Annotated in this window: 28 protein-coding genes and 2 pseudogenes; 22 read left to right on the plus strand and 8 right to left on the minus strand. The window is 55.7% G+C overall.

What is annotated here, in order from left to right; translation table 11 throughout:
- Positions 1 to 195: 195 nt before the first annotated feature.
- From HY788_19255 to HY788_19265, 3 genes are read right to left on the minus strand one after another with little or no spacing between them, the layout of a single operon-like run.
- A complete protein-coding gene (locus HY788_19255) occupies positions 196 to 984 on the minus strand; it encodes a DUF169 domain-containing protein (GenBank protein MBI4776288.1) in 789 nt (262 codons plus the stop codon).
- Between the two features lie 30 nt (positions 985 to 1,014).
- Positions 1,015 to 1,467 (minus strand): GNAT family N-acetyltransferase, encoded by a 453-nt coding sequence (locus HY788_19260; GenBank protein MBI4776289.1) that lies wholly within the window; start codon positions 1,465 to 1,467, stop codon positions 1,015 to 1,017.
- Between the two features lie 57 nt (positions 1,468 to 1,524).
- On the minus strand, positions 1,525 to 2,310 hold the full coding sequence (locus HY788_19265) for an HD domain-containing protein (protein ID MBI4776290.1): 786 nt from the start codon (positions 2,308 to 2,310) through the stop codon (positions 1,525 to 1,527).
- A 722-nt stretch (positions 2,311 to 3,032) separates the two neighbouring features.
- On the opposite strand from HY788_19265, the gene HY788_19270 reads away from it, so the two are divergent.
- The gene (locus tag HY788_19270) at positions 3,033 to 4,019 is read left to right on the plus strand and encodes a transporter substrate-binding domain-containing protein (protein ID MBI4776291.1); all 987 of its coding nucleotides are present in this window, start codon (positions 3,033 to 3,035) and stop codon (positions 4,017 to 4,019) included.
- Between the two features lie 1,197 nt (positions 4,020 to 5,216).
- Positions 5,217 to 6,848 carry a chemotaxis protein gene (locus HY788_19275; protein ID MBI4776292.1) on the plus strand — a complete coding sequence of 544 codons (1,632 nt, stop codon included), beginning with the start codon at positions 5,217 to 5,219 and terminating at the stop codon, positions 6,846 to 6,848.
- Positions 6,849 to 6,911: 63 nt separating this feature from the next.
- Here the strand turns inward: HY788_19275 and HY788_19280 are convergent, their stop codons facing one another.
- The gene (locus tag HY788_19280) at positions 6,912 to 7,532 is read right to left on the minus strand and encodes a hypothetical protein (GenBank protein MBI4776293.1); all 621 of its coding nucleotides are present in this window, start codon (positions 7,530 to 7,532) and stop codon (positions 6,912 to 6,914) included.
- A 411-nt stretch (positions 7,533 to 7,943) separates the two neighbouring features.
- Here HY788_19280 and pstC point away from each other — a divergent pair.
- The 6 genes and pseudogenes from pstC to HY788_19310 all read left to right on the plus strand — a co-directional run bounded on the left by pstC (position 7,944) and on the right by HY788_19310 (position 15,738).
- Positions 7,944 to 9,336 (plus strand): annotated as a pseudogene (gene pstC / locus HY788_19285) (phosphate ABC transporter permease subunit PstC).
- A 37-nt stretch (positions 9,337 to 9,373) separates the two neighbouring features.
- The gene (gene pstA / locus HY788_19290; GenBank protein ID MBI4776294.1) at positions 9,374 to 10,645 is read left to right on the plus strand and encodes a phosphate ABC transporter permease PstA; all 1,272 of its coding nucleotides are present in this window, start codon (positions 9,374 to 9,376) and stop codon (positions 10,643 to 10,645) included.
- A 91-nt stretch (positions 10,646 to 10,736) separates the two neighbouring features.
- On the plus strand, positions 10,737 to 11,798 hold the full coding sequence (locus HY788_19295; protein ID MBI4776295.1) for a PstS family phosphate ABC transporter substrate-binding protein: 1,062 nt from the start codon (positions 10,737 to 10,739) through the stop codon (positions 11,796 to 11,798).
- Between the two features lie 87 nt (positions 11,799 to 11,885).
- On the plus strand, positions 11,886 to 12,773 hold the full coding sequence (locus HY788_19300) for a phosphate ABC transporter ATP-binding protein (protein ID MBI4776296.1): 888 nt from the start codon (positions 11,886 to 11,888) through the stop codon (positions 12,771 to 12,773).
- A gap of 35 nt (positions 12,774 to 12,808) precedes the next feature.
- Positions 12,809 to 13,483 (plus strand): phosphate signaling complex protein PhoU, encoded by a 675-nt coding sequence (gene phoU / locus HY788_19305; GenBank protein ID MBI4776297.1) that lies wholly within the window; start codon positions 12,809 to 12,811, stop codon positions 13,481 to 13,483.
- A gap of 692 nt (positions 13,484 to 14,175) precedes the next feature.
- The gene (locus tag HY788_19310; GenBank protein ID MBI4776298.1) at positions 14,176 to 15,738 is read left to right on the plus strand and encodes a hypothetical protein; all 1,563 of its coding nucleotides are present in this window, start codon (positions 14,176 to 14,178) and stop codon (positions 15,736 to 15,738) included.
- 235 nt (positions 15,739 to 15,973) lie between these two features.
- On the opposite strand, the gene rhlB is transcribed toward HY788_19310, so the two are convergent.
- The gene (gene rhlB, locus HY788_19315; protein ID MBI4776299.1) at positions 15,974 to 17,452 is read right to left on the minus strand and encodes an ATP-dependent RNA helicase RhlB; all 1,479 of its coding nucleotides are present in this window, start codon (positions 17,450 to 17,452) and stop codon (positions 15,974 to 15,976) included.
- 522 nt (positions 17,453 to 17,974) lie between these two features.
- Here rhlB and HY788_19320 point away from each other — a divergent pair.
- From HY788_19320 to HY788_19375, 12 genes and pseudogenes are all read left to right on the plus strand, one after another.
- Positions 17,975 to 19,144, plus strand: coding sequence for a PQQ-dependent sugar dehydrogenase (locus HY788_19320; GenBank protein ID MBI4776300.1), 1,170 nt, complete (start codon positions 17,975 to 17,977; stop codon positions 19,142 to 19,144).
- Positions 19,145 to 19,267: 123 nt separating this feature from the next.
- Positions 19,268 to 20,329 carry an AI-2E family transporter gene (locus HY788_19325; GenBank protein MBI4776301.1) on the plus strand — a complete coding sequence of 354 codons (1,062 nt, stop codon included), beginning with the start codon at positions 19,268 to 19,270 and terminating at the stop codon, positions 20,327 to 20,329.
- A gap of 1,420 nt (positions 20,330 to 21,749) precedes the next feature.
- Positions 21,750 to 23,558: a methyl-accepting chemotaxis protein gene (locus HY788_19330; GenBank protein ID MBI4776302.1), complete on the plus strand. Its 1,809-nt coding sequence runs from the start codon at positions 21,750 to 21,752 to the stop codon at positions 23,556 to 23,558.
- A gap of 402 nt (positions 23,559 to 23,960) precedes the next feature.
- Positions 23,961 to 24,119, plus strand: a complete 159-nt coding sequence (locus tag HY788_19335; GenBank protein MBI4776303.1) for a hypothetical protein — start codon at positions 23,961 to 23,963, stop codon at positions 24,117 to 24,119.
- Positions 24,120 to 24,260: 141 nt separating this feature from the next.
- A complete protein-coding gene (locus HY788_19340; GenBank protein ID MBI4776304.1) occupies positions 24,261 to 26,243 on the plus strand; it encodes a CZB domain-containing protein in 1,983 nt (660 codons plus the stop codon).
- A 748-nt stretch (positions 26,244 to 26,991) separates the two neighbouring features.
- Positions 26,992 to 28,839 (plus strand): annotated as a pseudogene (locus tag HY788_19345) (hypothetical protein).
- 289 nt (positions 28,840 to 29,128) lie between these two features.
- Positions 29,129 to 31,198 (plus strand): NAD(+) synthase, encoded by a 2,070-nt coding sequence (locus tag HY788_19350; protein MBI4776305.1) that lies wholly within the window; start codon positions 29,129 to 29,131, stop codon positions 31,196 to 31,198.
- A 172-nt stretch (positions 31,199 to 31,370) separates the two neighbouring features.
- Positions 31,371 to 32,969: a right-handed parallel beta-helix repeat-containing protein gene (locus HY788_19355; protein ID MBI4776306.1), complete on the plus strand. Its 1,599-nt coding sequence runs from the start codon at positions 31,371 to 31,373 to the stop codon at positions 32,967 to 32,969.
- Between the two features lie 1,004 nt (positions 32,970 to 33,973).
- Entirely contained in the window at positions 33,974 to 34,228 is a 255-nt protein-coding gene (locus tag HY788_19360; GenBank protein ID MBI4776307.1) for a hypothetical protein, read from the plus strand.
- Positions 34,229 to 34,420: 192 nt separating this feature from the next.
- The gene (locus HY788_19365) at positions 34,421 to 35,812 is read left to right on the plus strand and encodes a DUF362 domain-containing protein (protein ID MBI4776308.1); all 1,392 of its coding nucleotides are present in this window, start codon (positions 34,421 to 34,423) and stop codon (positions 35,810 to 35,812) included.
- 327 nt (positions 35,813 to 36,139) lie between these two features.
- On the plus strand, positions 36,140 to 36,895 hold the full coding sequence (locus HY788_19370) for an SDR family oxidoreductase (GenBank protein ID MBI4776309.1): 756 nt from the start codon (positions 36,140 to 36,142) through the stop codon (positions 36,893 to 36,895).
- Between the two features lie 278 nt (positions 36,896 to 37,173).
- Complete coding sequence (locus HY788_19375) at positions 37,174 to 37,872, plus strand: DUF111 family protein (protein ID MBI4776310.1); 699 nt, start codon at positions 37,174 to 37,176, stop codon at positions 37,870 to 37,872.
- A gap of 432 nt (positions 37,873 to 38,304) precedes the next feature.
- Here HY788_19375 and HY788_19380 read toward each other — a convergent pair whose 3' ends face one another.
- On the minus strand, positions 38,305 to 39,417 hold the full coding sequence (locus tag HY788_19380; GenBank protein ID MBI4776311.1) for a hypothetical protein: 1,113 nt from the start codon (positions 39,415 to 39,417) through the stop codon (positions 38,305 to 38,307).
- Between the two features lie 286 nt (positions 39,418 to 39,703).
- Positions 39,704 to 39,907 (minus strand): hypothetical protein, encoded by a 204-nt coding sequence (locus HY788_19385; protein ID MBI4776312.1) that lies wholly within the window; start codon positions 39,905 to 39,907, stop codon positions 39,704 to 39,706.
- Positions 39,908 to 40,713: 806 nt separating this feature from the next.
- On the opposite strand from HY788_19385, the gene HY788_19390 reads away from it, so the two are divergent.
- Together HY788_19390 and HY788_19395 are read left to right on the plus strand one after the other, a co-directional pair.
- Positions 40,714 to 40,932: a hypothetical protein gene (locus tag HY788_19390; protein MBI4776313.1), complete on the plus strand. Its 219-nt coding sequence runs from the start codon at positions 40,714 to 40,716 to the stop codon at positions 40,930 to 40,932.
- 9 nt (positions 40,933 to 40,941) lie between these two features.
- Entirely contained in the window at positions 40,942 to 42,798 is a 1,857-nt protein-coding gene (locus tag HY788_19395) for a hypothetical protein (GenBank protein ID MBI4776314.1), read from the plus strand.
- Positions 42,799 to 43,044: 246 nt separating this feature from the next.
- Here the strand turns inward: HY788_19395 and HY788_19400 are convergent, their stop codons facing one another.
- Positions 43,045 to 45,117: a VWA domain-containing protein gene (locus HY788_19400; GenBank protein MBI4776315.1), complete on the minus strand. Its 2,073-nt coding sequence runs from the start codon at positions 45,115 to 45,117 to the stop codon at positions 43,045 to 43,047.
- Positions 45,118 to 45,392: the final 275 nt, after the last annotated feature.

Raw genomic sequence — 45,392 nt, forward strand, 5'->3', positions numbered from 1 at the left:
ATGATCCGTGCGCCTACGGATTCGCTGGGTTACGTTCGCTCCGCTCGCTAACCCAGCCTACCCGGCTGACCATGGAGTCTGCCGGGCGCGGAACGGCACAAGCCTCTCCGCCGAAGGCGGTGAGGCCTGCATGTAGGGGCGTATTGCAATACGCCCCTACTTTCTCGAAAGTTTTTCCCCAACCATCCCCCGCACCTATTTTCCGGCGGGACCGGGTGTCATCAATTGGGGTGGAAAGTTCGGCTCGTGCCGGACGTCGATGGGTATGGGGTACCGGACACCGGCCCGATGGGTCACCTCGAGGCTCTCGACAACCCGTTCGATATCGTGTCCCGGTATGGTGAAGATCATTTCATCGTCCTGGACCATTCCCCAGACGCGGTCCCCGTTTCCGGGCACCACGACTTCGGGCCGGTTCGTTTGGAGGGTGCGGAGAATCCCTTCGTTGCACGACCCGAACCGCCCGCTGAAAACGGACGTCAACTCATCACCCGTCTCCCTGGTGGCTGCGTGCACCAGGCGCATGAGCTGAGCTGAATTGCAGAAGATCATGATCAGGTCCGGGTCGATCCGTCCCAGTTCCATGGGAGAAACCACGATTCCGCCGCATCGGCCCGGCTCGAGCTTGTAGCGGGTCGACGAGGCAATCAGATGGGACAGGGCGTTGTCATTAACGCCGTAATTCAGGGACTTCAGGAAGTTGAACAGCGAAGTTTCGTTCTCGCCCGGTGTGTCGGCCCAGCCGTAGAACAGTTCGGAAACCGGGCAATAGTTGTCTTCCGGCGTCAATCCGATGGTCCACCCGTATTTGCGCGCCATGGCGATGGACACGCAAATCGTGGTCTTGAACCCGAGATCGGACAGGGGGCGTCGCGTTTTGGCCGGGAATTCGCCGGCGGATGAAACCAACTTGATGCCCACGGGTATGGTCGGCGGTTTGACGAATTGATTGATCGATTGGGCCAGTTTGGTCCAGTCCTTCATAACAGTACCTCCTGGTTATACATCATTTGATTAAATATCCAACTCGAGGTTGATCATATCGCCTTTCTGGAAGCCCATGCTGTTGAAGAATTTCAAGAGAACCCAGTCCCGGCGCGTGACCAGTGTATAGATGGTAACGACTCCCGCTTTCTTGAGGCTGTTCGCCATTTCCTTGAACAGCATCCTTGCGACGCCCGTTCTCTGGCAGTCCGGGTCCACGCCGATGGTGTCGATCCAGCCGATTTTATTGGGAACGCCGTATTCCCACATGCTCGGGTAACCGATAATAAAACCGATCACCCTGCCGTCCAGTTCAGCCACCAGGGAGGATACCTGGGAACGTTTTTCCACGAGTTCGAGCTGCTTTTTCCAATAGTCGGGCCTGGGCTTGCCCAGAACCCTGATGTCGATTTCAATGATTCGGTCGAGATCCGAGGGGAGCATTGTTCGGATAGCGGGCAACCCGGAAGATTCCTCACTCATAGCACCCTCCTTTAGGTCAAATGTTCATCCAAGCCGCATCGTTCAAGTTATCCCAAATTATTCCGACTCTTCCACCACTCCTGCGAGGGCGTCGAGAATGTCGGCCCGGAATTTCTTGCCGGCCTGTGCTTGGAGTTTCTCGATGGCCACGGTTTTGCTCATCCCCTTCTGATACGGCCGGTCCGTGGTCATGGCGTCGAAGCTGTCCGCCACGCCGAGGATCTGGGCTCCGAGCGGAACATCGTCGCCTTTCAGGCGGCGGGGGTAGCCGCTTCCGTCGATGCGTTCATGATGGCAGAGCACATAATCGAGGGCCGGACCCAGGAAGTCCAGATCCTTGAGGATTTCAGCCCCGAGCCTCGGGTGATTGACGATCTCCTTGACCAGCTCCGGCGTATTCTTCAGGCCGTGGTCGGTGAACAGCGGATCGCTGAAGCCGATTTTGCCGATGTCGTGCAACTGCCCGCCGATGCGCACGAACTCGGCTTGCTCTTCGTTGATGCCGAGCCTGAGGGCCATCTTCCTCGCGCAGTCGGCGACCCGTGTCGTGTGCCCTTCCGTATACATGTCCCGGGCGCCCAAGGCCTGGGCCATGGCTGAAACCGCGCCGATGGCGTTCCGTTTGATCCGTTCGTTGAGGGCTTTCAACTCCTCGATGAGCCCTTCGAGACGGAACTCGCGCGCCTCGACCTTGACCATCATCATACCCATGGCCTCGGCCACCGTGCGCATGGATTCGGGAAACTCGTCCCTGGTGAATTCCATAATGTCGTTGGAATAGTGTCCTTCCGCGACATTCCGGATGACTTGCAGCAGCTTGCGTCCGGCTTCCTCTTCATTCATGGGATCTGCTCCTTCCAACAGGCGAAATGGTCATCGATTCCGCCCTCATGAGTAGGCCGTACCATCGCCCGGTGTCAAGTGAAAGTGGTTTTTCGGATGATCGTTGGGGAACCCTTCCGAGAAATCCCGCCGCGGCGGGACCAAACCCCTCCCAAGACTTTTCAATCGGGCTCCGGGACGGCGGTCGGCGAAGAAACACCCTCGCCACGTCCTTCTCCCTCCTCGTGGATGATTTCTCAATACGCACCAACGTTGGCCCGTGCTCGCCACTCGAACTGGAAGCCGGTTCTGATTCCCTGAATAGGCGCCTCACAACGCTTGAAGTCCAGCCCGCCCGATCCCGCTAAAATGTACCTCCAAGCTCCACGGATTGCGCAGAAGTTGAGCATTCCGTAGGGCCGATTGAGAGGGCAATGTAAACATTCGCGTAAATTTGGATAGTTACACACGTTGCATTGTAGGCATATTTCTTGCTACCCACTGGTTCTGAAAAGGCTCCGTTTACCAACGCGCCGCCGTCGGCATTGTCGGGCAAAGACGGACCGGCTGGAGATTACCGTGGAGATGAACGTCCGGGTAGCGGGCGTGAGCGTTCCGTCCTTTGGATGGGCGAGTCAGGAGGTGAAACAGAAACGTTGCTGGAAATCCGCTCTATGGACACGAGTTACGTGCTCAAATCACGAAATCGTCTAATGAACCTTCTCAGAGAAAGGAGACAACCAATGAGGCAGATTCCCGTTCCCGGGTATTTCACCATCATCACGACAACCGTACTTGCGGCCCTTGTTCTTCTGGTTTCTCAAACGGATGTGCGGGCGGCCGAAAGTGCGACGCTGGCTCAAATCAAGCAGGACGGACAGATCCGCATCGGCATGTATCTGTCGTTCGAAGGCCTGAGCTTCAAGGAAAAGGGCAAGCTCACCGGTCTTGAAGTGGCCCTTGCCGACATTCTGGCCGAGGAGCTGTCCAAGGACCTCGGGCAGACGGTTAAACCCGTGATTGTCGATCAGGAGTGGAGCCAGATCATCAAAGTGCTTCGGGACGGGAAATACGATGTGGTTTTTTCCGCCGTCATTCCGAGTCCCATGTATGCCCATTACAATGTCCGCTATTCCCGCCCGTACCTCGATACTGGACCCGTGGTCTGCTGCCGGGAAATGGACGGCAAACCCGTCAAGGACGTGACGGCGGAGGCCGGTTCCTTGGCTGATAAAAAGGTGGTGGTGATCAACGACCCCGCCGTCCGCCGTGTCATGCGACGCGCCGGAATCTATGTGCCTGCCGACGAAGGCAAGACCGATATCGAGAGAACGTTCCCGAAAAGCGAAACCGAGGCCGAGATGAACAGGGCCGGCAAAGCGGTCCCCTTGATTGCAGTGAAGGAAATCCTGCAGATTGACGAGATGCCGGTGATTTACAAGATGATCGCCGACGGCGAAGTGGACGCCGGTGTCATCGATCTCGGGATCATCTGGTGGGTGGCCAACGATTCCAAACGATGGTCCAAGAAGATCCACGCCTTTTCCCAACCTATCGGACCGTACATCTATTCGGCCGTCACACGCGCGGAAGACGAGGACCTCGGCAACCTCATGGACAAAGCCGTCGAGAGGATGTTGAAAAACCCCAAATACGCGGACACCTGTAAACAGTGGCACGGCACGGAGATATTCAGCTGGGGATTGACCGCGGATGATTTCATGAAATAGAGGCCCGGCAGGGCGACGAAGAATCCGAGCGGGTTGCCGCCGTCTCTTTATTCGAGCCTCACGTGCAGCCCGCCCGCTTCCAGGGAACGCCGGCGTTGTTCGATTCCGATCGCGCCGGCGGCCGGGTGGATCCGTCGAACGTATCTTCCCGGTTGTCGGGCCGTAGTCCGGTCCCGGACCTTTTCTCCCCGGCCGGGCGTTCCCGCAAATGCCTCGAAAGAGGGATGGGCGTGAGATGGATCCGGTAAAGATTTGCCCTTCGATTTTGGCGTTCAAACCGTACGATGCCTTCTCGATACCGGGCGTGGGTTTGCCGCACGGGTGTGTACATCATGTATGCGCGAAGCATTCTTCACCGTTGATCCGAAGCGCCGGACCGTCCCACGGAAAGGAATCTATGGAATGTTCAATAGCATCAACAAAAAAATGATCGCAATCATTTCGCTCCTTCTCCTGTGTACCGTCATACTTGGGGTGGTCGCTTTATGGTCCGTGCGAAAACAGGGAGACTTACTCCAACACGTTGCGGGCACGGCCGGTGACGTAATGGGACGAACGGCGGGGCTCGGCGAGAAGCTGAACGAAGCCGGCGCCAACGCCGCCAAGATGGGCGACATGGCCGCCGAACTCGGCGAAGAATTCAAATCCATGCGGCAATTGATCCAGGATTCCAATGTGTCGGCCGGAGAGGCGCTTCGCACCAATCTGAGTGCACTGGCCGGAACGGCTCTAAAGCTCTTGGATCGACGGATCGACTCGGCCAAGTTCCTGGCCGATGCGGCCGTAAAATCCCGCGACGTTCGAGAAAGCGCCGCCGGTTTTTATTCCGCCGGCGTGCAGGATATGGGCGGTGATCCGGGAATCGAGTTGGGCGCCGGCGTCGATCCTTACGAAGACCAGGGCGTTTTGAACGATTTTGTTGGAGCCCTGGTATCTTCCGCGAACGCGAACTTTTACACGGTGCTCGGCCTGAAAGGCGACCTTCGAGGCAAGGGTCTGTATTCAAACGAGGAAGTCTTGTTCAACGCGGATCTGTCCGATTCCTATCTCTTTCAAGCAGCCATTAGAGAAAACCGCCTCACCAAGAGCATCGACCGGATAGGGAACGACTTGGCCCTGGGAGCTGCCGCTTTTTTAAAGACCGATTCCGGCTTGGATTTGGGGCTGCTTGTTTGCGGATATTGGTTCAAATTGGATATGCTGCGCTTCCTTTCGGACGATCTGGGGGCTCGGTTGGCTCTTTTTGTCGCCGATGCCAATGGAAAGATCGGGAAAGCGCGATATTCGACATTTGTGGATCAAAAGGGCGACATACTGGAGGACATCCCCATAGAAGATGGTCTGGCCGCTGATTTCAATCAGCGATTGGCCGCCTTGATGGAAAAGGCCCGGGGGGAAAACCAGATCCTCGACGGACGTTCCGTACGTAACGATTTTCTTCAAGTGAAAGAAGTCGAAGCCGGAGGATTGACGTATGAAGTCGCCTACCAGGGGTTGTTGGACGACGAGGGCGGGTTTTTAGGCATCCTTGCGGTAGGTCGCGACGTCACGGAAACGCTCGCTCGACAAGATGAGATCATTGTCAAGTCCGAGTCCGCGATCCAAAACTCGGAACGCATCGAGATGAACCGTGAGACGATACTCGCGGCGAACGAGCAGAGCCGGAAAGAAAACCAAGAATTAGGCAAATCAACTCAACAGGCGAACGAAGAACTCAAGGGTACGCTGGCCACCGCCGGCCGTGTGGCCGGCATGGCGAGCATTACTACCCTGGCCGCCCTCCTGGGGGCGATTCTCATCGGAATCGCGATGTGTTTTCTGGTCAATCGGGTCATCACCAAACCGATCAAGAAAGTCATAGACGGTTTATCACAAAGCGCTACCCAGGTCTCATCCGCCTCGGACCAGGTATCCTCCGCGAGCCGATCGCTGGCCGAAGGATCCTCGCAACAGGCGGCCTCGGTGGAAGAATCCTCGGCGTCTCTAGAGGAAATGGCTTCCATGACCAAACAGAATGCCGGAAACGCCGGTCAGGCCGACCACCTGATGAAGACGGCCAATCAGGTGGTTGCCAAAGCCAACAGCTCCATGGACGACCTCACCAACTCCATGAAGGAGATCTCCAAAGCGAGCGAGGAGACATCGAAAATCATAAAGACCATCGATGAAATCGCCTTCCAGACCAATCTACTGGCTCTGAATGCGGCGGTCGAGGCGGCCAGAGCCGGAGAAGCGGGGGCCGGATTTGCCGTGGTGGCCAACGAAGTGCGAAACCTGGCCATGCGCGCAGCGGAAGCGGCTAAGAGCACGGCGGAGTTGATCGAGGAAACGATGATGAAAGTTAAGGCCGGATCGGACCTGGTGCGAAGGACCGGTGACGAGTTCACGGAAGTGGCGAAAAACGCGACCAAAGTCGGTGAACTGGTGGCCGCTATTGCCACTGCATCCGCGGAACAGGCCCAAGGTATCGATCAGGTAAGCAAGGCCGTGGCCGACATGGACAAAGTCACGCAGGAGAACGCGGCCAATGCAGAGGAATCGGCAAGCGCTTCAGAGGAGATGAACTCTCAAGCCGGGCGCCTTAAGAGGTTTGTGGGCGAGTTGGTGGCCCTGGTCGGCGGCCGGACTGCTTCGGATGGACAACGCCGTAGACCACGCGGCACAATCCGGAAAAAGAAGCCGGATCGGCATCCCGATGCCGAGGAGGCAAAAGCCCTTGCCGTTCACACGAGAACCGCTCCGGCCGACAAAACATCCGCCCACCAGCCGAAGCAAGTGGATCCCGAACAGGTCATCCCCCTGGATGAGAAGGAATTCGATGACTTCTAAGTTTCGCGGGGGAGCCTTTTTGAAGCGAGGCTCCCCTACCCCTCCACTTGCCGGTGTTCAGCATCATCCTTCCTGAAGCACCTTCAATAATACCGGGGCTTTCCGATCCTTCCAAATAATCCGCCGCAGTTCCTCGGCGCTCAGCGCCCGGCCGTCCAGTTCGATCCGGCGGCATCCGGACCAGAAGTCCGGAGACTGACGTTCGAAAAAATCATCGAGCGACGCGCCTTCCACATACATACCCCGTTCCAGAAAAGCCGCGCCCAGGTCTTTGGCCACCAGATTGAACAGCTTCACCCGCACCCACGTGTCTCCGCCGGAGGCCTGTGTGGTTGCGGCGCCGTAACTGATTCCCTCACGCATGGCCGCGTAATACCCTCCCTTTCTGAGAGTTGCGCCCACCAGTCCCGGTAATGCGGCCGAAAGCGCCAGAACCGCTCCCTCGGTAATCGTTGCCTTAGCAGGATCATCCACGGCTTTGTTGTTCATGAAGACCGTTTGGATGCGGTTCTGAACATATTCCTTGTCCAGGCCCAGTCGTTCACGGAGAAACGTTTCGATCGTCGACCCCAGTGCGGCTCTCACCTTGAATCCGCTCTGGAGCAACGGGTTGAAGAGGCCGGAAGAGCCCGGACGGACGGTCACGCTTAGAGTTACGGTTGATTCTGCTGGTATTGAAGCCATTGGGATGATTCCCCCGGGTAATCTGATTTCATAAAGTAAAATTGCGTGGTGAATCCGGTAAGGGGGAGAGATTTACCGCTCAACGCATCCGGCGGAAACCGTCTCCACAACCACCTTTATACTACAACATCGAGGACGGCCGGTCGAGTTCATACAATCGTAACATCCGGATCACACCTCGGCCAACAGAGGGAGGTAAAAGCAGGAACCCGGCGGTTGAGTTCACGCAATCGTAACAATCGGATCATACATCGGCCATAGATAAGCTTTAATAGACATCAAGAAATCAATTTTGGGAAGCGACATGGACCCTCCATCGGGCAACCAACCCCAAGGAGCCCGGAAACATCCAGAGGCCGTGACGGAAAACAGCGGTGTGTCCCGCACCCATTCAGAGGCAAAAGAAGAGTCATGTTTTCGAAAAGCCATATCCTCATTGGTCTCCTTGCGCTGTCATCCATCGTCTACATGATCGGTAGAAGGCGCGCTTTCAGCGTGGCGGGGGGACGGTCGAACATCCCGCGTCCTGCATTCCCGTCCCGCGTACTACGGAGCGTTGACGGCCCTGTGGTGCTTCATACCCGCGATTATCCTTTACGGGGCTTGGCTGGCCATGGAGCCGGCCATCGTCTCCCACCTGGTCATTTCCGTCCTGCCCGCTGAAATGCCGCAACTCCCTCCGGAACGCCTCAGTCTGATCATCAATGACATCAAGAACGTGGCGGAAGGCAACATCGCTTCCGGCGAGACCGGGCCCGTGATTCGGCACGCGGCGGATCATTACAACCGGCTTCGCGGCACCGGCGCGATGGCTTTGGGTGTGATTCTGCTGTGCATCGTCCTGTTCAGCACGGTTCTGGTGTACCGGAGCATTTCTCCGGGGCTGAAGGCCCGGAATCAAGTGGAGGGCGTGGTCACCCTTATTCTTATCTTCTGCTCGACCATTGCCATCTTTACCACGGTGGGTATTGTACTTTCGGTCCTGTTCGAGAGCATTCGGTTTTTCAGAATCATTCCTTTGACCGATTTTCTGTTCGGGTTCGAGTGGAGCCCTCAAATGGCCATTCGGGCCGATCAGGTGGGCTCGTCGGGCAGTTTCGGAGCCATACCGGTTTTTGCCGGCACGCTCTTGATCACCGCCATAGCCATGGTGGTGGCGGTCCCGGTCGGCCTGTTCTCAGCCATTTACATGTCCGAGTACGCGGGCAAAAAGTTTCGAACGGCCGCCAAGCCGTTGATGGAGATCCTGGCCGGCATTCCCACCGTAGTCTATGGGTTCTTTGCGGCCTTGACCGTTGCGCCGATAATCCGAAACAGCGGATCCGTTTTCGGACTGGATGTTTCTTCTGAAAGCGCCCTGGCCGCGGGTCTGGTCATGGGCGTGATGATCATCCCTTTTGTTTCCTCCCTATCGGACGACGTGATCAACGCCGTTCCGCAAGCCTTGCGGGACGGCGCCTACAGCTTAGGGGCCACCAAGTCCGAGACCATCAAGCACGTGGTGCTGCCCGCCGCTTTGCAGGGCATTGTCGGCGGGGTCCTGTTGGCTGTTTCGAGGGCCATCGTTGAAACCATGATCGTTGTGATGGCCGCCGGCCTGTCGGCCAACCTGACCGCCAATCCCTTCGAGACCGTCACCACGGTGACCGTACAGATTGTTACTCTGCTCGTCGGCGATCAGGAATTCGACAGCCCCAAGACACTGGCCGCTTTTGCCCTGGGATTGGTGCTGTTCCTGGTTACCCTGGGCCTCAATGTGATCGCCCTTCGGGTCGTTCGAAAATACAGGGAGCAATATGAGTAACGTCGGCGAAGAGAACATGTGGATCGGACCAAGTGTAATGGACGCGCCCGTGAAAACGCGGCCCATCGATATTGTCAAACAGGGCATGGTCAAACGACGGCAGGCCGAACGTCGCTTCCGGCTTTACGGACTCGGCGCCATCGTCTTGAGTCTCGGTTTTCTCGGATTCCTGCTGTTCAGCATTTCCATGAACGGTTACAGCGCCTTCAAGAAGTCCTTTGTGCGTCTCGAAATCGATTTTGACCGGGAAATCGTGGGGCGCGATCTGTCCAGAGCCGATTATCACCTCCTCGTGAAACGATCGCTTCACTATCTGTTTCCGGATGTGAAAGGCCGGAAGGATCGTCGTGAACTCTACGACATGGTAAGTCCCGGAGCGGTTTTTCAGCTTAGAGAAATGCTCCTGAAAGACCCCGATCTGGTGGGCAAAACCATGGAAGTCTGGGTTCCGGCCGACGACGACGTGGACATGGCCCTGAAAGGCTATTACCGCCGGGATGTGGCCGAAGGAGAGCGAAGGCTTACCGACCGGCAACTGGCCTGGATCGATGCCCTGAGTCAACGAAATCGACTCGACGTGCGTTTCAATAAAGCCTTCTTTGCCGCGGGTGATTCCAGAGAGCCGGAACTGGCGGGCATCCGCGGCGCACTCAAGGGTTCCTTTTACACTCTGCTGGTCACCCTTTTGCTCTCTTTTCCCATCGGGCTGGCAGCTTCGGTTTACCTCGAGGAGTTCGCGCCGAAAAACAGATGGACGGATCTCATCGAGGTCAATATCAACAATCTGGCGGCCGTTCCTTCCATTGTATTCGGCTTGCTGGGCCTGGCCGTGTTTCTCAATTTTTTCGGCCTGCCCCGCTCGGCGCCTTTGGTGGGAGGCCTTGTCCTTACCCTGATGACCCTTCCCACCATTATTATCGCCGGACGAGCCGCACTGAAGTCGGTGCCTCCCTCCATCCGAGAGGCCGCTCTGGGTATCGGCTCATCGAAAATGCAAATGGTGACCAACCATGTGCTCCCGTTGGCCATGCCGGGTATCCTCACGGGCGCCATCATCGGTATGGCGCAGGCCCTGGGAGAGACGGCTCCATTGCTGATGATCGGAATGGTGGCATTTATCGTTGACGTTCCTACCGGGATAACCTCGCCGGCCACGGTGTTGCCGGTTCAAATTTACTTGTGGGCGGACAGCCCCGAACGCGCCTTCGTTGAAAAGACCTCGGCCGCCATCATGGTTCTTCTGGCCTTCCTCATCGTCATGAACGCTCTGGCCGTCACATTGCGCAAACACTTCGAGCGCAGGTGGTAATGAGGAAGACTCCATAATAACTCTAACATGAAGATCCGGAGGGAAGGACCGACTTCGGTCCGGCCCCCAACCACCCAAAGGAGGAGAAGGAATGTTCAGAAGATGGATCGTGCTCACAACCCTGTTCTCGTTTATGTTCATCGCGGCCGTGGCATCGGCTCAAAGTTCGAGGGATCACATCGGCATCGTGGGATCCTCGACGGTCTACCCGTTCGCCACGGTCGTGGCCGAGCAGTTCGGCAAAATGACCAAGTTTCGAACCCCGAAGATCGAGTCCACCGGGTCGGGCGGCGGCCTGAAGCTGTTCTGTGACGGTATAGGAGTCCAGCATCCGGATATCGCCAACGCTTCCCGACGCATCAAAAAGTCCGAATGTGAAAAATGCGCTGAAAACGGCGTGAAGGAAATCGTGGAAGTCAAGATAGGGTACGACGGCATTGTGTTGGCCAACTCGAAAAAGGCCGCACCCATGAACATCACCCGCAAGGAGATCTTTCTGGCCCTTGCCAAAGAAGTGCCCGATCCCGACGGTGGTGAAAAAGCGATAGCCAATCCTTACCAAACTTGGAATCAGATCAACCGGAACCTTCCCGACCACAAGATCGAGGTGATGGGTCCCCCTCCGACCTCCGGAACCCGGGACGCCTTCGTCGAGCTGGCCATGGAGGAAGGAGCTAAAGAGTTCGGGTGGATCAAGGCTCTCGAGAAAGAGGACAAAAAGACGTTCAAATCCATTGCCCATACTATCCGCGAGGACGGCGCCTACATCGAGGCCGGTGAGAACGACAACCTTATCGTGCAAAAACTGGGGGCCAACTCCAATGCCAACGGAATCTTCGGATTCAGCTTCCTGGACCAGAACACGGACGCGATCCAGGGAGCTCACGTTGACGGCGTTGTCCCAACGTTTGAAAACATATCATCCGGCGCCTATCCTCTGTCGCGGCCTCTGTTCTTCTATGTCAAGAAAGCGCACGCGGGTGCGATTCCCGGTATAATGGAGTACATCGATGAATTCACCAGCGAAAAGGCATGGGGACCGGAAGGATACCTGGCGGACAAAGGCATGATTCCGATGCCCGAGGCCGAACGCGCCAAGTATCGTCAGGCCGCCGAGAAGCTCGAGACCATCTCCTGCTCCGACATAGATTAGCACTGATGTCCATGCCCGGAATCGGATCCTTGGATCCGGCTCCGGGAACCCGCAGGGAAAACCGTTTGTTACTGGATACAAGGTACTATGAATCAAACGAGGCAAGACGCGGATACGCCTTGGACGCACAAGGACAAAGACGGCGCGGGCAAGAAGCTGCAACGCCGGTATCTCGTACCAAGGGAGATCAGGGATACGGTTGGAGAACCGGAATCACCGGATCCCAAGATGCGCTGCCGCAACGTCGATGTCTATTACGGCGAAAAACAAGCGATCAAGGACGTGACTCTGGATATCGGATGCAATGAAGTCATCGCCATGATCGGACCCTCGGGATGCGGCAAGTCCACTTTCATTCGGTGCCTCAACCGCATGAACGACACGATTGAGAACTGCCGGGTGACCGGTGAGATCGCTCTGGACGGCGAGGACATCTACGACCCCAGGCTCGATGTAGGACCCTTGCGGGCCCAGGTGGGCATGGTTTTCCAGAAACCGAACCCGTTCCCCAAATCCATCTACGAGAACATCGCCTACGGGCCTCGAATTCATGGTTTGACTACCAACAGGCATGAGGCGGACGAGTGCGTGGAAACGTCACTTAACCGAGCGGGTCTGTGGGAAGAAGTCAAAGACCGTCTTCACCAGCCGGGTACCGGCCTTTCCGGGGGCCAGCAGCAGCGCCTGTGCATTGCTCGCACGATTGCGGTCAGGCCGGAAGTGATCCTGATGGATGAACCATGCTCCGCGTTGGATCCCATTGCCACCGCCATTATCGAGGATCTCATCTACGAGCTCCGCGAACGGTATTCCATCGCCATCGTGACCCACTCGATGCAGCAGGCATCGAGGGTATCGCAGAGAACAGCCTTCTTTCACCTCGGAGACTTAATCGAGGTAGGCTCCACGGAGCGTATGTTCACCCAACCGCTGCATCAATTAACGGAAGATTATATCACCGGACGGTTCGGTTAACTCGTCCGCGGGAAGCACTAAATTCAGGGACAACTATGTTGAAAAAGCACACGATGAGGGTATTCGACGAAGAACTGGCCAAGCTGGAGAAGGCCATTATCCGTATGATCGATATGGCGGCAAATCAACTCGACAACGCCGTCCTTGCCCTTTCAAACAGAGACTACACTCTTGCAAAAGAGGTCATCGAACGCGACCAAAAAGTAAACCAGCTCCAGGCCTCGGTGGACGCCTGCACCCTTCGCCTGCTGGCCATGCGGCAACCCATGGCCGTCGATTTGCGACACATCCTGGCCTCTTCACGCATGGCCTCGGATTTGGAACGCATCGCGGACTATGCTTCAAGCGTCGCCAAACGCAGCCTCGAACTGGGTGAGAACAGGGTGAAAGAGCCGGTCAACATCATCGCCGCCATGGGCAAAATCGCCTGCGCCATGTTATCCAAAGTGGCCCGGGCCTATCAGGACTCGGACCCGCAACTGGCCGTCGAGATCTGGCAGCAGGATCAAGAGATCGATCAGCTCTACTCACAGGTCATTCAAACCCTCAGCATCCTCATGTCGGGCGAGCCGGAATGCGTTGAACCCTGTATTGCCTTGCTGAACGCCTCCAGGGCCGTCGAGCGGATTGGAGACCACGTCACCAATCTGGCCGAGCACATCTACTTTATGGCCACCGGGAAAGTGTACATACCCGCGGCCGAGGATTGAAACTGCGCTCCGGCGGTGCGCTGAGAGCGGTTGGCATTGGTTTCAATGCTCTCAAAGGGGCTGACGTTCCCGAATTAGAGCCGAATCGGACGGCCGGGCGCCGCAGTCGCCCAAGTCCCAACTAATAACCCTACCCTACGTTAATCCCTCGCAACAGGCCTCAAATACGCGCCCTCCGCGGGCTGCTCCATCCGGATTACGTCATCAGCCGGACGACGGGTGCAGAATGTTCACTTTCCGGAAAACACGCCACGGCCTCTTTGTAAAAGATCTCTTTCAACTGCTTGACTAGCGCATCCCGGAGAACCGCGTGCACTTTGGCCTTTCCCAACGTTTGTTCAAGGCGTTCCTGCGGTTCATGATAAGAGTATCGCCTTGTACGGAGAAAACACCTTTGCAGGCCATTCGGAAACCTAACGTTGTGCAGCTTTATGGCGGGCTCCTGAGTGGGAACCACAAACACCGACGGGAGGCTTGCCTTCTAGTATTACATGGATATTATACGAGCAACAAGGATATATGAACTACTGCACATATATATCGGTAAGTGTTCTGAAATCTTACCGTTAGTTCGGGAGGCCGGTTGGCGACCTGCTGGAAGAGGTCCAGCGCCCGCGAATGGCTCTCGAAGACTGGGAACCGGATAGCGTGACAGGGTGTGCGCAGAATTCCGGAGGATGGAGGAGTAAGAAATGGAAAAACGAAGATATATAGTGCTGAGCCTAGCGGTTCTGGCCGCTGTCTCGATGGGTTTTTCGAATCTGTCGTCGGCCCAGGGGTTCCCTATTACAGGTCCGGGAGCCTTCGGAGTCCCCGATCCGACATTGGGCTCCATGGTTATGGGCTGGTTCGACATCGACAAAAACGGAACGGACAATGTGCTGCCCGTAATCGTCAATATGTCTACCCTGGACATCGGTTCCGTTCCAGGAAACCGTTTTCGAGTTCACCTGATCATTTGGGACGTAAACAGCAACCACGTGTGGGACCGAAACCTGGTCTTGTCTCCATGGGACGTATGGAGCGACGCCAGCATTCGGGACATTGTCGAAAACACATTCGGTAGCGGCATGTCTTCCACTCAAAGAAATCAGGTAACCGAAGCAGTCACCATCGATGGCGTGGAAATAGAGCGTTATCGAGGCTACTGGACAGCCACGGTGGTGCTGACGCCCGTGGGCGCCGGCCGGCCGTTCGAGCTGAGTTACCCCCATGCCTATGAAAACGTATTGGGCGGCTGGGTCTACGTGGTGGACCTTTTGGACGGCCGCACGGACGGATACTCCATGGTAACGGTACAATCTTCCATTCTCTACTCGAACAGCATCGAGCTTGCCTTCATGTTGTCCTTTTCCGCCGACTTTTGGAACCGGCCATGGTGGTGGGTAGGAGGAAACTACATGTTCGGGGATCTCTCCGGGAATACGCAAGGGCCGTTTTTTTCGGCTTTATGGCAATGCAGCCTGGATGAGTTCTTCATCGAAATCAATTTGGATACCCTAGGCTTTGTGTACGAACGCTTTGACGCCGTTTCCTGTTTGAACTCCCAGCTCCTGACCACGGGGAAAGCCGTTACGAGTGACGACACCTGGTTGGCGCGAAATCCTTCCTGTGACCAATTACCTTATGACGGCGGAGAGGCTTTCGTGGACGAGGACCGCGGCGGCATGATGCTGTTCGGGCGTTTTTTCCGGAACCCTATCGGCGGAAGCATAACCGGTTTCAACAACCGACTGGTGCTCTGGATGGACACCAACTCGACGGGACGACAGGTGGTGCTGGTGGTGTGCGACGAAGAGGAAGCCTGTCATTCGTTTCCACTCGTGGTACCGGACGAGCTGAACATCCACCGGCTGGACGAAGTAGTGGCCGACGTGTCGGCAGGGTACATCTATTTTCACACCCGCCAGATCGAGAATCCGGGCGCCAGGCAGCGCATGATCGACTACTGGAGAAACGTAGCGGATCCATTGGCCGCCAATCCCACGGCGAGCCTGTACAATTGCGCCAACGGAAACACGATCTCGGATTTCCTGCCCGTCAACGTAAACTGCTCTCTCGATGGCTTACGGAATACGGCGCCGTTTGGAAACTCGCTTCAGATTCTGGGATGGACCACCAACGAAGGATTCGGAACCGCGGCCGAGAGTTGGGGCGCTATCTTCCCAATGATCCGAAAGTGCATTTTGGGAAGTCCGACGAACCTTCAGGTACTGGACGTTTCGCCGGAGGCGGCGGTAAAGGTGGCGGAGTAAGACCTCTGTGAACACACATTGGGCTTGGGAACCGGAGAGTGTAACCCGGCGTCCCACACCTTCTCCCACCGCAATCCGGAAAGCCTCCCACAAAGGGGGCTTTCCTTATTTCGATCCTCCGAATGCGTAGGTCAATGAATTCATGGAAGGGCCTCAGTAGGGGAAGATCTTTTTGACTGTGCATTCAGGTGGCGCGGGAGAAGCCTCCTGAAAAAGAGTCGCCTCCCGTGAATGATTATCTCTTTGCACCGGTTCTTCTTCCGGTGCGCGGCCTCGACCCACTCGAACGTGGCCCTTTCTTTCCGGGAACCGTTTCAGGAAGTGTGAGCCATTCTTCATCCGGGGTGATGCAGTTCAATTCGCGGCCCATGAACTTCTCGATGGCGGGAAGGTACAAGGCGTCCTCTTCATCGGCGAAGCTGACGGAAGTGCCACTGGCGCCGGCCCGGCCGGTCCGTCCTATGCGGTGTACATAGTCCTCCGCATCGTGCGGCAATTTGAAATTAATGACATGATCCATGCCTTCGATGTGAATTCCCCGCCCGGCCACATCGGTTGCCACCAGAATCCGTATCTTTCCGCTCTTGAATTCATCGAGACGGCGGATGCGTCTCTTCTGGGGAACATCGCCGGAAAGCTCCGAGCAGTTGATTCCGTACCGGGTCAGCGTCTCCGAGAGTCGCCTCACCTCGTCGCGCCTGTTGCAGAAGACCAGAACACGGCTCAGATTCTGCCGGCTGATGATGTTGTACAGCAGCGCAAACTTCTTTTCGATGGTCACGATGTACACGATCTGGTCCACCGTATCGACCGCGACCTGCTCGGGTTCGATTTCGACCTTTACCGGATTGCGCGTCCATTCGGAGGCGAGGCGGGTGATTTCTTCGGTCAACGTGGCGCTGAAAAGCAGGGTCTGGCGTTTATCCTTGGTCGGAGTGCTGTAGATAATACTGCGGACGTCCGGGATAAAACCCATATCGAGCATACGATCGGCCTCGTCGATGATCAGCACCTCAACCCTTTTTAGGGTTATGTCTTGCCGGCGCTTGAAGTCGAGCAACCTTCCGGGCGTTGCCACGATGATGTCCACCGGACCGGCGCCCAATTGCTTCCTCTGTTTTTCATAATCCATGCCGCCGAACACGGAAACAATGTTCAGGCCGCAGTATTTGGCAAGCTGTCGAGCCTCTCCGGAGATCTGAAGCACCAGTTCCCTCGTGGGGGCAAGGATCAGGATCCGAGGCGTCCCCGGTTCTCTTTCACCCTCGATGGGGTTGTTCAGCAGGCGTGTGAGCACACTGATCAGGAAGGCGGCCGTTTTCCCCGTGCCGGTCTGGGCCCGGCCGCTTGCATCCCTGCCGGCTAAGGTGCTGGGCAGGATTTCGGCCTGTATGGGCGTGCAGTACTCGAAGTTAAGATCGCTGATCGCATGCAAAATGGGATTGGGAAGATCGAAATCGTGAAAGCGGGTTCTGCCCTCTACCGGCGGCACATTGAACTGGGAGAGGTCCCAATGGTTTTCCACGTCCTCGGCCGCCGGAGCCACCTCGATTTGACGGATCTTCTTGACCCTTCTCCTCGATGGCCGTCTGCGCTGGGAACGACCTTCTTCTTCAGAACTCACAGACTCGGGATTGCTTTCCACATTGGATTCTTCCATTTTCCGAGGTTTGCTTCTTGAGGTGACTTCTTCATTGATCTCCTTTATTGCCATTTCATTCATAGTTTCAATGCCTTTTGATAAAAATCGTTCATTTGTCCTCACTTCTGTCAAAAAGAGTTTTCTTACATCTTGAATGTAAGCAGTCCTCATCCGTATTTGAAGTCGGGAATGAGAGAAAAAAAGCGGACCACAGGGAAGGCTTCTTTCTTAGGATAAGGATTCTTATCCCTTTTATCAAGCTTTTAAGTGATTTTCCAATTATATCAAGATGAAGTCACGTCTGAAACGCGATGGGCCGCCCCTCGGCATTGAGTGTTATTCAACAATGATTACTAGTAAATTAAATAGCTTAAATCATTATGACGGTTCAGCGGATCGGTGGGAACATCCGTTGAACCGTCCTGGGTACATTCTGACGGACGGCGTTTGGGAAGCTTTCTTGTGACCTTTACGCTCGCCCGATGAGTGAATCGAGGTGAGGTACAGATGAGAGGCAAGACATTGAATGCTGCTCGTAGAAAGAAACGGCAGATTCTGCTTTTGTTCGCTTGCTTTTCGGTTTTGGCCTTCTCGATGCTCGCCAAAGGGGGTATCCCCATCGCGGCGGAAACGCAGCCAGGCTCCGCGATGATCAGTGTGTTGCCTGCGTTCTCTCCACTGATCTTCAACCAACCTACGGCCCTTCTTCAGGCTCCCAACGACCCTTCAACATGGTTCGTGCTGGAACGGCAGGGCTACGTGAAACGCTTCAGGAGGGGTGACGCCGTTTCCGTCGTTTTTGCGGACCTCACTGCGAAAATCGCCTCAGCCGCGGGTGAACAGGGATTGCTGGGATTGGCGTTTCATCCCATGTTTCCCGCGATTCCTCGGATATTTGTTTCCTACACGAACACCTCGGGTAATTCGGTCATTTCCAGATTCAACAGTTCGCCGGACGGACAAAGCTTCCTCCCGAATTCGGAAACCGTTCTGATGACCGTTGCGCAGCCGTTTACCAATCACAATGGGGGGAACATGGCCTTCGGCCCGGACGGTCACCTGTACATCGGATTTGGTGACGGTGGGTCCGGAGGAGATCCCCAGGACCAGGCTCAGAACACGAATTCGCTTCTGGGAGCCATGTTGCGAATCGACGTCGATACGGGAAGCCTTTACGGAATTCCACCGGATAATCCTTTTTCAAACAGCGCGGGATGTGGGCTAGGACCGGGTTGCCCGGAGATTTTCGCCTATGGCTTTCGCAATCCATGGCGGTGGAGCTTCGATCGGGTCGACGGCCGGCTCTGGGCCGGTGACGTAGGACAAAGCGCTTACGAAGAAATCGACGTAGTCGACGTGGGTAAAAACTACGGCTGGCGCTGCTATGAGGGAACTCACCCATACAACCTGGCAGGCTGCGGCCCGGCGGGCGACTACACGCCTCCGGTGGCGGAGTACGACCATACAGCCGGCGAGTGTTCAGTGACGGGCGGTTACGTATATAGGGGAAGTCGCATCCCTGAACTGGAAGGAGCCTACATGTACGGCGATTACTGCACAGGCAAAATCTGGGGGCTTTTCAGCCAGGGGGGGATTCCGACCACTCAATTGCTGGTGGACACAGGACTCCTGATTTCGTCCTTCGGGGAGGGTAATGACGGAGAGCTGTACGTAGTCAGCTACGCCGAAGGGAAAATCTACCGGCTTTCGCGTGCACCGGTCTTTCCAGCGGGCGCCATCCTGGGTCCCCTGCTCCTCGAATAATGAAACAGGACCACACGACCGTGAGCCTGTTTTAGTTCTTGACCCTGAAGTCGGGTCGGTTCATATTCAACAAACTCCAGAACCCGAGAAAATCCTATCGCTTCGCTGAAACTGAGGGCCCGCATGGCGCTCGATCTTTATGAAACGATCCGGACCAACAAGAAAGTCGTCATCTGGTCGGCTTTTCTCGTGCTGCTTTTTCTGGTGCGCAAGCTGTTCGGGCTTGTATTCCTCACCTTCATTCTCTGCTATATTTTCAACAACATTACAGCGAGATTGGAGCGCCGCCTACCCATCTCCAGGCGGCTGAATCTCGTGATCATTTACATCGTGTTCGTATGTCTGGTGGCCGGCGTGCTGTTCATCGTGATGCCGCGCATCGCCTCCGAGACGACCATCTTTGTAAACCAATTTCCGGCATCCCTGGACACCTTACATGAACGGCTGGACGAACTGGCCCGAAAACAGCCCGACATGGCGCCTTTGTTCCTCGGCGTCAAAGATACCCTTACCATCAAGGGCATGCTGGGGGTCAATCGCGAAACGCTGGTGGCGACGATAGGCAAGACCCTCAATAAAGTCACGCACTACGTCAGTTATTTTTTCCTGGGCACCCTGTTCAGCTTTTTCATCCTGTTCGATTTGCCGAATTTGAGCACAAGGACCCAATCCCTCGAGCACACGCGATTCCGGGCCATTTATGAGGAAACGGCCGAAAGCGTGGTCCAATTCGCCATGGTGGTCGGAGCGGCCTTCCAGGCCCAGATTCTCATCGCTGCCTTCAACACGGCCCTGACCGCACTGGGGTTATGGCTGCTGGGTATCGAACCCGTTGCGCTTTTATCCATCATTGTTTTTTTCGCCGGGTTGATTCCGGTATTGGGGACCTTCATTTCTTCAGTGCCCATTCTTCTGTTGGCCTTCAACAGCCAGGGATGGATACTCGCGCTGAAGGCGGTCGGTATGATTGCCGTGGTGCACGTCGTGGAAGCCTACATCCTCAATCCGAATATTTTTTCCGCGGTTCTCAAGATCAATCCCATCCTGACCCTCATCATCCTCTACCTCGGCTACAGCTTGTTCGGGATATGGGGCGTGCTGCTCGGCGTTCCTTTCTCCGTTTACATTTATCGCTACATCCTCTTTCCCGCCGTCGACAGGATTGTGGAACGGGACTCGGAATGAACAACCTGAAACTTGATTTTCAGACCAAACGCGCCGGAATGACGCCATAACGCTCTTTGTCACACTCGTCCGACGAGACGGTGATGATCCTCCCAGACCTGACCAAGCCCCCTGTTTCAGAGGAGGAAATTCTTTCCGCAATCACTAAAAGCCGTCTCCGATAGGCCGTTGCGGCAGACGGCATCAACCATGGTGTGAAACGTGACAGGTTTTCGTCGCCTTTCAGGGGTTGGAATAAAATCTAAAATATTTATTATATCAAATTGTTCTACGACACGTCATTGTTCCGGTATATTTTTTGCTGTATGGATGCGTCGAGATGAGCGGGCCACGACCGAAAGAAACGCTTTGAACGATTGACACGGACCGAGGCTGTTCACCCACCCCCCCCCGTGATGCACCACTAGAGCCGAGTTTGAAAAAGGTTACAGGAGGAAAAAACAGGATGAAATTGACCATAGGCAAAAAGCTGGGTTTGAGCACGTTTCTATTTTCATTGGCGGCGCTGGTTCCTTTTGTCATTCTTGGGATTATGGCTGTTTCCACGGCCAGGGAGTCCTTCATCGAAGATCGGTTCGCACAACTCGAATCCGTCAGGGGGATCAAGAAGGCGCAGATCGAGAAATTCTTCGCTGAACGCAAAGGCGACCTGGGCGTCCTGGTGGAGAACGTCCGAAACTTGCGCGAAGGGGCTTTTGACAAGCTGAAGGTGGTTCAAAGTATCAAGAAACATCAAATCGAAGGTTATTTTCAAGAGCGTATGGCGGACGTCTCCGTTTTGTCCGCCAATGATACCGTGGCCTCGGCTATGGAATCCTTTGCACAGGCGTTTAAGAATGAAAACCGTCAGACGGGAGGAGAGCTCTGGAAAGCCGTGGAAGAGTCTTACGAACCGTGGATGAAACACTATCAAAAGGAGTACGGATACCACGATCTGGTTTTGATTTGCCAAAATGGCGATGTTGTTTACAGCGTGGCCAAGGAGTCCGATCTGGGTCAGAATGTGGTGACCGGCGAGCTGAAAGACAGCCCGCTTGGAAGCTGCTTTCGGAAGGCCATGAAGGGGGCGGCGATTCAGGACTTCGAGCCTTATGCCCCTTCCAATCACCGTCATGCCGCCTTTATTGGTGCGCCGGTGAAAAACAGGGACGATACTCTGGGCGTTGTCGCACTTCGGCTGCCCACGGCTCCTATTAACGCCATTGTGCAGGATCGCGCCGGTATGGGTAAGACCGGCGAGACCTATCTGATCGCGGAAGAGGAGGGAAGGATCACTTTCCGGAGCGACATGAAAACCATGGGCGATGGAAAATTTGTCCTAGGGTACGACATCACGGATATAAAGACCCGTTATATCGAGGAGGCCTTTTCGGGAAAAACCGGCCATGACGTTTTCACGGATAGTAAGGGCAAGCTGGTCATGGTGGCCTTTGAGCCATTGAGCGTGCCGGGTCTCAACTGGGCCTGCATCTCCAGGATCGATCTTGAAGAAGCCATTGCCCCCAAGCTGGCAGGGGAAGAGAAGGATTTCTATGCCAAGTATATCGATGCATACGGATACTACGACCTCTTTCTGATTCATCCCGAAGGCAGGGTCTTCTATTCCGTGACTCATGAGGCGGATTACGGAACCAACATGGTGGATGGAGAATACAAGGACACCGGGCTCGGCAAACTGGTCAGGCGGGCGTTGGAAACCAAAGAATTCGGCACGGCCGATTTCGAGCCCTATGCGCCTTCCAATGGGGAACCCGCCGCCTTTATCGCCCAGCCGGTGCTCCGGGGAGCGGATGTAGAGCTGATCGTGGCGCTTCAGCTTTCCATCAAAGCCATCAACAGCATCATGCAGGAACGTTCCGGCATGGGCAGAACCGGAGAGACCTATCTAGTTGGGAGCGACAAGCTGATGCGATCGGATTCTTATCTTGATCCCCGGACCCATTCGGTCAAAGCCTCCTTTGCCGACCCCGTCAAAGGCAGGGTGGACACGGAGGCCTCCCGTGAAGCCCTCGCCGGGAACGAGGGGCGCAAGATCGTCATCGATTACAACGGCAACCCGGTGCTGTCCGCTCACGCGCCTTTGAAAATCGGGGAAACGACCTGGGCGTTGCTGGCCGAAATCGATGAAAAAGAAGTGGTGAGCGATTCGACGGCCGCTGAGAATCTGCTGAACCGCGTCTGGCTCATCGGCGTCATCGCGGTCATCGCCATCGTAATGGTCATTCTGTTTAACGTCCTTAATATCCGGGACCTGCTAAAGACGTTGCGAAGAATCATAGAAGGACTCAGCGAGGGCTCCGATCAGGTCTCGTCGGCCTCGAGTCAGGTGTCGTCCGCCAGTCAATCCCTGGCTGAAGGCTCCTCGGAACAGGCGGCCTCCCTCGAGGAGACATCCTCATCTTTGGAGGAGATGGCTTCCATGACCGCTCGAAACGCCGAGAACGCCAAGGAGGCCAACGATCTCATGACGAAGGCCAACGAAACGGTTCGCCAGGCCAACGACTCCATGGGCCGGTTGACATCATCCATGGAAGAAATTTCCAAGGCCAGCGAGGACACTTCGAAAATCATCAAAACCATAGACGAAATCGCTTTCCAGACCAATCTTCTGGCCCTCAACGCGGCGGTGGAAGCGGCGCGGGCCGGAGAGGCCGGAGCCGGTTTCGCCGTGGTGGCCGATGAAGTGAGAAACCTCGCCATGAGGGCGGCGGAAGCCGCCAAGAGCACCTCCGGACTGATCGAAGGTACGCGGCGGAAAGTGCGGGACGGCTCCGAGTTGGTGAACAGGACCAACTCGGCGTTTTCCGAAGTAGCACGAAGCACCGCCAAGGTGGGTGAGCTGGTGGGGGAAATCGCCGCCGCGTCCAACGAGCAGGCCCAAGGCATACAGCAGACCAACAAGGCGGTGGCGGAAATGGACAAGGTGGTGCAGCAGAACGCCGCGAACGCCGAGGAAAACGCCGGCGCCTCTGAGGAAATGAACGCTCAGGCCGAACAGATGAAGATATACGTCGCGGAACTACTGTCACTGGTCGGTGAGACCGGAAGAGGTTCGAGCAACGGACGGGCAGCCAAACCCATTGGACGTGGCCCGGCGGTTCATGGGAGCAAAAGCCTTACGGTTTTTTCCGGCAAGGTCGGAAAACGAACGGCGATCCTTCCAAAAGCGAAAGAAATCCACCCCGAACGGATGATTCCGTTGGGAGATAAGGATCTTAGTGACTTCTAACTAGCTGTAACCTCTCTCGAATCCAAATGCTTGAATGATAGAGGGCAAGGTAGACTTGCCCTCTGTCTGCACATTGGGCGACCATGTATTCGGGAAAGAAGTCGAGTAAGTCGCCTTGTATCCGATCATCAGTCCTGAGGGGCTTTTCGACGAGACAGGCCTTGATCCAAATCATTGCAACCTCTGTTTCTCCGAACGAGTCGCAGCCACAAGCAGCGGAGCGTTTGCGACGGACTAGTCGGATCTTGAAGCTAAAGAAAAACCTCCGGAATTCCGACTATATCTATAGATAGAATAAACGACTCGAAAAAAAATGGGAGGGGATTGGGCCCTCAATCATCCGTATCGGACCTCGCCCCCGAGACGCTCCATTGCTTCAATGGAGAAAACGTTATTCCGGTGATGGACCTGAGATTGAGATTCGGCATGAAATCCACGGAATACACGGAACGGACTTGTATCATCGTGGTTGGGCTCAAGGCCGAACCAAGCGCGATCTTGATCGGAATCGTGGTGGGTTCAGACTTCCCAGAAGTAAGGAAATCGCTCCCAACCTCCTGATGCCGTCGGAGGATAAGAATTTTACCGATTTGAACATGGAACTTTCACAAAACCTGAAGACCGAGATCTTTTTGCAAAGGGAACATCCGGTGTCCTCAGGGTCCAAGTGGTCATGGGAGAATGGATATGAACTGGAAGAGTATGAGTGTTGGAAGGAAGATGGGACTCGGCTTCGGGTTTGTGTTAACCCTGTTGATCGTGGTGAGCGCCACGAGTCTTTTCGGCGTCAAAGGAATCGTCCGTAACGCCGATCGTGTCGCCGCAGGCCACGAGCTCAATGAGACGCTTGCTCAAAAAGAAATAGATCACCTCAATTGGGCCGCCAAACTCAATGCGCTCTTGACGGACGACAATATACACAAGCTCGAAGTTGAAACAGACGATCACAAATGCGCCTTTGGAGAATGGCTTTATGGCGCAGGGCGAAAAGAGACTGAAAGAACACTCCCTTCGCTTTCCACTCTTCTGAAGGAAATCGAGGATCCGCACCGGAAGCTGCACCGCTCGGCAATCGAGATAGGCGAAGTCTTCAAACAGGCGGATTCGAAATTGCCTCTCCTCTTTACGGAGAAGGAAGTGGATCACTTGAAGTGGGCCGCCCGGATTCGAGAGGCTTTTCTCCAGCAGACTGACTCACTTGGCGTTCAGACGGATCCGACGAAGTGCGCCCTCGGGGAATGGCTGGCAACGGAACAAGCCAAGCAGATATATGAAGCCGGGGGTGCCGATTTTAGGAGAGCGTGGGATCAAATGCGGACTACCCATGACAAACTGCACCAATCAGCCGTCGATATAGAGCAGCATCTGGCTTCCGGCAAGATCGAGGCAGCGCAGAATCAGTTCCGTCAGGTCACGGCCCCTTTATTGAATGAAACGGTCGGCCATCTGGACACACTCAAGGCTGAAGTGATGCGGGACATGGATGGGATGGAAAAAGCGAACGCCATATACGCAACCCAAACCGTTCCGGCCCTTCATGCGACCCAAAAACTGTTGCAAGAAATCCGTGCGGAGGTAAAAAAGAAAACCGAGATCGACAATGAGGCCATGATGGACATGACGCAAGCGACGCAGCGCAACGTGACGCTTGTGAGCATTGTGGCCATCGTCGCCGGAGTGCTGTTGGCCTTTCTGATCGCCCGAGGAATTACTGCTCTTCTTAGAAGGATCTCCATTCAAATGAAGGAGAGCGCCGAACAGGTCGCATCCGGGGCCGGGCAAGTTTCCTCGGCTAGTCAGTCTCTGGCGGAGGGGACTTCCGAGCAGGCCGCATCCATTGAAGAGACGTCTTCGTCCATGGAAGAGATGGCTTCCATGACCAAACAGAACGCGGACCATGCCGAAGAGGCGAATGTCATAATGAAGGATACAAATCAGATCGTGAGCAAGGCGAACCGGTCCATGTCGGAACTGACCGAATCCATGGCGGAGATATCCAGGGCCAGCGAAGAGACCCAGAAGATCGTCAAGACCATTGACGAAATCGCCTTCCAGACGAATCTCCTGGCCTTGAACGCGGCGGTTGAGGCGGCCCGGGCGGGGGAAGCGGGGGCAGGCTTCGCCGTGGTGGCCGATGAGGTGCGTAACTTGGCCATGAGAGCGGCGGACGCGGCTAAAAACACGGCCAATTTGATTGAAAGCACGGTCAAAAAGGTCAAGGACGGCACGGAACTGGTGAGTGCCACTAATGAAGCGTTTTCTCAAGTGTCCGAGAGCTCCTCGAAAGTCGGTGGACTGGTGGCCGAGATCGCCGCAGGCTCGAACGAGCAGGCCCAGGGCATCGAGCAGGTCAACAAAGCGGTGACGGAAATGGATAAGGTTGTCCAACGCAATGCGGCCAATGCCGAGGAAAACGCCGGCGCGGCGGAAGAGATGAGCGCCCAATCGGAGCAGATGGCGGTATACGTGGCCGAATTGATGGCGCTGGTCGGCGGAAGCGGTAAGGGTTTAAGCAACGGTCGCAGCGGCAAGGTCGCTCCACACAACGCGCCGGCGCGTACACATCGGCGTCCGGCGTCCTCTTCAGGCAAAGTCGGAAAAAAGACGGCGGTCCTTCCCAGGGGAAAGGAAGTTCATCCCGAGCAGATGATTCCGCTGGAAGATAAGGATCTTAGTGACTTCTAACCAGCTGTACCATCTCACGAATCCAAATGCTTGAATGATAGAGGGCAAGGTAGTTCGCCCTCTATCTTCGCTTCGGTTGGTGAATCTCCGGCTCCCAAAGACTTCGCACCAGGTGTGAGGTTCCATCTATATTTCTATACCGCTTCATCGGGAAACCCAAGAAACGTATCACTAAAATATTATGTACAAATGATGAAGACATCCATAGAATATGTCGTTCAGACATCTATAATAGAAGGAGTGTGATCCAACAGTTCTCAATAACAGCATTTTTGAATAAAGTTTTTGCGGTGGGCGCCGATTTGTATGACAGTAAGCTATCGAGGGATATCGTCGCTGGAAAGGAGATCGAGGATGAATAGGGAAAAGGCGAAAGTGACGGTGTATATGATCACGGATATGTTGTGGGGTCCCCACCCTGCCCGGGGAGGAAACAGCGCGCGCACGTGACCAGGTGGTACGCGGCGCGGGCGACAGCCGGGAAACCCAGTCATCTCGAAAAGCTTCCTAATGAGTAATTTGGAGACTTAGCCTATTGGCACTTCATAAACAAGCGTTCCGCTCATTTGCCTGAGAAGGATGAGTCTAAACAGGCTGAAAGGAGAGCGAGATGTTAAAGCGCCTTTTATCCCGTAGTCTTCGGTTCAAAATCCTGTTCGGATTGCTCTTGTCATTGGCGCCCTTGCTCGCCATCGTGGGCATTACCTACTATTCCGCACTGAGTACGGCGGAGAACAGTAAACGTATCATGAACATCCTCAGCCGGAGCGGGGCCAGGGAAATCGACACGTTCATCGAAACGCAGAAAACGCGGTTCCTGAATTGGACCGCAAAGGACATATATGGCATGGCCATCCAGTTCCAAACCACGAACATGGAAGACAAGTTCTCATCCTACCTCGAAGAGGATCCTGGTTTTTCTTTGCTAATGCTGGTGGATATGGAGGGAAAAGTGCTCGTAACGGCCTCCGCGGGAGCTCGGAAGGACGAAGCCAAGGGAAGATTCCTTGGGCGGTCCCTCGAGGGAGTGTCCGAACTTTCCGATAAGCCCCCACGGTCCGCCGCCCTGGCAAAGAGTGCTCTTGTTAAAGAGATCCTCCCAGGGTCCGGACATACGTTTATGTTCAGTTTCAAGACTGCGAACTTTGAGCGCGAGCCCAACGGGTACTTTATCGCATTTGTGGACTGGGCAAAGGTACAGGAAAAAGTCAACACTCTGCATGAGGAAATGAAAGGGAATGGGTTTAACAAGCTCAACATCGCCGTCTTGAACCGATCCTCCGGTTTAGCGCTCAGCCACTCGGACGAGAAAATGACCGGCAGCTCCCTGGAAATGCCGGATTCACTTAAAGCGTGGCTGCAGGGAACCGAAAGCGGGCAGGTGCGCGGTTTCGAATTCGGAAAAAAGAGCGAATACCTCACCTTCTATCCGATCCTCAGTCCCGAGGGACTTTTCGACGAGAAAGGCCGCGATCGAAATCATTCCGATCTCTGTTTCACGGTGTCTGTAGATCGAGCCGACATCATGTCCGACGTCCGGAGAATCCTGTGGGCGTCCGGCGGGGTTGCCGGGATCGGCGCCGTTGTCGTGGTGCTGATCGGTCTGTTCATCGTCCGCCTGATCTCCAGGCCTCTCGACCGCATTATTGGAGGTTTAGGCGAAAACTCGAACCGGTTGGCCTCCTCTTCCGAAAAGGTGACCTCGGCCAGTCAGTCAGGAGCCGAGGGCGCTTCAGAGCAGGCGGCTTCACTCGAGGAGACGTCTTCGTCCATGGAACAGATGTCTTCCATGACGGAACAGAACGCCGTCAATGCCCAGCAGGCCAATCATCTCATGAATCAGGCGAATGAGGTGGTGTCCCGGGCCAACGAGTCCTTGGCCCAGCTTACAGCGTCCATGATCGAGATATCCAAAGCCAGCGAAAAGACGTCCAAAATCATCAAGACCATTGATGAAATCGCCTTTCAAACCAATCTGCTGGCTTTGAACGCGGCCGTTGAAGCGGCTCGAGCGGGGGAAGCCGGAGCCGGATTCGCGGTAGTGGCGGACTAGGTCAGAAATCTGGCCAAGCGGGCAGCCCAGGCAGCCAGGGACACGGCCGGCCTCCTCGATGGAACAGTGAAAAAGATCAAGGAAGGTTCCGACCTGGTAACCAGAACCAACGACGCGTTCTCCCGAGTATCCGAGAGTTCGTCCAGGGTCGGCGAACTGGTGGCCGAGATCGCAGCCGCCTCCAAAGAGCAGGCTCAGGGCATTGACCAGGTGAGCAAGGCCGTGGCTGAAATGGACAAGATCACCCAGCGGAATGCTTCCAACGCCGAGGAGAACGCAGGCGCCGCCAAGGAAATGAATGTTCAGGCCGATCAGATGGCGGGATACGTGGCGGAACTCATGTCCCTGGTCGGCGGAAGCGGCAGGCGATCGAGCAACGGTCATGGCGCGGTCGTTCAGCAAGGCCTGGCGGTTCGCAGGAATAAAACCCTTGCCGCCGCGTCCGGCAAACTCGGAAAAAGCACGGCGACCGTTCCCAAAGCGAAGGTACTCCATCCCGGGCCGATGATTCCGTTGGAGGATAAAGATCTCAACGACTTCTAAGGCCATGCGACGAACAGTATCCCAACGGTTCTGGAGCGAGGGGCAAGTTTAGCTTGCCCTTTCTTTTTCTCGCCGAAGAAGCCTGGATTGCCGATCGGCGATTTGGTAGTAATGGGGAATCGTGCAGGGATTGTTTCTGCGTCCGCGACCCCGACAACCGGTTCATCAATGACAAGCGTACAGGGCATTGTTACAAAAGAATCCATTCGACGTGCGAAGCGGTTCATGGATCCCACGATAGTGTGAATGCCCTATGCCGGCTCAGGTCGGCCAATAACGGTGAATATGCATGACAAACCATGCCCTTCCTTTCGATTCCATCTATCGGCACGGATTTGTACGTACGGCGGTCTGCGTGCCACGAGTGAAGATCGGCGCCCCGCTGTTCAACGCCGACCGGAGCATCGAACTGTCGCGGCGCGCGGCGGGTGAAGGCGCCGTGCTGGCGCTCTTTCCGGAACTCGGATTGTCCGCTTATTCCAACGAAGACCTGTTCCATCAAGACGGCCTGCTCGATGCGACCGAGGAGGCCATCGGCCGCATCGTAGCCGCAAGCAAAGAGATACCGGCTGCATTGCTGGTCGGCGCTCCCCTTCGATGGGAACAAAAACTGTTTAACTGCGCCCTGCTTATCCACCGCGGACAAGTCCTGGGCGCGATTCCAAAATGCTACCTGCCCAATTACCGCGAGTTTTACGAAAAACGTCAATTTACATCCGGATTCGCCGCGATATCGAGAGAAATTCGGCTGCTGGGCCGGACGGTTCCATTCGGAAGCGACTTGCTCTTTGTGGTCGAGGATATCCCTGACTTTGTGCTGCACGTCGAGATTTGCGAAGACCTCTGGGTGCCGATTCCACCTTCTTCCTATGCCGCCCTGGCGGGCGCGACGGTGCTGGCAAACCTTTCGGCGAGCAACATTACCATCGGCAAGGGGGCGTACCGCCACGATCTGGTCGCGGGGCAATCGGGCAAATGTATTTCCGCGTACCTTTATGCGGCAGCCGGTCACGGCGAGTCGACGACGGATCTGGCCTGGGACGGGCACGCGCTGATCTACGAGAACAGCCGGCTGCTGGCCGAATCGGAGCGCTTCAGCCCCAACGAGCAACTGATCGCCGCCGACATAGACCTGGATCGCCTTCGACAGGAGCGGATGCGGATGACCAGCTTTAACGATTCCGTGCGTTGTCACGCGGACCGGCTTATCCATATGCGGCGCGTACCCTTCCGGATCGGCGCTCCGAGCGGCAAGCTGGAATTGCGGCGCAATGTAGATCGCTTCCCCTACGTACCCGCCGATCCCGCCGAGTGGGACGAGCGGTGTTTTGAAGCCTACCATATTCAGGTTGCGTCCCTGGCCAAACGGCTGGAAGCAACGGGTATCCAGAAAGTGGTCATCGGCGTTTCCGGCGGTTTGGATTCCACCCAGGCCGTCATAGTCGCTTGCCGGTGCATGGATCGGCTCGGCCTGCCTCGAAAAAACGTCCTGGCGTACACCATGCCCGGATTCGCGACCAGTGAGCACACCCGGACGAACGCCTGGAAATTGATGGCAGCACTACGCGTTTCAGCGGAGGAGATCGATATCCGTCCGTCCTGCCGGCAAATGCTGGAAGATCTCCGGCACCCGTTCGCCAAAGGAGAGCCGGTGTATGACGTAACCTTCGAAAACGTGCAGGCCGGCGAGCGGACATCTCACCTGTTCCGGCTGGCAAACCAACACGGCGGCATTGTAATCGGGACCGGGGACCTTTCCGAGCTGGCCTTGGGATGGACGACCTATGGTGTTGGCGACCAGATGTCGCACTACAACGTCAACGCCTCGGTGCCCAAGACCCTGATCCGGCATTTAATCCGCTGGGTGATCCGGCGTGGGGAATTGCCGGAGGCCGAAGACATACTCGAGTCCATTGTACACACCGAGATTTCACCGGAATTGGTGCCGGGAGCGGACGATTCACAGGAAATGCCCGCGCAACGAACCGAAGAGACCATCGGACCCTATGAACTCCAGGACTTCTTCCTTTACTATGTCAGCCGATTCGGCTTCCGTCCCGGTAAGGTCGCCTTTCTCGCGCACCATGCCTGGGGAGATCGCGACCGAGGCGTGTGGCCGGTCGGCTTCCCGGACGAAGATCGCCACGAATATGACCTGCCGGCCATCAAGCAATGGTTTCGCGTATTCCTTCATAGGTTCTTTCAACTGAGCCAGTTCAAACGCTCGGCCCTGCCCAACGCGCCTAAAGTCGGTTCGGGCGGCTCCTTGTCGCCGCGCAGCGATTGGCGAGCCCCCAGCGATTCCGAAGCCACCGCCTGGCTGGATGAATTGGAACGCAACGTGCCGGCCGTGGTATAGAAGTACGGTTCTGTAATCATTCGCTGGGGGGAGAAGGCCGGGATGAGGGCATCTCTACCAAACATCTTCGCGAGGCACAAGGCTGGTATAATCTTTGCCTCTCCGCAACAGGAGATCGGAGCACAACCAAGGAAAGGAGATCCGTCTGAAACTTGCCTCGGGAACGATGAGTTTGGCGATTCTCATCTGGTTACTGCTATCTCCGTCGAATGAGCAGGGCGTCATCTACTATGTCCGAACGGACGGGGGAACCGCCGATCAATGCACGGGCCTCAAAGACGCGCCGTACCCCGGATTCGGAACCGATCAGCCTTGCGCCTGGTCTCACCCGTTCTGGGCCTTGAACAACAGCGGGGAATGGAAAATCCAGGGGGGTGAAACCCTGGTCATCGCGAGCGGGTCCTACCGCATGGGCATAGGCGCCCCCAATTCGGACTGGTGCGGAGCTGCATGGGCGTATGACTGTCATCTGCCGCCTCTGCCGTCAGGTCCTTCCCCGGCCAACCCCACCCGTATGCTGGGGGCCGGGTGGAATCAGGGTTGCGCCGATCCACCCGAGCTGTGGGGCGCTGAAAGACCCTGGCAAATCCTCGGCCTGGCGGGCACGGATAACGCTGTCGTCGCCTGCCTGGAACTCACCGATCATTCCGACTGTGTCGAATCCCACGCAAACCCCGCAATTCGATGCGAACGAGATGCCCCACCGTTCGGAGATTGGGCGGCTTTCGGCATCAGCGCATCGGATTCTTCCAACGTGACGCTGAAAGACCTGGATATCCACGGCCTCGCAGGAGGGGGCATTCACGCCGGCCGGCTGGCGGACTGGACCGTTGATAACGTTCGAATCGCCGGCAACGGCTGGGTGGGATGGGACGGTGACATTTACGGCATTGACGCCAACACCGGAACCATGGTCTTTAAAAAATGGACGGTGGAATGGAACGGCTGCGCGGAATCCTACCCTGAAGAAACAATGAACAACTGCTGGGCTCAGACAGCCGGCGGATACGGCGACGGAGTCGGTACGGGAGAGACCGGCGGGAATTGGGTCATCGAAGATTCGATATTCAGATACAACACTTCGGACGGGCTTGACCTGCTGTATACCCGTCTTCCTAGCCAAATCACGATCAGAAGAACCCAATCCTACGGCAATGCCGGGAACCAGATCAAGGTCAACGGTCCCTCGCGCATCGAGAACAGCCTGATGAGGAGCGACTGCGGATTTTTCAACGGGAAATCCTTCACGTATCAAGTGGACGATTGCCGCGCGGGCGGCGCCGCGCTGGCGTTCGCCCTCAGGCCGGACACCGCCGTGTCGTTGGTCAATTCAACCCTTACCGGGCATGGCGACTGCCTCCTTACCGCCGAATGCGACGACGGTAGCTGCAATGGATCCGAAACCGTCACCATCCAGAACACTATTTTTGTCGGCAACCGGGAGTTCCTGGATCCGGAAGACACCACCTGCTATATCTGGTTCGACCAAATGAATCTGTATGATACTCAGATCGACTACAACGTGGTGTACCGTGCAAAACCAGGGAACATCGGCTTGTCGGAAAATGACCTCTCCCAGGATCCTCAAGTGGTCGACGACACCCTGGAAACGTTTGACGGTCACCTGGAAGCCGCCGGTCCGGCCATCGACAGCGGCGCGCCTGTGGGCGGGCTGGGCGGATTGATTCCGAACCACGACTTGGAAGGATTCAGCCGCCCCCAGGGCGGCGGCGTAGACCGCGGGGCCTACGAGCGGGTGAATTCGCCCTGAATCCTCCGCGGTTTTCATGGACACCGGATGAGGTAAGAGAGTATGATATAAAAGTGGTGTCCGCACGTTAAAAGATCGTGGACCGAAAGCAGGCCCATGGGAGAGAGCCCGGCGCGGCGCTCCCCCCCTGTTGCGGGAGTTTTACCTATAGCCCGAAACAGGGGTTTCTCCCACTTCCTAGGAAAATCCCCCATTCGTAAAATGAGAATCGTCCCGGATAGGAACGCCCGCCGTCCCATGTTATGGTCGAAAAATCCGGAGTCCAACCGGAGAGAGGCTGTTATCGATCTCATACCATCAAGCCGGTACGATGAAAAAGAGAACCACCGGAAGAGCCCTTTACCGAAAACAGTGGAAATCAGCCGTTTCTCGTATAAACAAATTCGTGTTTACCTGGACTCGGGGCTCCAAAGACCCGACACGGGCCATCCGTACCTCGCAACCGGCAAAAACGGCCCAAAAACAGCAAGACGAGGTTAACATCTTTCCACCGGACGAAGCCGTATGCCCGGCAAGACCGGGACTGCTCGATCACGTCAGGGCGCTTACAGGGGATGAGGCCGCCGGGTATTTCTCGCGCCTTGTGGAACAGAGGGTTCCCATACACGTAGGTACACCCCGTGCAAAGAATCGCCGGAGTGAAGAAGACGATCTCCTCGAAACCGCCCACTTCGCGGGAGCTTTTCTGCTTCCGGAACTTGCCACGCATGCGAAGTGGTTCACGTTTTTAGCCCGGACAGGTCGGGCGTGTTCTCGGAGACCCTGCCCTAGACCTCTCTTTTTCAGCTTATCGAAAACAACCGCGGAAAAGGAGATGAGTTTCATCCCGAGGTCCCTTTGGACGGAGCATTTCCGTCGTAAGTAGTTTAGCGTACAAAACAGAACGCAGGTCTTAATGAAAGAGGGGCATGCCGACTTGATCTAACCATGCGCCGGTGCGTCCCTCATCCGAATCGTTTGTAATAGTGCGGTCCTAAGTTTAAGAGAAAGGAGGTGCGACCCGAATGCCGGACTTGAAACTCACCCTTTCCGCCGAGGATCTTGGCGCCGATAAAGGGCTTTTGGTGGAATGGGTGAAGGAACTGGGGGATTGGGTTCGAAAAAACGAAGTCATTGCTGTCTGCCGGGCGGACGGCCGGGAAGTCTCGCTCAAAGCCCCTGTTCAAGGCGTATTGAAGAAGATTCTTGTAGAACCCAACACGGATTTCGAAGCCGATGCCGTTTTAGGGATTCTTCGAACCGTGATGGGAGGAACCTAGTATACCCTGATCCGTTGTGCAGTTTCGATTCGAAGGTCATCGGTTGAATGGGCTCATGAAGAGCGCGTTAGGAGGGTCGTCCGGAAGGGTCGATGCGTATGCTCGAGGTTCCACGGTCGAAGCGGACGCATACGGCCGGCCAGAAATACCCGGATGACTATGGATCCAAAAAAATCCAGAAGGAGATGTCCCATGAGGAATGCACACATCGCGGAAAAGTTTGGCGAAAAGTCTACCGTGGCCCTGATCAAGCGGGACAAGGTGGCGGGAAGCCCCGGCAAGTACACACAGGAAGCGGTAAAACAAGTCAAAGCCATGCTCAAGGAAGGCGCCGACTATTTGGGCGGCATGAAGAAATTCGTCAAGCCCGGAAATTCCGTGCTCCTTAAAGTGAACTCCGTTTATCCGGTTCCGCCCGAAGCGGCCTGGAACGTAGACCCGCGCCTGGTGGAGGCTCTTATCGGCCTCATCAAGGATGAAGTCCCCGACGTGGGAAAAATCATCGTCGCCGACGACTCCGCAGCGGTAAAGCAAGTGCCGGACATCGACACCGTTGACGTCATGGTCCAGAACGGTATTGCGGCTGCCGCGCGAAAAGCGGGCGCCGAGGTCATCTGCCTCGAGTACGATTCGCATGTGAGGACCACCATTCCGGATGCGCGTACATTCCCCTATTTTGAATGTCCCAAGGCGCTGCTGGATGCGGACGTCATTATCACCGTTCCCAAATGGAAAAACCACATCGAGGGGCACATGACTTTGGGCATCAAGAACGCCCAGGGGTATTATACGCGCGTGCTGAAGCAGGACGGCATGACGGATCACAGGAATGACAAGGAAAGGCGCCACGCCAACGACGTTCATCTGAAGTTCACGGACACCTTGAAGGTCATCTATCCGGATCTGACCATTATCGACGGGCTGTGGGCCATTCAGGGAGACGGTCCGGGTGTGGCCCGGGATTGGGAAGTGATTCGCGATATGAACATGATCGTCATGAGCGACGACATCGTTGCGGCGGATTCCGTCGCGGCCCAGGCATCCGGATACGCCTGGGACTATGTGCCCACTACGCGTCTCGCCGGGCGGCAGGGCTTCGGTCATGCCAAGCCTGAAGAGATCAATATCAAAGGCGCGGACCTTCAGAAGGTCATGGTGAAGTTCGTGCCGGCCAAGCTCTACGACATCCAAGGCTACTATGACAACGTGGACGTATATACGCACGGCGGGTGCGTCACCGGATGTCAGCCGCTTCTTCGCATGACGCTCAACTTTCCGGACGAAGCCGGAACACTTAAGAAGCTGAAAGAACCCATCAACTTTATCGTCGGAAACAACACCTACATACCCCATGATCTCAAACCCGAGAGAACCTGCCTGCTGGGTGACTGCCTTTGGAACAACTGGCTGGACCTGGAAGCTGAAGGATCTCTCACTCCGCAGAATCTGAAGGACCGCGGGGCCCTCGTTATTCCGGGATGCCCGTCTTTCGCCAACATCTTCTCCAACATTCCTCCGTGGATTGACAAGATAGCGGCCAAGGACCAGGCGGAGTTGGCAGCCGCGGCTGCCGCGGTCGCGTAGGATACTAAATCCTCGACCTCCTCGCCGGACGGCTGCCGCCGGCCGGCAGGGAGGTTCCGTGTTTCTGCGCCTCAGGATGCCGGGGAGAAACCCCGACCAACCAAACGGATTTGCCCCGGCATCCGCCGGCCAATACTCCAACGTGCCCGAAACACCCGCGGAGACGATCTTCTTGCAGGACTTTGCCAAAACCGGCAAGTCGGCTTCGGGTAGGGTGCATCGAGCCGGGAGAGGGACTCGTTGCCGCGCTTTGACCGGCCGCTCCGTGCCCCGCTCTTAGATGGTTCCATTTCATTTTCATTGCACGCTGATGTGGAGGAAGCGGACATGCGTTTAAGCAACAAGGTGGCTTTCATTACAGGGGCCGGCTCCGGCATCGGAAGAGAAATCGCCCTTCACTTTTCCGAGCACGGCGCAAAGATTGTAATAGCGGAAATCGTGGAAGAACGAGGCCGGGAAACGGCAAGCTTGATTGAAAAGAAAGGCGGAGAAGCCCTTTTTGTCCGGATCGATGTAAGCTCGGTGGAATCCATTGAGGCGGGGGTTAAACAAGCGCTCGAACGTTTCGGCAAAATAGATGTGTTGGTGAATAATGCAGGAATCCTGGAGTATCTTCCCTTTCTGCAAATAAAGGAGAAAAACTGGGACCGTCTCATGAACATCAACCTGAAAGGGACGTTTTTTTGCGCTCAGAAGGTTGCCAAAGAGATGATTCGTTTGAAGAGCCCTGGATCCATCATCAACCTGGCTTCCATCGCCGCCGAGTTGGCCATTGAATTCCAGAGCCATTACGTGACCTCCAAGGGAGGGGTTCGAATGATGACAAAGGGTTTGGCTCTCGAGCTGGCGCCCTACGGAATCCGCGTGAACGCCATAGCGCCCGGTGTCATTCTGACGGAAATGACCAAGGAGGACTTGGAGGAGCCTTCGGTTCGGGAAGAAGCGGAAGCCAAAATTCCTCTGGGCCGTTTGGGCGCCCCTTTGGATGTAGCCCGCGCAGCGCTCTTCTTTGCATCCGACGAATCGGACTACATTACCGGAAGCTTGTTGTTCGTTACGGGTGGTTTCGAAATCAGCGTGTGATCAGCCGCTTCGGCTTCGAGCGGGGAGATGCGTTTCACCTTCCGGTTCGTTTGCACGGCCCTTGGTCGGAGTCTTTCAGTGCTCGTTCCATATCCTTAACAGCCCGTTGAAAAAGCCGGGTTGTTACAGACCGTTGAAAAACGATGAGATGCAAGGCGCGCAAATCCCGAGGAATGAGACGTACATAGAGTACGTCGCAGTGACGAGGGATGAAGCGCAACGCCGCAGATCGCGTTTTTCAACAGCCTGTTAAGCAAGTACGGAGGTGCGTCGAATAGATGTCCTTACATATCAATGCCAAAAACGGGATTGCCGGTAATATGTCGGTGGCGGCCCTGATCGATCTTGGAGCCGATCAAGAAACTGTAGTGAGAACCGCGGAAAATGCCGCGTCCACACTCATCAGCACAAAAGCGGTCCTGCGCAAGGTTTCCAGAAACGGAATTGCGGCCTTGCATCTCGATACCGTATGCGAGGACATGTCCTTTCCCATAGAGGATATCAAGCGTGCGATCGGTTCGGCGGATATCGAGGGTACGCAACGCGCCCTGAATATCTTGGAAACACTCATCAAGGCCGAGCAGGAATACCACATGACCCACCATGTGCATTTCCATGAGATCGGATGCGCCGATCTGGTCTTCGATATCGTGGGAACCATCAAAGCGCTCGAGCTTCTGGGAGAAACCGATATCACGTGCACGCCGGTCTCCGTAGGCGGTGGAACCGTGACGTTCTCCCACGGTACGCTGGACGTGCCCGCTCCGGCGACCAAAAAGATATTGGAGACCTACAGGATCCCGTTTGCCAAAGGTCCCATCGACCGGGAGCTCGCCACGCCCACCGGAGTCGCCATTCTCGCCAATATTGTGGGAAGATACACGGAACACGCTTCCGCCCTTCAAACGGGATACGGAGCAGGATCGAACTTCAACGGTATACCCAACGTCCTGGAAATCAGCCGCGTGGCTTCCTGAATGCCCGGCTCGTGGTCCGCGGCCTTCAGCCGTTCTTCAGAGGCGGAGGCCAAAGAACGTCCACGCGGAACCTCTCCGGCCAAAGGCGCCGCCGACCCCATGCGGATGTGCGCCGGTTTTTCTCAAGCACGCGCAATCACCGTAACTACCACCCCCGATGATTTAAGACGTACAGTAAGTTGGGTTGAGCACTGCGAAACCCAACCACATGGGGCATCCGTTGGGTTACGCTCGCAAACCCAACCTTGTATCTGGTGGCATGGAACCCACCCCCTCTCCGAACCTATCCGCCATTCACTCACACATTACGCGGAAGTGCTCCCTTTACCGAGAAGACGCATGAAAGGAGAAAAGGGCTCAAGCCAAGTATATCCGTGAAGGGCATTGCGTTGCTGAAGTGGATGTCGACCCGATCCGCTCGATCGAACAGCCTTACCTGGTTTCTCTTAGAACGTGGGTAATTCTGGGGTCAGGCAGAAACGGACCTCTGAGAACAGCCATTCCCGTTTCCTCACCCGCCGAGGTGAAGCGACAAGTGGGGCTTCCATTCCGGTGGTAAAAGACGACGGTATCACCTTCCAAACCCCACCGGGATTCGTTGGGGTGGCTGTATCCTTCGATCCGTCCGTCGGGCAACAGCCTGATTCGGTCTGCGATTATACTCCCGTCGCCCCGACCAAACTGCCACACCAATAGGGTGACATCGATTTGAACCTTTTGAGTCTTTCCCTTTTCCCTTAGAACGTGGGTAATTCCGGGGTCAGGCAGGAAAGAGCCTCTGAGAACAATCCCCCCTGCTTCCTGACCCGCCGAAGTGAAGCGACAAGTGGGGCTTCCACTTTGGTGGTAAAAAACCACGGTATCACCTTCATAACCCCACCGGGATTCGTTGGGGTGGCTGTATCCTTCGATCCGTCCGTCGGGCAGCAGCCTGATCCGGTCCGCGATTATACTCCCGTCGCCTCGACCAAATTGCCAGTCCGTGAGGGTGACGTCCGTTTGAGCCTTTCTATGGATTTTAACATGAACAGGCGGGGACTCGTTGAGGGTGGTGTCCGTGGGTCGGATCTTTGCGCCGAACAAGTCCTTTAGGAGGCTACGGCTCATGCCGGTGATCAGGTCCACGTCGTCTCCGGTCACATTGCTTCCGAGTTTCGCTTCCCCGGTAACCACGTTGAGCATTCGGGAGTTTATGGTATAGGCCCCCCCTATTTTCACCACGGAGCCCACCACGATGAAGTCCGCTCCCAGCAGTTTTCCTAATTGGACAACGCTTTCGTCGTCCAAGAGACCGGATTGCCGGAGTTCATGCTCTTTTATAGCCTTGCCAATCTGGGCGCGCTCAATAACTCTGAATTTCTCGGTGCCGATCAGTTCGGTACGCATGATCTCAGCCACCGCCTTGCCAAGGTGCTCCTCGGAACCAATGCTTTCGAAGTCCAGCACAGCCACGGTGGGTCTAATGTCCGGCAGTCCTGTGTTCGGGTTCCACGCAGACAAAATCGCGGCTGTGACTAAGACTACCTTGAGAAACCTCCGGCACATGGTACGACTCCAGTATAGGAAATGATCCCCCGGCCGATGGAGAAAAGGAAGGGGAAACCGTACCCTCCGAATTCACCACGAACCTACATCGTCGAGCGCATCAAGCAGAGACCCCAAGGCCTAAATTGCGCAAAAAGATTTTACCGCTCTAGTAGGACCTTGGCAAATGATCATGATCTCGTTTGTCCTGACTTGTGAAAGCCTCCTCGCTCTGTTATCGCGCCCGGAATCGGAGGGAGTTCCGGAAAAAGGACAGGTGTCGAACCTGTTTCAAGATGTTTGATGATTACTTGCGGACTCTTGTAATGGTGCCGTCACTCAGCATCTGATTAAACTGAGACAATAAAGCCTTCTCTTCCTTATCCAGAGTATTGTCATTTTGGGATAGAATCATAATATCTTCATACTCTTTGGGTGTTATTTCAAGATCCGTGATGGCATGCTTAATGATCTCTTTCAGATTTCCGGCGCTCTTACTTGGTGTCTTCATCGATTTTCCCCTTGTCTTTGTATAGCTTACCGTTAACTGTCCAAATGCTTTATTATGAACACCTTTAATAGGTGAGCATTTTGAAAAAATGGTGAAGCCATCGCTCTCAATCTATCGGCGGAACTTGATAGAAAGCCGTTTATTCATGCAGATTCAGTGAAATCACGAGCTGTGCATCATCGGCGCCATCTCGTCAAAAACAGGAGGCCCTGTAGTCACAGTAATCTGCGGCTTTTCTAGTAGCGAAAGTTAAATGGAGTGTCAAGTTCAATAGGCGAAAGACAACCACTCAACGGTCCCATGCCCAGTCCCCGCGAAGACAGCGCCGATCAGCACGGTTGACCCGAACGATTCAGCGACTGAAAAACGGTACGAGGAAACACGGCGCCAGGAGTGGTCCTGCTCTAAAATCGTGGAAAAAGAAGGAGCCGGGAGTTAATGCAAGATTTGATCCCTAAGAAAGCTGATAATCACTTAGATCCGGTTTCGAAAATTCGAAACATCGACCATACCGTGGGCCGAGCCGTATTTTTTGAAGCACAACAGGCCGTAATTGCATCAAGGAGGCATGGCTTGTGAAACGCCTTGAGAGAATCCGACAGGAGAGGTATTATCGAAAAACACGGAAAATGGTTCCAATCAGGTTTGGAGGTCGTATTTTAAGGGCTTTTAGCGGTTTCACGCACCTTTCTATCATTTCAGCCAAAGCAAGGACTTCGAGAACGGGCGGAATAGGTATCCGGAGGCCGTGGATGAGAGAACCGCCGCATAATCTGCGATAACCATTTATCGTAAGGAGTTCGTCCATGTCCGACATCATCGTACATGAAGAGAAATGCAGTGGATGCAACACCTGTGAGCTTTGGTGTTCCTATGCATTTCAGGGATCGTTCAACCCTCTCCTGGCTCACATTCACAATGATTTCGTCCCAGGACAAGGGTTCAAGATCACTTTCACGGAGGACTGCAATAGCTGCAGGATCTGCGTGGAGCACTGTGTGTACGGAGCGTTGTCCCTCGAATAGGAGGAAGAGATGAAGGACTTCTTCGGATATGCCGGTACGATACTGGAAGTGAACCTAAGCGACGGTAAAATACAACAAACGCCTCTGGAGGACGCGCTTGCCGGGAAGTTTATCGGCGGGATCGGAATGAGCACCAAACTGCTCTACGATCGCATAAAACCCGGCGCGGATCCGCTTTCAGAGGACAATGTCCTGGTCATGGGGTCGAGCCCCCTCAACGGCACGTTCGCTCCGACGGCCGCGCGAGCCGAAATAACTGCCAAGTCCCCGCTCAGCGGGCTCATCGGCTGGGCGAATACGGGGAATTCGGTGGCCAACATGCTTAAATACGCCGGCTACGATCAGTTGGTGGTGACCGGCGCCGCGGACACCCCGGTGTACCTGAAGATCGACGACGACTCCGTCGAGATATGCGACGCCACCCGTCTCTGGGGAAAGGACGCTTGGGAGACAACGGATGTCCTTTGGAAAGAGCTCGGCAAAGACTACCGGGTAACGTGCATCGGCCCGGCCGGGGAGAACCTGGTGCGATTCGCATGTCCTGTGAGCCAGAAACATTCCGCCGCTGCCAGGACGGGCATGGGAGCCGTAATGGGCTCGAAGAAGCTCAAGGCCTTGGCCGTGCGCGGGACCAAAGGAATCATCGTTTCCGATAAGAAGAGATTCATCGCCCTGGTTGACGAGGCCGTGAACCGGTTCAAGGCGCGGGAAAAGTTGGTGGGGGCGTGGAGAACGTACGGTTTCCTGGCAGGATTTTTACAAGCGGTCAATCCAGAGGAGTTTCTCCGCCTGAAAGGCGGGTATTATGCCTGCCAATCCTGTCCCGTGGCCTGCAACGCATGGGTCAATATACCGGACGGGAAGTACGCGGGTCTGAGCTATCTGGCCTCCGCGCCCGGGACGAAGATCATGGTGGATCTGATGCTGGGCCGAATCATTGGGCCCTATGATGAGATATTCAAGTCGTTGGAGCTGGTCAATAGATACGGGTTGGATTTTTTCTCGGCGATCAGCGGCGTGAGCCTCGCCGTTTCGCTCTATGAGAACAACATCGTAACAAAGGAGGACACCGACGGTCTGAGCCTCGCGTCCGATGCCGAGACCTTCAACGAGCTGTCCCGGAAGATGGCGTATCGTGAGGGATTCGGGGATATTCTGGCCGAGGGCGTGCACGGCGCCGCGGTCAAGATCGGCAGAGGAGCCGAAGAGTACGACGTCTCCATCCGGGGAGTCGATTCGGCGGTGGGAAAGGGAGGCATACTCGGAGCAACGGAGACCTTTGGATTTGTCACCAATCACCGGGCCGGCATGATGGAGAGAAGCACGTCCATCTCCTTTCGCAAAAGGGACAGGGAGTCCTACGTGAAGTACTGCGGCGCCGTCGGGGTGCCTGAAGAGGCCGTGGATCGCGTATGCGACGGGCCGGAGGGGCTCAGCGTGCCGAGATTGACCCGGTACGCCGAGGACATGCTCACTCTGGTGGCCATGCAGGGCCTCTGCCGCCGTGCTCCCGTGACACAGGTGTACGACCTGGCTCTCCACGCGGATTTCTATTCCGCGGCCACGGGAATCGACACGACCGGCCGGGACATCTTGACCTGTGCGGAACGCGTGTGGAATTTGCAGAAGTGCTTCAACGTTAGAGAAGGAGCCACCCGCGCCGACGATCGGTTCCCCAAAACGATGCTTCCCATGAAACTTGGAGGCAGCACCCTGGATCAAGACACCATGGATTCGTGGTTGAATGAATACTACGATGAAAGAGGTTGGGATGTGGAAACAGGAAGACCCACCGTAAGGAAATTACAGGCTATGGGCCTGGAAGACGAGGCCGCCGAGCTCAAACGATCGGGATTGATAAGCTAGAACCCTTCCCTCGGGCCGTGCGCCAGGTCGGCAGAAAAAGGCAGCAGCGGGTGGTGTCCGGAACCCGATAGAATTCGTATGCGAAAACCCATGAAAAATTCAAACTGCAAGTTCAGTGGCTTCGTGTTGGATTTCCGCAGGAATGACCGTTTTTTTTATTTCTCGGTTCTCGTTCCCAAGTTGCACTTGGGAACGCGGGGTTTCGTCATAGCTGCGCTTTGAACTGGAGCTTCGTAGAGAAGCGTATTATTTAATGGTAATCGTCGCCTTGCTTAACATTTTATTGCCCAGACCCAGGATGTACCGCACTTCATAGGTCCCAGGCTCTTTGACGCCCTTGATTTTCACCGGATTGTCCTTTGCATAGGAGTAGGTGACATAATTGCCCGGACCCTGGTCGGGCCGCGCAATGGAGATGTAATCCCCTTTATAGCCCGGCCCCTCCCATGCGACTTCAAACCCTGTATTTACATGTGCAGTTGCCGGTGGTGATACCTTTGCGCTGACCGCTTCGATCTCAATCGTAGCCTTGGCGAGCAATTTGTTGCCACGGCCCAGGATATAGCGCACTTCATAAGTCCCCGGATCGGACGGCGCCCGCACTTTCAATGGCGATCCCTTGCCGGTGTACGTGTAATTCACATAGGTACCCGGCTCCTGGTCCGGCCGCGCTATGGAGATATAGTCCCCCTTGTTGCCCGGCCCCTCCCAGGTTACGTCAAATTCTGCAGCCACGTCCGCAGAAGCTGGGGCCTGAACCGAAGCAGACACCGCCTTGATCTCAATGGTGGTGGCGGCGAGCAATTTGTTGCCACGACCCAGGATATAGCGCACTTCATAGGTCCCCGGATCGGACGGCGCCCGCACTTTTAATGGCGATCCCTTGCCGGTGTACGTGTAATTCACATAGGTACCCGGCTCCTGGTCCGGCCGCGCTATGGAGATATAGTCCCCCTTGTTGCCCGGCCCCTTCACATAGGTACCCGGCTCCTGGTCCGGCCGCGCTATGGAGATATAGTCCCCCTTGTTGCCCGGCCCCTCCCAGGTTACGTCAAACTCTGCGGCCACGTCCGCAACCGGGGGCGCATCCACGGAAGCTCTTACCCCTTTGATCTCGATAGTCGTCTTGGCCAGCAAACTATTCCCCTTGGCCATAATGTAGCGCACTTCATAGGGACCCGGGTCCGAGGGCGCCCGCACTTTCAATGGCGATCCCTTGCTGGTGTACGTGTAATTCACATAACTGCCCGGCTCCTGGTCCGGCCGCGCTATGGAAATGTAATCGCTCGGATAGGCGGGTCCCTGCCATTGGACTTCAAACTCGACGGCGACATCGGCTTCGGCCGGCGCCTGAACCGCGGCCTGCACCGGGGTGACCTTGATGTCGGCGCGCCCGATCGTTTTTTTGCTCCGGGCGTGGATGTAGCGCAATTCATAGTCCCCCACCTTTCCGGGCGCCGTGAATCCGGCAGGATTGCCATTTTTGGTATACGCATAGTCCACATAACGGGCGTCCTCCGAACCCTTTTCCGCAATGGCGATATAGTCGCCGCGACTGTCCGGCCCCTCCCACTCCACGGAAAAGGTCGACCCTGCCGAAACGCTCTCCGGACCTTTCAAAACAGCGGCCCCAGGTTCTTCCACGACCGGCGGAGGAGGCGCCTTGACCTCTTCAACGGTTTTGAAAAGCGCTTCACGAAGAGAACCGGCATCATCCGCGGCCAGAAAAAGCCCTCCGGTCTTATCGGCCAGACAACGCAGCCGACCCTGATCTTCCTGGCTGATGTCAAATCCGATTACATGAACCGTGAAATCCATGCCGCTCATGGCCAGTTCGGCTGCAAGGGCGCAGGGATCGACATCGCACGTCTCCAGGCCGTCGCTTACCAGAATAACGGTCGCCCGCTCTTCGGTATAACGCAAGGCCTGAGCCGCCTGTCGCACCGCCTCGCTCAAAGGGGTCTTGCCCTTGGGGCTGACGGCAAGTATCTTGGCCTTCATGGCTGCGCCATTGTGAGGCCCCACGGGGACAACCATTTCGATATCTTTGCAGTCGCCTTGTCGGCGATGGCCGTAAACCATCAGGCCGGTCTGAAAATCCGCCGGCATTTTGTCAATAAGCTCGGTCATCACCTCTTTGGCGATAACGATTTTCGCCCTGCCTTCAACCTGACCCCACATGGACCCGGAGGCATCGAGCACCAGCACCACGCGCGGCGAATCGGCCGCCGCTGCATGGACCACACCAACCAGCAATACACACAGAACACACCAAAAGGCCTTCAAGGGAAAAGAACTTGCATTTTCAGCGCGGACCATATCCACCTCTCGAATTGTAATTGCGTCGATTATCGAACACAATCTGTGTTGACCAAACATATTCCGGCATGGGACATAAAATCATAGCCGAATGTTTAGAGGAAAATCAATCCAACCCGGATCATGCGACGACTTCCATGTAAAAGCGCTTCCGTAACCATTCACAGGGGGGAACTTTTGAAAAAGTTCCCCCCTGTCGCCCCCTTCAAAACGTTTAAAGCAGGCCTCACAGCCTTCGGCTGAGAGGCCTGGAACAGAGGGGGTCCGGGGGAACA

The sequence above is a fragment of the Deltaproteobacteria bacterium genome (genome assembly GCA_016208165.1).
Taxonomy (GTDB): domain Bacteria; phylum Desulfobacterota; class Desulfarculia; order JACQYL01; family JACQYL01; genus JACQYL01.

What these genes read in the sequence shown, in the direction of transcription:
- HY788_19255 (MBI4776288.1), bottom strand. Translation starts at nt 984, where the DNA reads ATGAAGGACTGGACCAAACTGGCCCAATCGATCAATCAATTCGTCAAA.
- HY788_19260 (MBI4776289.1), bottom strand. Translation starts at nt 1,467, where the DNA reads ATGAGTGAGGAATCTTCCGGGTTGCCCGCTATCCGAACAATGCTCCCC.
- HY788_19265 (MBI4776290.1), bottom strand. Translation starts at nt 2,310, where the DNA reads ATGAATGAAGAGGAAGCCGGACGCAAGCTGCTGCAAGTCATCCGGAAT.
- HY788_19270 (MBI4776291.1), top strand. Translation starts at nt 3,033, where the DNA reads ATGAGGCAGATTCCCGTTCCCGGGTATTTCACCATCATCACGACAACC.
- HY788_19275 (MBI4776292.1), top strand. Translation starts at nt 5,217, where the DNA reads ATGCTGCGCTTCCTTTCGGACGATCTGGGGGCTCGGTTGGCTCTTTTT.
- HY788_19280 (MBI4776293.1), bottom strand. Translation starts at nt 7,532, where the DNA reads ATGGCTTCAATACCAGCAGAATCAACCGTAACTCTAAGCGTGACCGTC.
- pstA (MBI4776294.1), top strand. Translation starts at nt 9,374, where the DNA reads ATGGACGCGCCCGTGAAAACGCGGCCCATCGATATTGTCAAACAGGGC.
- HY788_19295 (MBI4776295.1), top strand. Translation starts at nt 10,737, where the DNA reads ATGTTCAGAAGATGGATCGTGCTCACAACCCTGTTCTCGTTTATGTTC.
- HY788_19300 (MBI4776296.1), top strand. Translation starts at nt 11,886, where the DNA reads ATGAATCAAACGAGGCAAGACGCGGATACGCCTTGGACGCACAAGGAC.
- phoU (MBI4776297.1), top strand. Translation starts at nt 12,809, where the DNA reads ATGTTGAAAAAGCACACGATGAGGGTATTCGACGAAGAACTGGCCAAG.
- HY788_19310 (MBI4776298.1), top strand. Translation starts at nt 14,176, where the DNA reads ATGGAAAAACGAAGATATATAGTGCTGAGCCTAGCGGTTCTGGCCGCT.
- rhlB (MBI4776299.1), bottom strand. Translation starts at nt 17,452, where the DNA reads ATGGCAATAAAGGAGATCAATGAAGAAGTCACCTCAAGAAGCAAACCT.
- HY788_19320 (MBI4776300.1), top strand. Translation starts at nt 17,975, where the DNA reads ATGCTCGCCAAAGGGGGTATCCCCATCGCGGCGGAAACGCAGCCAGGC.
- HY788_19325 (MBI4776301.1), top strand. Translation starts at nt 19,268, where the DNA reads ATGGCGCTCGATCTTTATGAAACGATCCGGACCAACAAGAAAGTCGTC.
- HY788_19330 (MBI4776302.1), top strand. Translation starts at nt 21,750, where the DNA reads ATGGTGGCCTTTGAGCCATTGAGCGTGCCGGGTCTCAACTGGGCCTGC.
- HY788_19335 (MBI4776303.1), top strand. Translation starts at nt 23,961, where the DNA reads ATGGACCTGAGATTGAGATTCGGCATGAAATCCACGGAATACACGGAA.
- HY788_19340 (MBI4776304.1), top strand. Translation starts at nt 24,261, where the DNA reads ATGAGTGTTGGAAGGAAGATGGGACTCGGCTTCGGGTTTGTGTTAACC.
- HY788_19350 (MBI4776305.1), top strand. Translation starts at nt 29,129, where the DNA reads ATGACAAACCATGCCCTTCCTTTCGATTCCATCTATCGGCACGGATTT.
- HY788_19360 (MBI4776307.1), top strand. Translation starts at nt 33,974, where the DNA reads ATGCCGGACTTGAAACTCACCCTTTCCGCCGAGGATCTTGGCGCCGAT.
- HY788_19365 (MBI4776308.1), top strand. Translation starts at nt 34,421, where the DNA reads ATGAGGAATGCACACATCGCGGAAAAGTTTGGCGAAAAGTCTACCGTG.
- HY788_19370 (MBI4776309.1), top strand. Translation starts at nt 36,140, where the DNA reads ATGCGTTTAAGCAACAAGGTGGCTTTCATTACAGGGGCCGGCTCCGGC.
- HY788_19375 (MBI4776310.1), top strand. Translation starts at nt 37,174, where the DNA reads ATGTCCTTACATATCAATGCCAAAAACGGGATTGCCGGTAATATGTCG.
- HY788_19380 (MBI4776311.1), bottom strand. Translation starts at nt 39,417, where the DNA reads ATGTGCCGGAGGTTTCTCAAGGTAGTCTTAGTCACAGCCGCGATTTTG.
- HY788_19385 (MBI4776312.1), bottom strand. Translation starts at nt 39,907, where the DNA reads ATGAAGACACCAAGTAAGAGCGCCGGAAATCTGAAAGAGATCATTAAG.
- HY788_19390 (MBI4776313.1), top strand. Translation starts at nt 40,714, where the DNA reads ATGTCCGACATCATCGTACATGAAGAGAAATGCAGTGGATGCAACACC.
- HY788_19395 (MBI4776314.1), top strand. Translation starts at nt 40,942, where the DNA reads ATGAAGGACTTCTTCGGATATGCCGGTACGATACTGGAAGTGAACCTA.
- HY788_19400 (MBI4776315.1), bottom strand. Translation starts at nt 45,117, where the DNA reads ATGGTCCGCGCTGAAAATGCAAGTTCTTTTCCCTTGAAGGCCTTTTGG.